The following is a 56,293-nucleotide window of genomic DNA, read 5'->3' on the forward strand; positions in this document are numbered from 1 at the left end:
AGGGGCCGCGGCCCTTGCCCGAGGGCCGCGCCCCGCGAGGCTTTGCGCGTAAAGCCGCGCCCCGCGCGGCGGCGCTTCAGCGCAGCCGTGTGCCTCGTGTTCTCCCCGTACGGCCTGGGCGCAGCCCAATCATGTTTTCCGGGGGGCGTCAAGCACGCTCTTCGCTTGACGCCCCCCGGAAAACATGATTGCCTCCGGCAGGCCGTGCGGGGAGAACACGACGCACTTCCCTCCTCCTTGGGGGCCTCCCGGCCGCTCTTCTTACCAAGATCGCGCACCGATCCAGGAAATATTAGGTGCGGTGCGGATCCAAGCTGAAGAGCTTTAAAGAGTCCTCGCCGGACGGGCAGGCCGCCAAGGAGAATGAAAAGAAACAGCGGTCGTGTTCTCCCCGCATGACCTGTCAAAGACAACCATGCTTTCTTGGGGGGTGCAAGCGAAAAGCGTGCTTGCACCCCCCAAGAAAGCATGGTAGCCCTCCGGGCAGGCCATACGGGGAGAACACGAAGCGATCGGACTGCACGGGGCGTGCAGCCCAAAGGCGAAGCCGTAAGCCGCAAGCGTAAGAATAGGTGTTCTGCGTATGGAAGGGGTCAGGAGCGCAGCATCGTCTCGTGCAGCTCCCGCAGTGCGGGGCCGGTGGTGATGCCGTACTCGGTGACCAGCCTGTGGTTGAGCCGGCGGTAGGTCTCCAGTGCCTCGGCGGTGCACCCGCTGCGGTAGTGGGCGAGCATCAGCAGGCCGTGCAGCGACTCCCGGACCGGGTGCTCCTCGGCCAGGCGGAGCAGTTCCGACACCAGGTCGCGGTGCCGGCCCAGGCGCAGCTCGACCTCGGCGCGCAGCTCCACGGCGGCCAGCCGCTCCTGCTCCAGGGCGTTGCCGAGGCGGACCCGCACCGACTCGAACGGGATGTCGGCGAGCGGTTCGCCGCGCCACAGCGCGAGGGCGTCCCGCAGCACGCCCGCCGCCTCCCGGTCGGGCAGGGTCCGGGCGCGGGCGACCGCCTCGCGGAACCGGAAGACGTCCACCCGCTCCGGGTCGGTCTGCAGCGCGTAGCCGCAACCGCGCGTCACCAGTCGCGCGTCCGGGTGTCCACCCAGCGACCGGCGCAGTGCGGCGACGAAGCCCTGCACGGCGTTGCGCGCCGTGGCCGGCACCTCGTCCTCCCACAGCAACCGGATGATTCGATCAACCGGCACCACCCGATCGAGTTCGAGCAGTAGCACGGCCAGTAGCGTCCGTCTCCGCGGACCACCCAATGGAATCAATTGACAATCTTTCCACATGCCCACTTCGCCGAGCAGGGTGAAGTTCACGATCGCCTCCCGACGTCTGGCCGCACCGGTCCCTCAGCGCGGCATCAGCCGTTCATAAGCACCTTCTCGGAGACTGTGCCGGTCGTTACCGCAACTATTGGAGGTAGACCCGATGAGGCGAATTGCGGCAAGCCTGTTGACGAGTGCCCTGGTGGTGCTCACCCTGCTCGTCGCGCCCCTCGGCGCGTCCGCCGACCGGACCTCTGCGACCGACGGGGCGCGCGTCCTGGCCACGAACGGCACCTACCCGCTCAAGAACGACCACAGCGGGAAGTGCCTGGAGGTCTACGGCTGGTCGCAGGCCAACGGCGGCAACGTCGTGCAGTGGGACTGCCACTACGGCGCGAACCAGCTCTGGACCTTCGTCCGGCACGGCGACGGCTCGTACTCGCTCAAGAACCTGAACAGCGGCAAGTGCCTGGACGTCTACGCCTGGTCGCAGGCCAACGGCGGCGACGTCGTGCAGTGGGAGTGCCACTGGGGCGCCAACCAGCGCTGGGTGCAGACCTGGTCCGACGACACCGCGAGCTTCCGGTACCTGAGCCGGCACAGCGGCAAGGCGCTGGAGGTCTACGGCTGGTCGCTGGCCGACGGCGGCGACGTCGTGCAGTGGGAGTGGCACGGCGGCGCGAACCAGCGCTGGCGCTGACCGCCGGCCCCGGTCCGCCGGCCCCGACCCGCTCCCGCGGCGCGCGGCCACCCGGCTCGGGTGGCCGCGCACCGCTGCCGGCAATACCGTGGGGGTGTGCTGCGCAGCCTGCTGGTATTCGTGGTATCGGCCGCTATGGTGATACCCGTGGCGGCGGACGCGCAGACGGACCCGGTCGAATCGGTGAACACGTTCATCGGGACCAAGGACGACGGGAACACGTTTCCCGGCGCCGCGATGCCGTTCGGGAAAGCCCATTCCAGCCCGATCGGCGCGCATTACGCCGGCTGGCGCTACGACGACCCGGTGATCCGGGGTTTCGGCCACTTCTTCCTGTCCGGCGCGGGGTGCCACGAGCAGGGCGGGCTGGTGTCGGTCCTGCCGACCACCGGCCTGCCGTCCTCCTTCGACCACCGCCGCTACGGCGTGGGCTACTCGCACGACGGCGAGGTGGGCAAGCCCGGCTACTACCGCGTGCGGCTCGCCTCCGGCATCACGGTGGAGAGCACCGCGACGACGCGGACCGGTGTCGAGCGGTTCGCGTTCCCCGCGGGCGCCACCCCGCACGTGCTGGTGAACGTGGGGCAGGCCAACGACAAGGAGCCGGTGACCGGCAGCAGCGTCCGCGTGGTGGACGACCGGACGCTGGCCGGAACCGTGACGGCGCAGGCGTTCTGCGGCGGCAAGCCGTACACGACGCACTTCACCACGATGTTCGACCGGCCGTTCGAGCGGACCGGGAACTGGGGCGGCGCGGAGGGCGGCGCGGGCCTGCGCGGCCAGTGGGTGCGGTTCGCCGACGGCCCGGTCACCGCCGCGACGGCCATCTCGCACGTGGACGCCGAGGGCGCGGCGAAGAACCTGACCGAGGCCCGGGGCAGGCCGTTCGACGCGCTGCGGGCCGCCGCGCAATCGGCGTGGCGGCGGGAACTGCGGTCGGTCGACATCGACGCGGCCGACCCGGACGACCGCGCGGTCTTCTACACCGCGCTGTACCACGTGCTGCTGCAACCGTTGACGGGCAACGACGTCGACGGTCGCTACCGGGGTTTCGACGGCCGCGTGCACACCGCCGCCGGCTGGACCTACTACGAGTACTACTCGCTCTGGGACACCTACCGCGCGCACAACCAACTGCTGGCCCTGCTGCGCCCGCAGCGCGCGAAGGACATCGCCCGCTCCGTCCTGGCCATCCACGACCAGGGCGGCTGGCTGCCCCGCTGGGCGTACGCCAACCAGGAGACCAACACGATGACCGGCGACCCGGTCACGCCGTTCCTGGTGGACCTGTGGCGGTTCGGCGCGCTGGAGGGCTCGGCGGAGCGGGCTTACGCGGCACTGGCCCGGAACGCCGGCGGCGTGCCGCCCGCGGGGTCGCCGTTCGAGGGGCGGGCCGGCAACCCGTCGTACCTGGCGAACGGGTTCGTCCAGTTCGACCGGGAATTCCCGAAGAAGGGCCAGGACGTCGACCCGCACCACGGCGCGTCCGCGACCCTGGAGTACGCGCTGGCCGACTGCTCCCTGTCGATCATGGCGGAAGCGCTGGGGCGCACCGGGGAGGCGGCCGTGCTGCGCCGGCGCGGCCTGAACCACCGCACCCTGTGGGACGACTCGGTGACCGACCGGGGCTTCACCGGGTTCCCGCGCCCGCGGACCGCCGACGGCCGGTGGCTCGACCCGTTCACGCCGCAGGGCCGGGACGGCTTCCACGAGGGCACCGCCTGGCAGTACCAGTGGCTGGTGCAGCAGGACGTGCCGGGCCTGGTGCGGCGGCTGGGCGGCGCCGGGGCCGCCGCCGCCCGCCTGGACGACTTCTTCGCCTACCCGGACCTGGTCGCGGACCCGGCCGGGACCGTGCGGGAGAAGTGGGTGGTCGGCCCGTACGACTACTACAACCAGTTCCGCTACAACCCCAACAACGAACCCGACCTGCACGCGCCGTGGATGTACGCGCTGATCGGGCAGCCGTGGAAGACCTCGGCGGTCAACCGCGCGGCGCAGACGCTGTTCGTCAACGCCCCCAACGGTGTCACGGGCAACGACGACCTCGGCACCATGTCGGCCTGGTACGTGTTCAGCGCGCTCGGCCTCTACCCCGTGACGCCGGGCACCGGGCAGTTCCTCCTCCACGCGCCCCGGTTCGGCCGGGCCGTGCTGCACCTGGAGTCGGGCCGCGACGTCGTCATCACCGCGCCCGGCGCCGACCCGGCCTCGCTCCAGTACGCCAAGGCCGTGAGCCTGGACGGGGTCGGGCACGACCGGACCTGGGTCGACCACGAGGCGCTGACCTCCGGGGCGCGGCTGGCGTTCGAGCTGACCGGCGACCCGACCGAGGCCACCTGGGGCACCGGCCCGGACGCCGCCCCGCCGTCGCCCTGCTCCGACGGCTGACCGTCGTTCCGCCCTGCTGCCCGGTCGTCGCCTCGTCCTGCTGTCCGGTCGTCGTTCCGCCCTGCTGCCCGATCGTCGTTCCGCTCCGGCGAACCGACCTCACCGTCCGGATGCGGCCAGGCGCGCTGGGCGACCGCCGCGCCGGTCAAAAGTATCGAGCCCTGTTCACTTTCGTCGCGCGAAACCCGGAGTCCGTCCGACGCGCGAGCGCTCGGGGACTACCGTCCAGCCATGACAGGGGCGCGCATACCAGCCGTCGTGGTCGCGGACATCCGCAAGCACTACGGTGACCTGAAAGCGGTGGACGGCGTCTCGTTCACCGTCGCCGAGGGGGAGTTCTTCGGCATCCTGGGCCCGAACGGGGCCGGCAAGACCACCACCCTGGAGATCGTCGAGGGCCTGCGCAAGGCCGACTCCGGCTCCGTGACGCTGCTCGGCGAGGACCCGTGGCCGCGCAACCCGGAGCTGCTGCCGAGGATCGGCGTGCAGCTCCAGGCGTCGAGCTTCTTCGAGAAGCTGACGGCCAAGGAGCAGTTGCAGACCTTCGGGTCGCTCTACGGCGTCACCGCGGCGAAGGCCGTCGACATGCTGGAGCTGGTGGGGCTGACCGACAAGGCGGACGTGCAGGAGAACAAGCTGTCCGGCGGCCAGCGGCAGCGGCTGTCCATCGCCTGCGCCCTGGTCCACGACCCGGACGTGGTGTTCCTGGACGAGCCGACCGCCGCGCTGGACCCGCAGGCCAGGCGGAACCTGTGGGACGTGCTGCGGGCCATCCAGGCGCGCGGCAAGACGATCGTCTACACCACGCACTACCTCGACGAGGCGGAGATCCTCTGCGACCGCGTGGCGATCATGGACAAGGGCCGGGTCCTCGCCATGGACGCGCCCGCGACGCTCGTGCGGGGCCTCGACGCGCCGACGCACGTCGTGCTCCGGAAGGGCAGCCTCCCGCTCGCGGACGCCCGGGCGATCGCCGGGGTGGAGCAGGCCCAGGAGGACGAGGTCTCGCTGACGATCTCCACCCGCCGGCCCGCGCCGGTGCTGTCGGCGCTGGCCGAGCGCGGCACGCTGGACGGGCTCCAGGTGCGCACGGCCACGCTGGAGGACGTCTTCCTCGACCTGACCGGGCGGGAGTACCGGGCGTGACCGCGTTCAAGAGCCTGTCGGCCGCGATGGCCAAGGGCTTCCTCCGCGACCGCACGACGCTGTTCTTCGCGTTCGTGTTCCCGTTGATGTTCCTGGTCGTGTTCGGCCTGCTGTTCCGCGACGCGGGCGACGAGCGGACGAAGATCGCGGTGTCCGGCGACGGCCCCGTGATCGCGGCGCTGGACGGGACCGGCGCCCTGGAGCTGGAGCGGCACGACGACGTCGAGGCGGCCAGGCGCAAGGTGCACGACGGCGACCTGCCCGCCCTGGTGGCGGTGCGGGGCAACGAGGTCGAGCTGACCTTCGCGGCCAGCGACCAGGTCGAGGCCCAGACCGTCATCGGCATCGTCTCCGGCGTGGTCGACAAGACCAACCTGGCCGCCACCGGGGCCGCGCCCGCGTTCACGCTGTCGGCCCGACCGGTCGAGGACGCGTCGCTCAAACCGATCCAGTACCTCACCCCCGGCATCCTGTCGTGGTCGGTCTCGATCTCCGGTGTCTTCGGCGCGGCCCTGACGCTCGTCTCGTGGCGCAAGAAGCAGGTGCTGCGCCGGATCCGCCTGGCGCCGGTCAGCACCACGGCGGTGCTCAGCTCGCGCGTCCTGGTCAGCGTCGGCACGGCGCTGGCGCAGGGCGTGGTGTTCGTCGCGGTGGCGCTGACGCCGGTGTTCGGCCTGAAGCTGACCGGCCAGTGGTGGCTCGCCCTGCCGCTGCTCGTGCTGGGCACGACGGCGTTCTTCGCCGTCGGGATGCTCGTCGGCGCGTTCTGCCGGACCGAGGAGGCGGCCAGCGGGGCGGCGAACGCCATCGTCCTGCCGATGGCCTTCCTGTCCGGCACGTTCTTCCCGCTGGAGAACGCGCCGGGCTGGCTGCAGACCGTGTCGAACGTCTTCCCGCTGCGCCACATGAACGACGGGATGCTCGACGTCCTGGTGCGGGGCAAGGGGATCGAGGCCCTGCTCGTGCCCGCCGCAGTCCTGATCGGGTTCACCCTGGTGGTCGGCTTCATCGCGGCCAGGGTCTTCCGCTGGGAGGACTGACCCGGTGCGCACCCGACAAAACGGACCCGGGGGCCGGGTGAGCCCGGTCACCGCCCACAATGGGGGAATGCTTAGCAGCCCCGTGGGTCGTTTCCGCCTCCTCGCGCTGGCCGAGGCCGTGTCGTGGGCAGGTCTGCTGATCGGCATGTTCTTCAAGTACGTGCTGGTGAACAACGAGCTGGGGGTGAAGGTCTTCGGGCCGGTCCACGGCGTCGTCTTCGTCGGCTACGTGCTGGTGACCCTCATGCTGGCGCACCGCTGGGACCGGCGGACGACGATCTGGGCGCTGGTGGCGAGCATCCCGCCGTTCGGCACCGTCGTGTTCGAGCGGTGGGCGCAGCGCACCGGGAAGCTGACCGAGGCCCGGCCCGCGAACGACTGAGCCGGGCACGGCCGGGCGGATGTGCTCCAGCGCACCCGCCCGGCCGCCCCGGAGCGCCGCCGGACCGCCTGGGCGGCCCCGCGGCGCCCGCAGCGGCGCGTCGGGGAGGTCGTGGTCGTCCGCAGTGGACAGACCGGCGGGCACGCCGTCCGCCACGACCTGGTGGGTGACCGTCCCGCGGGCCGGCGCCGGCGGGGTCGGGCGCACGTGCCGGGCGGGGTCAGCTGTCGAAGTCGCCGACCGCCCGGCGGACCTTCGCCAGCAGCTCCGTCAGCTGCTCGGTCTGCCGCTCGGTCAACCCGCGCAGGCCGAACCCGACCCCGACGACGGCCTCGGTCGCGGCCTCGCGCCGGGCGTGGCCTGCCTCGGTGATCTCCACCAGGGTGGTGCGCCGGTCGGTCGGGTGGGGGTTGCGGCGGACCAGGCCGTCGGCCTCCAGCCGGTCGACGATGTTGGTCACGCTCGTGGGGTGCAGCTGGAGGCGCTCGCCCATGACGCGCATGGGCAGGCTGCCGGTGCGGGCGAACGTCAGCAGCACCAGGGCCTCGAACCGGGCGAAGGTCAGGCCGTGCGGTTTGAGGGCGGCGTCCACGGCGGACTGGATGATCTGCTGTACTCGCATGACGCTCGTGACGGCGGCCATCGACGTCGATGGGCCGATCCGCTTCTCCCACAGCTCGGCGGCGCGCGCGATGGGGTCGAACGGGAGCGGCTGGGACGTCATGCCGCCGAAGCTACCAGTGGGTACCCGGCTACAGGAGGCAGCAGTGCTCGTCGCGTTCAGCATCAGCCCGCTCGGCGGGGAGTCTGACAGCGTGGCCGCGGCCGTCGCCGAGGCGGTGCGGGTGGTCCGGGAGTCCGGGCTGCCCAACGAGACCAACGCCATGTTCACCCTGGTCGAGGGGGAGTGGGACGAGGTGATGGCGGTGGTGCGGCGGGCGACCGAGGCCGTGCAGGCCACCGCGCCGCGGGTGGGCCTGGTGCTCAAGGCCGACATCCGGCCGGGCCACACCGGGCAGCTGCGGGCGAAGGTGGAGCGGGTCGAACAGCACCTCGCCTCTGGTGAACAGTAGGACGTCCGACTAATTTGACGACCATGTCGCCCCGAGAGCTGTGGTTGCGCTTCGAGACCTACCACGACGTCACCTACTTCACGCCCGAGTCCCGCGCCGTCACCGACGAGCTGGGCTGCCGGGGCGGGTGGATGGGCTACTTCGGGATGCGCGCCGCGCCGCTGGGCGCGGCGGCCCCGGAGACCGTGACCGCCGCGTTCTTCAGCTTCCACCCGCGCAAGGTGGCGCGGGCGCTGCCCGCGGCGTGGGAGGTCGCGTCGCCGGAGGTGTTCCTCCGGGCCCGGCTGCGCGGCGTCGACCGGGCGCTGCGCCGGATGCTGCCGGCCGCGGGCGACGGCGCCGACGGGGCGCTCGCGGTGGACGGCGAGGTCGTCGCGGAGGCCGCCGGGCTGGCCGTCCGGGCCGCCGCGGCGGCCCCGCTGGAGGGCCGGGTGCTGGGCGCGGCCAACGCGGCCCTGCCCGTGCCCGAGGAGCCGCACCTGGCGCTGTGGCAGGCGTGCACGACCCTGCGCGAGCTGCGCGGCGACGGGCACCTGGCGGCGCTCGTCGCGGCCGGGCTGACGGCGTGCGAGACCCTGGTGCTGTTCGGCGCGGACAAGGGCCTGGACCCGCAGTACCTGCGGACCGCCCGCGGGTGGGACGAGGACGAGTGGCGCGCGGCCGAGGCGTCGCTGGCCGCGCGCGGCCTGCACGGCGACGGGGGCATCACGCCGGCCGGCCGGGCGCTGCGCGAGGATGTCGAGCGCCGGACCGACGAGGCCGCCGCCCGGCCGTGGCAGTCCCTGGGCGAGGCGGGCGCCGCCCGGTTCCTGGAGCTGATGACCCCGATCGCGCTGGCCCTGGGCCGGCGCAACGACGCGATGCGCCCCAACCCGATGGCCCTCGACCCGGTGGGCGAGCTGACCGCCTGACCGGTCGCCGCCCGCTCCGGGCGTCGTGCCAGGATGGGACCGTGACAAGGCCAGACCCTCGCAAGACCGCAGCACTGTCCGCCGCGCTGTCCGGGGCGGTCGACCTGGGCGCGCTGAAGGCACGGGCCGACGCCGCCCGCCAGCGCGCCGCCGCACCGCCGCCGGGCGCGCCCGCGCCCGCCGACGGGGGCGGCCCGAGCCCGTGGGTGCTCGACGTCACCGAGGCGACGTTCCAATCGGTGGTCGAGCGCTCGCTGGACATCCCGGTCGTGGTCGAGCTGACCGCGTCTTGGAGCCCGGAGGCCGGGCAGCTGTCCCCGGTCCTGGAGCGGGCCGCGCGGGCCGGCGGCGGCGCCTGGATCCTGGCCCGCGTCGACCTCGACGCGAGCCCCCGGGTGGGCCAGGCGTTCGGCGTGCAGTCCGTGCCGACGGTCGTGGCGGTGGCCGCCGGGCAGCCGGTGGACGCGTTCGCCGGGCCGCTGCCGGAGGCCGAGTTCGCCCAGTGGATCACCCGGCTGCTCGACGCCCTGCGCGACCGGCTGCCGGGGATCAAGGCCGCGGAGGCGGGCCTGGAGCCGGCCGAGGCGCCCGAGGACCCGCGGTTCGTCGCGGCCGAGGAGGCGTTCGAGCGGGGCGACTTCGCCGCCGCCGAGGCCGCCTACGAGGCCGTCCTGGCCGCCGAGCCGGGCAACGCCGACGCCAAGGCCGCCCTCGCGCAGGTCCGGTTCACCGCGCGCGCCGAGAACCTGACGCCGGACGTGGTGGCCGCGGCCGACGCCGCGCCCGACGACGTGGACGCCCAGCTGGCCGCCGCCGACGCGCAGCTGGCCGGGCAGGACGTCGAGGCCGCGTTCAAGCGGCTGGTGGACACCGTGCGCCGGGTGTTCGGGGAGGACCGGGACCGGGTGCGCGAGCACCTGGTCGGGCTGTTCGAGCTGTTCCCGGCCGACGACGAGCGGGTCGCCAAGGCCCGGCGGAGCCTCGCCAGCGCGCTGTACTGAGCACCGGCGTCGTGCGCCCCGCCCGGCCGTGTTCCGGGCAGGGCGCACGACGTCGGCGTCAGCCGGAGTACTTGCGGGTGCAGAGCCCGGAGCCGTCGAAGAAGCCGTCCCGGAACGCCTCCACCCGGGCGAAGCCCGAGGGCACCACGGTGCCGTTGACGTCGGCCGCGATGAGGCTCTTGTCGTTGAGCAGCTCGGCCACCGCCTCGTCCAGGTCGCCCGACGAGAGCTGCAGGTCGGCGGAGGGCTCGGCCGTCGTCCCGGCCCACGCGCCGGTCAGGCAGGCGGTGCGCAGGCCGGCCGCCGGGCCCTCCAGCGGGTAGCCGGTGGCCTTCTGGATGGACAGCGCGAAGCGCGACGCGATCTCCGCGAAGGCCGCGAAGTCCCCGATGCCGCCCTTCTGGCCGCGCTTGGGCGGGGTGCCGATCCTGACCAGGTCGGGCAGGTCGATGGAGATGGTGTTGGTGGCCGGGCAGTACGCCGCCGGCGACGTCTCCCGCGCGTCCGGGCAGGACGGGCCGCCCTGCCCGAAGGTCGGCGGGGTGGCGCCGCTCTGCTTGAACGCGGTGCGCAGGCTCTCCTCCAGCAGCTCCAGGTAGCGGGGCTCGTCCACCTTGAGGTTGCCCTTGCCCAGGCCGGTGTCCTGGTCCTTGGAGTCGAACTTCTGCTGCGTGATCCGGCCCTGGACCTCCTGCTCGTCGATCGCGGCGCACCGCTTCGGGTCGCCCGCGAAGCCGAACTGGAAGGCCGCCACCCGGTCGAACGCGCTGCCGTGCGCGCCCTGCTTCTCGGCGGAGGTGCCCGCCGCGTCCCGGATGAAGAACATCGTCGCCAGGACCTGGTTGAGCCCGGGGCCGGTCGAGATGCGGAAGTGCTTGGACCTGCCCTCGGCCACCCAGCGGAAGAAGTTGCCCGCGTAGCAGTCCGCCTGCTGCTCCTTGATGATCGACGGGGTGGCCTGCGTGATGCCGCCCTGCGCGCCGAGCTTGTACTGCACGGCGTGGCCCATCTCGTGGGCCAGCACGGTCACCACCGCCATCGGGCCGAAGGCGTCGTCCAGCATGGGCAGCAGCTCGCCCCGGTCCCAGGCGATGCTGTCGTCCAGCGAGCAGTAGAAGGCGTTGGCCACGCCCTTGGTGTTGGTGCGGCAGATCTCGACGCCCGCGCCGTTGGAGTCGTAGGACACCAGGCGCTCGACGGGCTGGAACTCCTTGCCGAAGTTGGCGGGCAGCTGCTCGCTCCAGTACTCCTCCACGTCGGCGAGCGCGTTGATGGCGAGCCGGTCCATCTCGCCGCCGTCGCCGTTCTCCACGCGCAGGTCCGCGTCCGGCACACCGGGCTTGGCGCCGCTCTCCCCGGTGGTGATGTCCAGCCCGGACACCTTCGTCACGTCCGGCCGGGTGGCGCGCCCCAGCCCGTCCACCACCTGCGTGCACCCGCCGGCCAGCGCCGCCACCGCGACGACCGCCGCGACCGTGAACACCCGTCGAGCCATGCCCCAGCCCCATCCCGATCCGTGCGGTCCGGCCCGAACCCTACTTGGCGAATGGCGGCGGTGGGACCGGAACCACCAGGCTGCGGCGCTCTCGGACAAGTCGACCGGCCCGTTCGTGCGCCCACCGCCACCCCGGCGGGACGAATGGCGCCCGCACCCGCCCCCTGCCGCGACCCGCGCTCCACATGGCTTTGGCCTCAAGCCGCGCCTCGCGCGGCGGCGCTTCGCTCTCGCCTCAAGCCGCGCCTCGCGCGGCGGCGCTGTTCAGCGCAGCCGTGTGCCTCGTGTTCTCCCCGTACGGCCTGGGCGCAGCCCAATCATCTTTGTCGGGGGGTGTCAAGCACGCCCTTCGCTTGACACCCCCCGACAAAGATGATTGCCTCCGGCAGGCCGTACGGGGAGAACACGACGCACTTCCCTCCTCCTTGGGGGCCTCTCGGCCGCTCTTCTTACCAAGATCGCGCACCGATCCAGGAAATATTAGGCGCGGTACGGATCCAAGCTGAAAAGCTTTAAAGAGTCCTCGCCGGACAGGCAGGCCGCCAAGGAGAAGGAAAAGAAAGAGCGGTCGTGTTCCCCCCGCATGACCTGTCAAAGACGACCATGCTTTCTTGGGGGGTGCAAGCGAAAAGCGTGCTTGCACCCCCCAAGAAAGCATGGTAGCCCTCCGGGCAGGCCATACGGGGAGAACACGAAGCCACCGGTCTGCACGGGGCGTGCTGAAACCCAAAAGCGGAAAGCCGCGAGCCGCGAGCCTGGAGGTCGGGGGGTCGGGGGTGTTAATTCAGGCCGCAGGCTTTTGCGCCCTCGAAGACCCCGGCCCGGAACACGTCCACCCGCTGGAAACCGGGATCGACGACGTCCTTGCCGCTCGCATCGCGGGCTGCGTAGTCGTGGGCGAGGAGCACCTGCACGGCCTCGTCCAGGTCGCCCGGTGACAACCCGAAATCATTGGGCTGGGTGAAGACGCGATTCGTGTAAGCGCCGGCCAGGCACAGGGCGCCGGACGCGGCCTCCGAACCCTCGACCGGCCGGCCGACGGCGGCCAGCGCGGCGAGGCCGTAGCGGGACGCGAGCAGCACACCGGTCGCGTAGTCGCCGATCTCGGCGTGCAGCTCGGGCAGGTCCTCGGAGACCTCGATCTGCACCGAACCGTCCTTCGGGCAGAACGCGATCGGGCCCTGGTCGCCGGAGCAGGTCGGCTCCTCCTGGACCGGGGTGGCCTTCGGCGGGGTCCAGGTCCTGCCCTTGGCGGTGACCAGCGCGGCGTAGTAGGCGTCCAGGTCCGGGGTGATGGCGCGCAGCATCTCGTCGAACGGCAGGTTGCCGCCCCGGTCCCGGTCGTCGAGGCTGGTGAACGCCTGCTGGGTGAACGGCCGGTTCTCCACGGTCATCGCGCCGCAGAACTTCGTGCCCCGCTGGTACCCGTCCTGGAAGGCCGACACCCGGTCGAACGCGTTGCCGTGCGCGGACCGGTCGCCGGCCGACGTGCCGACCGGGTCGCGGAAGGTGACCAGCGCGCCCAGCGCCGAGTCGAGCGTGTCGGTGCCGATGTCGAGGTGCTGGGACCTGCCGTCGTTGACCCACTTGATGAAGCTGCCCGCGAAGCAGTCGGCCATCGCCTCGGTGAGAATCGTCGGGTACTTCCGCGGGTCCCGCCGCTCGGCCTCGGGGGTGATCCCCATGCGGCGCTGCACGGCGTGCCCCATCTCGTGCGCGAGCACGATCACCACGGCCGCGTCGCCGAACCGGTCCTGCAGGACGGGCAGCAGGGCGGCCCGGTCCCACGCGATGGCGTCGGCGGTGGGGCAGTAGTACGCGTTGCCCTCGACGTCGCTCGCCTTCTCCGTGCACGGCGGCGGCTTGGCCGACGGGTCGGAGGTGTCGACGGAGTAGATGCCGCCCTCCAGCGGGCTCCACTTCTCGCCGAAGGTGTCCGGGAAGGCCGTCGCCCAGAAGGCGTCGACGTCGGTGATCGCCGTGGCCGCGAGGCGGTCGATCTCCCCGCCGTCGGTGCCCTTGATGAAACCCGGGTCCACCCCGCCCTCGGACACGACCTTGCCCGCCGTGGGGTGTCCGTCGACCAGTCGGGTGCACCCGGAGGCCACGAGTGCCACCGCCACCAGCAGGACCAGTCGAGCCGAAGCGTGCCGCATTCGACCATTGTGCAGGTTGCGGGCCCGGAACGGGGTGTCGTCCGGGCCGCTCCGCGGGCCGACCGGCAGGCGCGCCCGGCACGGGCGGGTCCGTGGTCGGCCGGCCCGCCGGCCCGGCGTTCACCTCCCGTTGCGGTGGCGTTGCCGGGGAAGTCGGCCAGGGTTGTCGGCGCCGGGGTTGTGCCGGTGACCTGCGCGAGCGGGTCGGGAGCGGTGCCGGGCGGGGCGTTGACTTCCCCGTCGGGGCGGGGCTAGCCTGCCGATTGTAAACATTCTTTACGATTCTGCTCCGAGCCGCCGCCACGGACCGTGAGGAGAACTCCGTGCGCCGAGTAGCCCCGTTGGCCTCGGTGGCTGTGTGCGTCCTGCTCGCCCAGCCGTTGACAGCCGCCAGCGCACCCGCCGATTCCCTTCTCTCCCAAGGCAGACCGGTCACCACGTCCTCCGTGGAGGACTCCGACCTGGCCGGCCAGTTCGCGGTCGACGGCCGCGACGACACCCGCTGGGCCAGCGCGCCCGGCATCGACCCGCAGTGGCTCACCGTCGACCTCGGCAGCGCCGCCGAGGTGCACCAGGTGATCGTCCGCTGGGAGGACGCGTACGCCACCAAGTACAAGGTCCAGCTCTCCGCCAACGGCTCGTCGTGGACCGACATCAGCAGCCGCAGCACCGGCGACGGCGAGACCGACACCCACAGCGGCCTGCGCGCCACCGGCCGCTACCTGCGCGTCCTGGGCACCGAACGGGCCACCGAGTACGGCTACTCGATCTGGGAGCTGGAGGTCCACGGCGTGCGCGGCGGCGGTGACGCGGTCCCGCCCTCGGCGCCCGCGGGCCTGCGCGTCACCGGCACGACGTCGAGCAGCGCCTCGCTGGCCTGGACGGCGTCCACCGACAACGTCGGCGTCGCCGGCTACGACGTCCTCCGCGACGGCGTCGTGGTCGGCGAGACCACCGGCACCACCTACACCGACGGCGGGCTGGCCCCGTCCACCGGGTACGGCTACGCGGTCCGGGCGCGGGACGCCGCGGGCAACACCTCCGGGTCGAGCAACGAGGTCCGGGCCACGACCGCGGCCGGCTCCGGGTCGTTCGTCGTCGCCGCGGCCGGCGACATCGCCGAGCAGTGCACCGCGAGCAGCTCCTCCTGCGTGCACCCGAAGACCGCCCGGCTGGTCGAGCAGATGAACCCCGTGGCGGTGATCACCATGGGGGACAACCAGTACGACGACGCCCACCTGTCCGACTTCCGCAACTACTACGACAAGACGTGGGGCCGGTTCAAGGCCAAGACCAAGCCCACGCCCGGCAACCACGAGACCTACTCCGACCCGCCGCTGTCCGGCTACAAGGGCTACTTCGGCTCCATCGCCACGCCCAACGGCAAGACCTACTACTCCTGGGACCAGGGCAACTGGCACTTCATCGCCCTGGACTCCACCGAGTCCAGCAAGCCGGGCTCGGAGCAGCTGGAGTGGCTCAAGCGCGACCTGGCGGCCAACCGCAAGGGCTGCGTGGCCGCGTACTACCACCACCCGCGCTGGAGCTCCGGCTCGCACGGCCACAACACCAGCAGCGCCGGGCTGTGGGAGACGCTGGTGGCCAACAAGGCCGACCTCGTGCTCGGCGGCCACGACCACCACTACGAGCGGTTCAAGCCGTTGAACGCCGCCGGGAAGGCCGACCCCGCCGGCACCCGCTCGGTGATCGGCGGCGGTGGCGGCGCGTCGCTGTACAAGGTCTCCGCGGACCCGGCCACCACCGAGTTCGCGAAGTCCACCCACGGCGTGCTCAAGCTGACCCTGACCGACTCCACCTACTCCTGGCAGTACCTGGGCCTGGACGGGAAGCCGGTCGACAGCACGCCGACCTACAGCTGCCACTGATGTACATCGCGACCGCGCGGCGGACGCCGGAGACGGGTCGCGGCCGGGGCCGGGTCGCGGGCAACGTGCTCGCGCTCGGCCTGGTCAGCCTGGTCACCGACGTGTCGTCGGAGATGGTGACGGCGGTGCTGCCGCTGTACTTCGTGGTCGCGCTCGGGTTGAGCCCGTTCCAGTTCGGCCTGCTGGACGGGCTCTACTCCGGCGTGACGGCGGTGGTGCGGCTGCTCGGCGGCCACGTCGCCGACCGGTGGCAGCGGCGCAAGGCGGTGGCGCTGGTCGGGTACGGGCTGTCCGCGCTGGCCAAGCCGGCCCTGCTCGCCGTCGGCTCCTCGGTGGCGGCGCTGGGCGCGGTGCTGGCCGTGGACCGCACCGGCAAGGGGTTGCGCACCGCGCCGCGGGACGCGCTGATCTCGTTGAGCAGCACGCCGGACGCGCTCGGGCGGGCGTTCGGGGTGCACCGGGCGATGGACACCGTGGGCGCGTTCCTCGGGCCGCTGGTGGCGATGTTCGTGCTGTGGGCGAGCCTCGGCGACTACGACGCGGTGTTCGTCACCAGCTTCTGCGTCGCCGTGCTCGGCGTCGTGCTGCTGGCGCTGCTGGTGCGCGACCACCGCACGCCGCTGCCGGTCCGGCCGCCGCTGCGGACCCTGTGGCGCAAGCCGTTCCGGCGGGTGGTGGGCTGGGCCGCGGTGCTCGGCCTGGTGACCGTCGGCGACGCCTTCCTGTACCTGGTGCTGCAGCAGCGGCTCCAGCTGGACGCGGTGCACTTCCCGCTGCTGGCCCTGGGCACGGCGGCGGTGTACCTGCTGCTGGCGGTGCCGCTGGGCCGGCTGGCCGACCGGGTCGGGCGGTGGCCGGTGTTCCTCGGCGGGCACCTGGCGCTGGCGCTGGCGTTCGGCCTGCTGCTCACGCCGCTGACCGACGTCGTCGTGGTCCTGGTGCTGCACGGCGTGTTCTACGCGGCCACCGACGGCGTGCTGCCGGCCGCCGCGAGCCCGCTGCTGCCCGCCGAGCTGCGGACCAGCGGGATGGCGGTGCTGCAGACCGCCCAGGCCCTGGCGAAACTGGTTTCCTCCGTCCTGTTTGGAGCGATGTGGACCCTCTGGGGAGTCTCGACGGCGATCCTGGTGTCGCTGGTGCTGCTGGCGGTCGTGCTGGTCGGCGCGGCCGTCGGGCGGCCGCTGTCCTCGCGGCCGTCCTCCTGATCGCGGGCGCGGCGGTGTACGTCGTGCACGCCCGCGGGCGCACGGCGGAGGCGGGCGCGGAGTGCGCGCGCCGGTCGGCGGCGGCGGGCACCCGGGCCTGCCTCACCGCGCTGCCCGGCCTGCCGCCCATGGCGGAGCTGGTGGTCACCCGGGCCGGGCGGGAGCAGCGGCACGCGGTGCCCGGCATCCCGAGCCGGCTGCAGGTCTCGCCCAGCGGGCGGATGGTGTCGTGGACGGTGTTCGTCTCCGGCGACTCCTACAACACGGCCGGTTTCTCCACCCGGACCGGCATCCTCGACACCGGGACCGACGACCTGCGCAAGTCCATCGAGGACATCCCGCTGACTGTGGACGGCAAGCGGTACTTCGCCCCCGACGTCAACTTCTGGGGCGTCACCTTCGCCGCCGACGACACCCGCTTCTACGCCACGGTCGCCAGCCGCGGCCGCACCCACCTGATCCGGGCCGACTACCGCGCCTGGGAGGCGGAGGCGCTGCGCGACAACGTGGAGTGCCCGTCGCTGTCCCCGGATGGCACCCGGCTGGCGTTCAAGAAGCGGGTCGAGCCGGGACCGTGGCGGCTGCACGTGCTGGACCTCGCCACGATGGCGGAGACCCCGCTGGCCGAGACCCGCAGCGTCGACGACCAGGCCGTGTGGCCGGACGCCGGCACCGTGGGCTACGGCCTGGCGGGGCAGCGCTGGGCGGTGCCCGCCGACGGGACGGGCGCGCCGGGCGTCACTCCGGGATGAGCCAGAGCACGCCGGCCGGCGGGAGCTGCAGGACCGCCGACGCCGGCCGGCCGTGCCACGGCTGCTCCTCCGCCACCACCCCGCCGAGGTTGCCCACGCCGGACCCGCCGTAGCCCGTCGAGTCGGTGTTGACCACCTCGCGCCACCGGCCCGCCACCGGCAGGCCCACGCGGTAGTCGTGGTGCGGCATCCCCGCGAAGTTGGCCACGCACGCCAGCACCGAGCCGTCCTCGCCGACGCGCAGGAAGCTCAGCACGTTGCCCGCCGAGTCGTTCGCGTCAATCCAGGAGAACCCCTCGGGCCTGCCGTCGGCGCTGTAGAGCGCGGGCGACTCCCGGTACACCGCGTTCAGGTCGCCCACCAGCGAGCGGATCCCCGCGTGGAGCGGGTCCTCCAGCAGGTGCCAGTCCAGCGAGCGGGACTCCGACCACTCGGCCCGCTGGCCGAACTCGCCGCCCATGAACAGCAGCTGCTTGCCCGGGTGCGCCCACATGAACGCCAGCAGCGACCGCAGGCCGGCGGCCTTGTTCCAGTCGTCGCCGGGCATCCGCTGCCACAGCGAGCCCTTGCCGTGCACCACCTCGTCGTGCGACAGCGGCAGCACGAAGTTCTCGCTCCACGCGTACACCAGGGAGAAGGTGATCTCGTTGTGGTGGAACGACCGGTGCACCGGCTCGCGCGACAGGTAGTGCAGCGAGTCGTGCATCCAGCCCATGTTCCACTTGAACCCGAAGCCCAGGCCGCCCAGGTGCGTCGGCCGCGTCACGCCCGGCCACGCGGTGGACTCCTCGGCCACCATCACCACGCCGGGGTGCCGCTTGTAGACCGTCGCGTTCAGCTCCTGCAGGAACCGCACGGCGTCCAGGTTCTCCCGGCCGCCGTACTGGTTGGGCAGCCACTGCCCCTCCTCGCGGGAGTAGTCCAGGTACAGCATGGAGGCCACCGCGTCGACCCGCAGGCCGTCGATGTGGAACTCCTCGATCCAGTACAGGGCGTTGGCGACCAGGAAGTTGCGCACCTCGTTGCGCCCGAAGTCGAACACCAGCGTGCCCCAGTCGGGGTGCTCGCCGCGCCTGGGGTCCTCGTGCTCGTACAGCGCCGTGCCGTCGAAGCGGGCCAGCGCCCAGGAGTCCTTCGGGAAGTGCGCGGGCACCCAGTCCATGATCACGCCGATGCCGTGGCCGTGCAGCACGTCCACGAAGTGCCGGAAGTCGTCCGGCGAGCCGAACCGGGACGTGGGCGCGTAGTACGACGTCACCTGGTAGCCCCACGAGCCGCCGAACGGGTGCTCGGCCACCGGCATCAGCTCGACGTGCGTGAACCCGGCCTCCACGACGTAGCGGGCCAGCTCGTCGGCCAGCTCGCGGTAGCCGAGGCGGCGCCCGTCCTTCTCCGGCAGCCACGACCCGAGGTGCACCTCGTAGACGCTCATCGGGGCGTTGATCCACTGCGTCGCGTCGCGCCGGGCGCGCCACTCGGCGTCGCCCCACTCGTAGGCCGAGGCCGTCACGACCGACGCCGTGGCGGGCGGCTCCTCGGTGGCGAACGCCATCGGGTCGGCCTTCTCGTGCCAGCCGCCGTCGCGCCCCAGGATGCGGAACTTGTACCGGCTGCCCACCGGCACGCCGGGGATGAACACCTCCCACACGCCCGAGGAGCCCAGCGACCGCATCGGGTTCGCCCGGCCGTCCCAGCCGTCGAAGTCGCCGAGCACCCGCACGCCGCGCGCGGTCGGCGCCCACACCGCGAACGACACGCCGGTCACCGTGCCGGAGACCGTGTCGTAGGAGCGGACGTGCGCGCCGAGCACGTCCCACAGCCGCTCGTGCCGGCCCTCGCCGATCAGGTGCTGGTCCAGCTCGCCGACGGTGGGCAGCCAGCGGTACGGGTCGTCCACCTCCACCGTGCACTCGGGGTAGGCGACCTCCAGCCGGTAGTCGCCGGGGTGCTCGGGCAGCTCGCCGCCGAACAGCCCGTCGGCGAGCCGGTCCAGCTCGAACCGCTTGTCGCCGGCCAGCACCGCCACCGCGGTCGCGCCCGGCCGCAGGGCCCGCGCCACCACCTCGCCCGAGGGCAGGTGGTGCACGCCGAGCACGGAGTGCGGGTCGTGGTGCGACCCCGAGAGCAACCGGTCGAGGTCCTGGGTCATCGCGTTCCCTCTCCAGTGATCCGGGCGATCGACGACAGCGGGACCGTCAACCACTCCGGCCGGTTGGCGTGCTCGTAGGCGACCTCGTAGACCGCCTTGTCCAGCTCGAACGCCCGCAGCAGGTGCCCGCGCCCGCGCGGGTCGCCCACCGAGGGCGCCGCCGCCTCCGCGTAGCCCTCGGTGAACGCCGCGCGGTTGCGCCGCGACCACTCCAGCGCCCGGACCGCCAGCTGGTGGTCCTCCGGCTGCCCGACGAGCAGCTGGTGGGCCGCGTAGTCGAAGGATCGCAGCATTCCGGCCACGTCGCGCAGCGGGGAGCGCAGCGCGGTCCGCTCGGCGATCGGCGCGCCCGGCTCGCCCTCGAAGTCGATCAGCAGCCACCCGTGGACGGTGCGCAGCACCTGGCCCAGGTGCAGGTCGCCGTGGATGTGCTGGATGGAGATGGCGCCGGGCGTGTCCCGGGCCTGCTCGAACGCCTCGCGCAGCGCGGGCACGTACGGCCGCAGCTGCGGCACCGCCTCGACCACCGCGTCCAGCCGGTCCACCATCGCCCGCACGGTCCGGTCGATGTCGTCCGCGGCGGCGTGCTCGGAGCCCAGCGCCCGCTCCAGGTCGGCGTGCACGGCGGCCACCGCCTGCCCCAGCCGCTGCGCCTCGCCCGCGAAGTCGCCGCCCACCTCGTCGGCGTGCAGGTCGCCCTCGGCCATCAGGTCGCGCACGCTGGTGGTGGCCATCGCCCAGCCGTCCACCGCGTCGGGCAGGAACTGCTGGAGCATCCCGACGGTGGTGGTGCGCCCGTCCAGCTCGCCGGTGATCGAGCCCAGCGGCTGCGCGATGTGCTCGCAGCCCACCCGGTGCAGGGCGCGGTGCAGCACCAGGTCCGGGTTCTCGCCGACGGTCAGCTTGCGGAACAGCTTGAGGATGTACTGGCTGCCGAACACCAGCGAGGTGTTGCTCTGCTCGGAGGTGATCGGCCGCCCGCGCAGGCCGGCCTGCACCTCGGCGTCCGGCTCGTGCCGGAACACCAGGCCGTCCGCGGTGGCGTCCTCGGCGATGAGGTCCAGCAGCCGGCCGGCCAGCTCGGGGTCGCCGGTCGCGTCGTAGTTCTCCACCCGGTCGCTCACCAGCAGCTGGTAGGGCGCGCGCCGGTCCGGCTGCTCGACCTCCACCACCAGGTGCACCAGCAGCGGGTCCGCGTCGAGCACGGAGACCCGCAGCGGCCGGGCGGCGGTGACCGGCCGGTCCTTGCCGCCGAACCACCGCTGCGCGGGCAGCCACTCGGGCAGTTCGGCCACCACCTTGTCGACCAGGTCGTGGGGTTCGGTCACTGCGCTCACCTCGTCTCGCCCTCGTCGCCCGCGTCCACCAGCTGGAACCAGTAGAAGCCGTGGCCGGGCAGCGTCAGCAGGTAGGACAGGTCGCCGATGGCCGGGAAGCGCACCCCGCCGGTCAGCTCCACCGGGCGGCTGCCGCGGTGCTCGGACAGGTCCAGCTCGACCGGTTGCGGGAACCGGGACAGGTTGTTCACGCACACCACGACGTCCTCGTGCCCGTCCGGGCGGCACCACCGGCGCCGGTAGGCCAGCACGCTCGGGTTCGAGCCGCCCAGGTCGGTGAAGTCGCCCTCGGCGAACGCGTGGTGCTGCTTGCGGACCTCGATCATCCGCCGGGTCCAGTTCAGCAGGGAGGACTGGTTGTTCAGCTGCGCCTCCACGTTGAGGGCCTGGTAGCCGTAGACGGGGTCCATGATCACGGGCAGGTAGATGCGGCCGGGGTCGCAGGAGGAGAACCCCGCGTTGCGGTCGGGGGTCCACTGCATCGGCGTGCGGACGGCGTCCCGGTCGCCCAACCAGATGTTGTCGCCCATGCCGATCTCGTCACCGTAGTAGAGAACCGGCGATCCCGGCAGGCTCAGCAGCATGGCGGTGAACAGCTCCTGCTGGTTGCGGTCGTTCTCCAGCAGCGGCGCCAGGCGGCGTCTGATCCCGATGTTCGCCTTCATGCGCGGGTCCTTGGCGTACTCCGCGTACATGTAGTCGCGCTCTTCGTCGGTGACCATCTCCAGCGTCAGCTCGTCGTGGTTGCGCAGGAAGATGCCCCACTGGCAGCCGTCGGGGATCTGCGGCGTCTGGGCCAGGATCTCCGAGATCGGGAACCGCGACTCCCGCCGCACGGCCATGAAGATGCGCGGCATCAGGGGGAAGTGGAACGCCATGTGGCACTCGTCGCCGCCCACCTCGGCGTCGCCGAAGTACTCCACGACGTCGCTGGGCCACTGGTTGGCCTCGGCCAGCAGCACCCGACCGGGGTACTCGTCGTCGACCACCTTGCGGCAGCGCTTGAGGAAGTCGTGCGTGCGCGGCAGGTTCTCGCAGTTGGTGCCCTCCTGCTCGAACAGGTAGGGCACGGCGTCCAGCCGGAACCCGTCGATGCCCAGGTCAAGCCAGAACCGCAGGGTGTCGAGCATCGCCTCCTGCACGTCCGGGTTCTCGAAGTTCAGGTCGGGCTGGTGGGAGAAGAAGCGGTGCCAGTAGAACTGGCCGCGCACCGGGTCGTAGGTCCAGTTGGACGACTCGGTGTCGACGAAGATGATGCGCGCGTCCGCGTAGCGCTGGTCGTCGTCGCTCCACACGTAGTAGTTGCCGTACGGCCCGTCGGGCTCGGCGCGGGACTGCTGGAACCACGGGTGGGCGTCGCTGGTGTGGTTGAGCACCAGGTCGGTGATCACCCGGATGCCGCGCCGGTGCGCCTCGTCGAGCAGGTAGACGAAGTCCTCCACCGAGCCGAACTCCGGCAGCACGGCCCGGAAGTCGGAGATGTCGTAGCCGCCGTCGCGCAGCGGGGAGGCGTAGAACGGCGGGAGCCACAGGCAGTCGACCCCCAGCCACTCCAGGTAGTCCAACCGGGACGCGAGACCGCGCAGGTCGCCGGTGCCGTCGCCGTTGGAGTCGGTGAACGCGCGCACCAGGACCTCGTAGAACACCGCGCCCTTGAACCAGTCCGGCTCGCGCGGCGCGAGTTTCGCCGAGCGGAAGTCCTCGGCCTGCGGTTCGACCAGGAGGCCGTCGGCCCCGATGGCCTCCCCGGTGTGCGGGACTCCCTCCAGTCCGGTCAGCGCGGCGTCGGGTCGGGCGTCTTCTGCCATGTGCTCCACCTCGTCCCACCTCATCGGGGGTACGGTCGACGGTCCCTCGCGCCGGGCGCGGGGACCGTGTAGCCGGGTCGGTCGCTGGTTAGCTGCTGAACCTGCGCTGCACGCCGACGATGTGCGCCGAGGCTCGCCAGGGTTCGAGGCGGACGTAGTTGGCCTGGCCCCAGTCCCAGGTCTCCCCGCTCACCTCGTCGTGCGCGATCAGGCGTTCGTGCCAGTCGAAGCCGAGCTGGGGCAGGTCGAGCCAGACGGTGCCGTCCTGGGCGTTGTCCGGGTCCAGGTTGACGACCACGACCACCGTGTCGCCGGTGCCCGGGTCCTGTTTGGAGTAGGCGATCAGCGCGGGGTTGTCGACGTGGTGGAAGCGCAGGGTGCGCATCTGCTGCAACGCCGGGTGCGCGCGCCGGACGGCGTTCAGCTTGCGCAGCCACGGCTCCAGCGACCGGCCCTCCGCGACCGCCTGCCGGAAGTCGCGGGGGCGCAGCTGGTACTTCTCGGAGTCGAGGTACTCCTCGCTGCCCTCGCGCACGGCCTGGTGCTCGTAGAGCTCGTAGCCGGAGTACACGCCCCAGGTCGGGCTCATCGTCGCGGCCAGGGCGGCGCGCAGCGCGAACATGCCCGGACCGCCGTGCTGCAGCGACGCGTGCAGGATGTCCGGCGTGTTCACGAACAGGTTGGGCCGGGCCTCGTCCCAGTGCTCGACCAGCTCGACGCCGAACTCGGTCAGCTCCTCCTTGGTCGTCCGCCAGGTGAAGTACGTGTAGCTCTGGGTGAAGCCGAGCTTCGCCAGCCCGTAGAGCCGGGCCGGCCGGGTGAACGCCTCGGACAGGAACAGCACGTCCGGGTGAGCGTCCTTCACCGTCCAGATCAGCCACGCCCAGAAGTCCGGCGGCTTGGTGTGCGGGTTGTCCACCCGGAAGATGCGCACCCCGTGGTCGACCCAGTGCAGGACGACGCGCAGCACCTCGTTGTAGATGCCCTGCGGGTCGTTGTCGAAGTTGACCGGGTAGATGTCCTGGTACTTCTTCGGCGGGTTCTCGGCGTAGGCGATCGAGCCGTCCGGGCGCGTGGTGAACCACTCGGGGTGCTTGAGCACCCACGGGTGGTCCGGGGCGCACTGCAGGGCCAGGTCGAGCGCCACCTCCAGGCCCAGCTCGTTCGCCCGCCGCACGAACGCGTCGAAGTCCTCGATCGTGCCCAGCTCGGGGTGCACGGCGTCGTGGCCGCCCTCGTCCGCGCCGATGGCCCAGGTCGAGCCGGGGTCGTCCTCGGTGGCGACGAGCGTGTTGTTGGGGCCCTTGCGGTTGACCCGGCCGATGGGGTGGATCGGCGGCAGGTAGGCGACGTCGAAGCCCATCGCCGCGATCCGGTCCAGCTCCTTGGCGGCGGTGGTGAACGTGCCGTGCACCGGGACGCCGGCCTCGTCCAGCCCGCCCGTGGAGCGCGGGAAGAACTCGTACCAGGAGCCGAACGCGGCCCGCTGCCGGTCCACCCAGACCTTCTGCGGCTTGCCCTTGGTGACCAGCTCGCGCACCGGGTGGTCGTGCATGACCTGCCGGACGTCCTGCGCGAGGGCGGGCGCGACCCGCTCGGCCAGCGGGCGCGCCTCGTCGCGCAGCGCGGCGGCGGCGTTGACCAGCAGCGGCTTGTCCCTGCGCCGGTCGGGCCGCCGCGACACGCGGTCCAGCAGCCGGGCGCCGCTCTCCAGGTCGTTGCGCAGCTCGTCGGGGCCCTGCCCGGCCGCGATCTTGACCTCGACGGCGTGCAGCCAGGTGGCCCACGGGTCCGACCACGCGTCGACGCGGAAGGTCCACGCGCCCTCGGCGTCGGGGACGATCGTGGCGGCCCAGCGGTCCAGCCCGACGCCCTGCGGCGCCATCCGGGTCTGTCTCGCGACCCGGTCCGCCGGCCCCCGCCACGTCACCGTGGCGGCGACGGCGTCGTGGCCCTCGCGCCACACCGTCGCCTCGACCGGGACGTGCTCGCCGACCACGGCCTTGGCCGGGTACCGGCCACAGCTCACGGTCGGGGAGACGTCGTCGACACCGAGTCGCCCGCTCATCGGCAGCGCCCTTCTCGCCTGGGGTGACGCTTGCACGGTCAAGTTTGCCCGTCTGGATCACGCGCGGAGCCACCGGGACTCCCCACCCGCTGTTCCTACCCCTTCTGGTTGGATTGCACACTTGGCGGTGATTCCGGTCTCGGCACGGGGGACGTCGATCTCAACCCCCGAGGCGGGCGACACCCCTGCGGGTGATCAAGTTCACCCGGTGTGAGCACCCCTCGAACGGGTGAACCGCCGGCCCCCGATCCGCCGCCCGGTCCGCGCGCCGCCCGCCGCCCGGACCACCCGCCGCCGTTCGGCCCAACGCGTGAACCCGCGCCGGCGCGTTGCGGTAACGATCGCCGGCTGTGTACGAAAGAACACGCACGGGGCCATCCACGCTGGTGAGGCTGGATCGGTCCCTGCATCGGTCCGGACGACCGTTGCCCGGCACCGCTGGATGGGGGATAGGGTCCGACGCCATGCGAGCACTCCGCCGGTTCACCGTCCGAGCCAGCCTGCCCGAGCCGCTGTCCGCGCTGGGCACCCTCGCCACCAACCTGCGCTGGACCTGGCACCAGCCGACACAGGACCTGTTCGCCTCGGTCGACCCCGGCCTGTGGGCCGCCGGCGGCGACCCGCTGCGGCTGCTGTCCACGGTTGCCCCGGAGCGGTTGGACGCCCTCGCGCGCGACGAGGGGTTCCTCGCCCACACCCGCGCCCTCGCGGACGACCTGGACCACTACACCACCGGCCCCCGGTGGTTCCAGCGGCGGCAGGACGAGGTGCGGCAGCGCCGCGAGCGCGGCGAGCAGGGCGCGAGCCCGCTGCCCGGCGCGGTCGCCTACTTCTCGATGGAGTTCGGCGTCACCGAGGCCCTGCCCAACTACTCCGGCGGGCTCGGCGTGCTCGCCGGCGACCACCTCAAGGCGGCCTCGGACCTGGGCGTCCCGCTGATCGCGGTCGGCCTGCTCTACCGCTCGGGCTACTTCCGCCAGGCCCTGTCGCTGGACGGCTGGCAGATCGAGCACTACCCGGTGCTCGACCCGCGCGGCCTGCCGCTGGAGCTGCTCACCGAGCCCTCCGGCGCGCCGATCCTGGTGCACGTGGCCATGCCCGGCGACCGGGTGCTGCGCGCCAAGGTCTGGAAGGCCCAGGTCGGCCGCATCCCGCTGCTGCTGCTCGACTCCGACGTCGAGGAGAACGACGAGGACCTGCGCGGCGTCACCGACCGGCTCTACGGCGGCGACCAGGACCACCGCATCCGGCAGGAGATCCTGGCGGGGATCGGTGGTGTCCGGGCGGTGCGCACGTTCTGTGACCTCACCGGGCATCCCAGGCCCGAGGTCTTTCACACCAACGAGGGACACGCGGGCTTCCTCGGCCTCGAACGGATCCGCGAGCTGGTGACCGGCGAGGGCCTCGACTTCGACCAGGCCCTCGCGGCGGTCCGCGCGGGCACGGTGTTCACCACCCACACCCCGGTCCCGGCGGGCATCGACCGGTTCCCCGTCGACCTCGTGCAGCACTACTTCGGCTCCGAGGCGCTGCTGCCGGGCGTGAGCACGCAGCGCGTCCTGGCGCTCGGCGCGGAGGAGAACCCCGGCCTGTTCAACATGGCCCACATGGGCCTGCGGCTCGCCCAGCGCGCCAACGGCGTGTCCCGGCTGCACGGCGAGGTCAGCCGGGACATGTTCCGCGGCCTGTGGCCGGGCTTCGACGTCACCGAGGTGCCGATCGGCTCGGTCACCAACGGCGTGCACGGCCCGACCTGGGCGGCCACCGAGATGAGCGGGCTGCTCGGCGAGCCGGACGACCCGGGCGCGGGCGGCGTCGAGCCGGTCACCGACCAGCGGCTCTGGCAGCTGCGCAACGACCTGCGGCGCAAGCTCGTCGACGAGGTCCGCCGCCGCACCCGCCTGTCCTGGCTCCAGCGCGGCGCGTCGGCCCTCGAACTGGGCTGGACCGACTCGGTGTTCGACCCCGACGTGCTGACCGTCGGCTTCGCCCGCCGCGTGCCGACCTACAAGCGGCTCACCCTGATGCTGCGCGACCCGGAGCGCCTGCGCGCCCTGCTGCTGCACCCGGAGCGCCCGGTGCAGCTGGTGGTGGCGGGCAAGTCGCACCCGGCCGACGACGGCGGCAAGGCGCTGATCCAGCAGATCGTGCGGTTCGCCGACGACGCGGGCGTGCGGCACCGGATCGTGTTCCTGCCCGACTACGACATGTCGATGGCCCGCTACCTGTACTGGGGCTGCGACGTGTGGCTGAACAACCCGATGCGCCCGCTGGAGGCGTGCGGCACGTCCGGCATGAAGTCGGCGCTCAACGGCGGCCTGAACCTGTCCATCCGGGACGGCTGGTGGGACGAGCTGCACGACGGCAGCAACGGCTGGGCGATCCCGACCGCCGACGGCGTCACCGACCCGACCCGGCGCGACGACCTGGAGGCCGCGGCGCTCTACGAGCTGCTGGGCGGCCAGGTGGCGCCGCTGTTCTACGACCGCTCCGACGACGGCGTGCCGACCCGCTGGCTGGCGATGGTCCGCCACACGCTGGCCACGCTCGGCCCCGCGGTGCAAGCCTCGCGGATGGTGCGGGAGTACGTGGAGAACCTCTACGCGCCCGCCGCGTCCTCGGCCGCGTCGGTGGTCGGCGAGGGCTACCGGGGCGCGAAGGAGCTGGCGGCCTACCGGCAGCGCCTGCGCGCGTCGTGGACCCGGATCCGCGTCCTGGACTCCGAGCTGACCGTGAACGGCTCGACCGCGCCGCTGCTGGGCGCGCCGGTGGGGGTGCGGGCGCGCGTCGAGCCGGCCGGGCTGGAGCCCTCCGAGGTCGAGGTGCAGGTGGTGCTGGGCAAGGTCGGCGACTCCGACGAGCTGTACGACGTGGTCACGCACACCATGCGGTACGTCGGCAACGGCAACTACGAGGTCGAGGTGCCGCTCCCGCACGCCGGCGCGGTGGGCTACACGGTCCGCGTGCTGCCGCGGCACGACCTGCTCGCGTCGCCGGCCGAACTCGGCCGCGTCGTGCTCGCCGGCTGACCCGCCCCGGGCCGCGCCCCCGCCCGGGGTGCGGCCCGGGGGAGCCGTCCCGGGACGGGATCGGCCCGGGAAGGGGGCGCGGGCCGCCCGGTCCGCGTCGCCCGGTCCGCGTCGCCTCAGGCGATGTCGAGGCGGGCCCTGGTCTCGGCCACCCGGGGCAGCCAGCCGGCCAGGGCGTCGGCCTCGGCGAGGGACCGGCGGGCCGCCGCGTTGTCCCCGGCCGCCATCTGCGCCCGCGCGAGGGTAGCCAGGGCGTCGGCGCGGCCCAGCGCGCTCTCGCTGCTGCCCGTCGCCCGGGTCGCCAGGTCGATGGCCAGGTCGGTGTCGCGCTCCAGCAGGGCGAGCTGGGCCAGCGTGCCGGTGCTGCGGTGCCGCGGGTAGCCGAGCTGCGCCGCGCCCTCCGAGGCGCGCCTGGCCGCGCCCAGCCCCACGTCGAGGGGCAGCTGCCCGGCCTCCATGGCGTTGGCCGTGGAGCTGGCCATCTCCGCCAGCACGAAGGCCATGTCGCGCTGGTCGAGGTCGCCGCGCCCGACCAGGCCGCTGACCAGGCGCAGCGCCTCGGCGTAGCGGGTGCGCACGGTCAGCACGGCGATCCGCGAGCCGATCGCCACCAGCAGGGTCGGGTGCTCCGCCACCAGGCGGTCCGCGATCCGCTCGGCCCGGTCCACGTCGCCGGCGGACAGCGCGTCGGAGACCTCGTTGACCATCGGGGTGGCCGCCAGCTCGGCCGCCGCGCGCCCGGTCAGGCGGGGCAGCCGGAACAGGAACCAACCCGGTGACGTCCCGCCCGCGCCGCGCCGGGGCAGCAGCCCGTGCAGCAGCACGGCCGACCCGGCGACGGCGAAGCCCCCGCCGAACGGCGTCGCGCCGGCCAGCGCCCAGCACAGGCCCACCACCGCCGCGGTCGCCAGGACCGCGACGAGCGAGGTCAGCCACAGCCGCCGCCGGACCGGCGCGCGGACCGAAGTCAGGCCGACCGACAGCAGCAGCGGCAGGGCCCGCAGCACCACGCGGCGGTGCGGCCGGTCCCAGGCGCGCACCTCGCCGCCGACGCCGATCACCACCAGCGAGACCCGGACCCGGCACACCAGCGCGCCGAGGACCAGCCCGACCTGCACCGACGCCAGGCAGACCAGGGCGCCGCACGCCGCGCCGGCCAGGCCGACCGCCCACGAACCCGGTTCCCGCACCACGACGACGACCACGACCAGCGCCGTCAGCACCTTCCAGAGCACAAGGCAGGAGACGTCGCCGGCGGGCCGCCGGTTCCCGATGGGCCGCGGGAACCGGGGCCGTCCCGGACGGGTGATCTCTGTCGCCCGTCGGCGGGTTATCGCGGGAGCCGGGTAGTGGGCCCGGTTCCGGCGCGAGTAACTGGGCGACGTGTGTCCGACTACCCCGAGGAGGAAAACCGTGGTTGTTCGCACCGCCCGCGCCTTCGCCCTGGCCGGGGCGACCTTCGCCGCTGCCGCGCTCCCGTTGCTCGCCGCCGCTCCCGCGCACGCCGACGTGCTGGACTGCCACGACTTCCTGAAAGCCTCCGGCTACGAGGTGGCGCACACCCACGCCCTGGGCTGCGGCCTGGGGCAGATGGGCAACAGCCTCCTGTGCCGGATCACCCTGGAGGGCTCCTCGGTGCGGCCGGCCGACGCGGAGCGCGCCTGCACGCTGGCCGTCGAGCAGGGGACGACCCAGCCGGGCTGAGCCCGGGGCCGCCGGGTCGGGCGGGGACGCCCGACCCGGCGGGGCGGGCTCGTCGGGGGTCGCCGCCCGCCCGGAGCGCCCCGCCGGGATTCCCAGGGCGCCCCGCCCGCCGACCGGCCCGTCGGGGACCGCCGGCGTGCGGCCGGCCCGTCAGGTGATCGCCGGGGTGGCGCCCGCCCGCACCGGCAGGCCCGCCGCCGCGTAGGCCCGGAACCCGCCGACGAGGTCCGTCGCGCGCGGCAGCCCGACCCGCTGGAGGTCGCGGGCGGCGAGGCTGGACGCGTACCCCTCGTTGCACAGCACGACGACGGTGGTGCCCGCGTCGAAGCCCGGCATCCGGTGCGCGCCGCGCGGGTCGAGCCGCCACTCCAGCACGATCCGCTCGACCGGCACGGAGCCGGGGACCTCGCCCTCGGCGAGCCGGTCGTGGTGCGGCCGGATGTCGACGACCAGCGCGCCGGGCAGCGCGGCCAGCTCCTGCGGCGTGACCCGGCGCAGCCCCCGCCGCGCCCGCGCCAGCAGCTCCTCGGCGCTCACGGGCCCTCCTGGTCGGCCAGCTCCCGCAACCGCTCCAGCGGCAGCCGCAGCGCGGGCAGCGGGGGGATCCCGGCCGGGATGTCGGCCAGGTCGGCGTACTCGCGGGTGGGCACCAGCGGCGGCGAGTAGGCGTGCACGCTCGACGCGGGCGCGGCGCCCCGGTTGACCACCCGGTGCGCGCGGCCGGCGCCGAAGCCGACCGCCGACCCGACGTCGCGCACCGCGGTGCGCACGGGCCCGCCGGGGTAGCGGTAGTGCTCGGTCAGCTCCCCGGTCAGCACCGCGAAGGACCCGGCGGCCCCGCCGTGGTCGTGCGGCTCGGTGCCCTGGCCGGGCAGCCACGACAGCAGCCACAGCTCGACGCCCTCGGTGAGCCCGAGCCGGGCCCACCACCGGCGCCCCGGGTCGAATTCCAGGACCGACAGCAGGGCGGTGGTCAGCTCACCGGCCACGAACGAGGTCAGCTCGCGCAATTCCCGCGGGGTCCACAACTCGCGGGACGGGTGGATGAGGTCGTGCAACAACGGCACGTCGAGCGCCGGGTGCAGGTCGGCACGGACAAGGGCGGAAGTCATGGTCGCTCCAGACGGCTACGGCGGAGAAGTGCGGGGTAGCTGCCGAGACGCGACGGTGCGGGAATTCCAGCGGCGATTCCACGCCGCTGTCGCGATCAACCACTCCGTCGCGTCGGGCTACACCCGCACGACGCCACCAGGAGCAGGTCGACCGTGCGGTCGCACCACGTGAACAGGGGTTGGGCCACAACCGCATGGTGGCACGGCCGCAACCCCTCCGCCCGTGCTCCCACCAGCTAGGATCGCCTCGGTCACCGAGCCGGTCGGAGCCCGCGGTGCTCAGCCCGAGGCCGCCGACTCGGGGCTGCGCAGCAGCAGCAGGGAGCGCGCCGGCAGGGTCACCACCCGGCCGGGGAACAGGGCTCCCGCTTTCGCCGGCGCGCCGTCCGCGGTGGTCGAGTCGATCACCGGTTCGAATCGCGACCCGTAATCCGGACCCGGCAGGGTGACCGGGAGCGCGGTCGCGCCCGAGTGCAGCAGCAACAACCACGAGTCGTCCGAGACCAGTTCGCCCTCGCGGGTCCGCGACAACGACGTGGAACCGTCGATCCACATTCCCAGGAATCGCCGACCCTCGTCGAACCAGTCGGTTTCCGCCATTTCCTCGCCGTCCGCGCGGAACCACACGAGGTCCGGCGCGCCGGACGGCGTGGTGCGCCCGTCGAAGAACTCCGGCTGCCGCAGCGCGGGGCTGCCCGCCCGCACGGCGATGACGCGCCGGGCGAACGCGAGCATCGACTCGCCGTCGCCGGAGAGCTGCCACCCCACCCACGAGGTCTCGTCGTCCAGGCAGTAGGCGTTGTTGTTGCCCCGCTGGGTGCGCCACAGCTCGTCGCCCGCGGTCAGCATCGGCGTCCCGGTGGACAGCAGCAGCGTGGCCAGCAGGTTGCGCGCCTGCCGCCGGCGCAGCGCCAGCACCTCCGGGTCGGTGGTCTCGCCCTCGGCGCCGCAGTTCCACGACCGGTTGTCGTTGGTGCCGTCCCGGTTGTCCTCGCCGTTGGCCTCGTTGTGCTTGTCGTTGTAGGACACCAGGTCCCGCAGGGTGAACCCGTCGTGGGCGGTCACGAAGTTGATCGACTGCCACGGCCGGCGCAGGTCGTCGGCGTACAGGTCGGAGGAGCCCGAGAGCCGGTAGGCCAGGTCGCGCACGCCGGTGTGCCCGCGCCAGAAGTCCCGGACGGTGTCGCGGTAGCGGCCGTTCCACTCCGCCCACTGCACCCCGAAGTCGCCGACCCGGTACCCGTCGCCGGTGGCGTCCCACGGCTCGGCGATCAGCTTGCACCGGGACAGCACCGGGTCCGACGTGATCGCCGTCAGCATCGCCGAGGCCCGGTCGAACCGCCCGCCGCCGGGCCGCCCGAGCGTGGACGCCAGGTCGAACCGGAACCCGTCCACGCCCAGCTCCGTCGCCCAGTACCGCAGCGAGTCCGCCACCAGCCGCACGACCAGCGGCGACCCGGCCTCCAGGGTGTTGCCGCAGCCGGTGATGTCCAGCGTGCCGCCGCCCTCGATGTGCAGGTAGTACCCCGGCGCGTCGAGGCCCCGGTAGGACAGCGTGGGCCCCTCCGGGCCGCCCTCGCAGGTGTGGTTGAACACCACGTCGAGCAGCACCTCGATGCCCGCGGCGTGCAGCGCGGCGACCATCGTCCGGAACTCCTCCACCTCCCGCCCCGGCTCGGCGGCGTAGCCGGGGTGCGGCGCGAAGTAGTTCAGCGGCGAGTAGCCCCAGTAGTTGTGCCGCCCGCCCCGGATCAGCGCGGGCTCGTCGACGAACGCGTGCACCGGCAGCAGCTCGACCGACGTCACGCCCAGCCGCGTCAGGTGCTCGATCACCGCCGGGTGCGCCAGCCCCAGGTAGGTGCCGCGCAGGTGCGGCGGCACGTCGGGGTGCTGCCGGGTGAAGCCCCGGACGTGCAGCTCGTAGACCACCGCCTCCTGGAACGGCACGTCGGGCTTGACGCCGGTGTCCGGGCCGCCCGGCGAGGTCACCACCGACAGCGGCACGCTGCCCAGCGAGTCGACCGGCGACGGCGGGCCCAGCATCGGGTCGTCGACGTAGCCCAGTGCCGCGCCCAGGTCCGACAGCCCGCCCGTGATCTGCCTCGCATAGGGGTCCACCAGCAGCTTGGCCGGGTTGCACCGCAGCCCGCGCGCCGGGTCGTAGGGCCCGTGCACGCGGTACCCGTACCGCTGGCCCGGTGTGATCCCGGCCACCGTGCCGTGCCAGACGCCGAAGGTGCGCTCGGTCAGCTCGACCCGCTCCTCCGAGCCGTCTTCGCTGATCAGGCACACCTCGACCGCGTCGGCGGGCGCGGCGGAGACCGCGAAGCGCACACCACCGGCCTCGGGGTGCGCCCCGAGGGGGAAGGGCCTGCCGGCGAGCGGGGAGGAGTCCACAGCCATACCGGGGATCTTCCCAGGATCCGCCGCCGGGTTGGGGATGGGAGACCTGCCGCCCCCGCGCGTCGGGCGTTGCACGAGAATGGGGGCGGCGAGGCGTCGACGGGGCGAGGGCAGGCGTGGAAAACGAAGATCTGGTCATCCACATGCAGGGTGTTTCGGTTCGACGGGGCGGGACCACGCTGGTCGGGGACGTCGACTGGGACGTCGAGCTGGACGAGCGGTGGGTCGTGCTCGGGCCCAACGGCGCGGGCAAGACGACGCTGCTGCGGCTCGCCGCGGCGGAACTGCACCCCACCAGGGGCCTGCTGCGGCTGCTGGGCGAGCGCGTCGGCAGGACCGACGTCTTCGAGCTGCGCCCCCGCATCGGCCTGTGCTCGGCGGCGCTGGCCGGCCGCGTCCCGGCCGACGAGAAGGTGGTCGACGTGGTGGTCAGCGCCGGGTACGCGGTGCTGGGCCGGTGGCGCGAGGAGTACGACCGGCTGGACACCGGCCGCGCCCGGGAGCTGCTGCTGCAGCTGGGCGCCGAGCACCTGGCCGACCGGGCCTTCGGCACCCTGTCCGAGGGCGAGCGCAAGCGCGTGCTGATCGCGCGGGCGCTGATGACCGACCCGGAGCTGCTGCTGCTCGACGAGCCCGCGGCGGGCCTGGACCTGGGCGGCCGGGAGGACCTGGTGGCGCGGCTGTCCGACCTGGCGATGGACCCGGACGCGCCGGCCTCCGTGCTGGTCACCCACCACGTCGAGGAGATCCCGCCGGGGTTCACGCACGTGCTGCTGCTGCGCGAGGGCGCGGTCGTGGCGCAGGGCCTGCTCGACGACGTGCTGACCGAGGAGAACCTGTCCAAGACGTTCGGCCAGCACCTGGAGCTGCAACGCTCCGGCGACCGCTACTTCGCCCGCCGCAAGCCCTCCCACGACTGACTCCGATCCCCTTCCGTCCGCGCGTACCACCCTCACCCGACAGGATCGGCACCCCGACCCACCAGGCGCCCAGGGGAGCTACCCAGAGGTAACGTGCTCCCGGGACCACCACGCGAGGCCGCGTCGGCAGGTCGAGCCTCATCCCGCTCCGACCGAGCCGAAGGCCCGATCGGAGCGGGATCAGGCTCGACCTGCCGACTACAGGCGGCCGAGCCCGCCGCGACGGAGTCGCGGCCATTGGACACGGAGGACTTGTGGCTGAGTTCGTGAGGCTCGACGTCGAGGGCGGCATCGGGACCATCCGGCTGGACCGCCCGCCGATGAACGCGCTGAACAGGCAGGTCCAGGAGGAGATCCGGGCGGCGGCGCAGGAGGCGGCGCGGCGCGACGACGTCTACTCGGTGATCGTCCACGGCGGCCCGAAGGTGTTCGCGGCCGGCGCGGACATCAAGGAGATGGCCGAGCTGTCCTACGCCGAGATGGCGGCCCGCGCCGGGTCGTTCCAGTCGGCGCTGCGCGCGGTCGAGGAGATCCCGAAGCCGACGGTGGCCGCGATCACCGGCTACGCCCTGGGCGGCGGGTTCGAGCTGGCGCTGTGCGCGGACCGGCGGATCGCGGGCGACAACGCCAAGGTCGGCCAGCCGGAGGTCCTGCTCGGCGTCATCCCCGGCATGGGCGGCACCCAGCGGCTGCCGCGCCTGATCGGCCCGTCGCGGGCCAAGGACATCATCTACACCGGCCGGTTCGTCGGCGCCGAGGAGGCGCTGCGGATCGGGATGGTGGACGAGGTCGTCGCGCCGGACGACGTCCTCGACGCGGCCCGCCGCTGGGCCGGGCAGTTCGTCAACGGCCCGGTGCGCGCCTACGCCGCCGCGAAGGCCGCGATCGACGGCGGCCTGGACACCGACCTGGGCAGCGGCCTGAAGCTGGAGAGCCAGCTGTTCGCGGCGATGTTCGCCACCGAGGACCAGAAGGCGGGCATGGCCTCCTTCCTGGCCAACGGCCCGGGGAAGGCGGAGTTCAGTGGTCGCTGACCCGAAGCCCAACCCGCACGCCACGGCCGAGGAGGTGCGGGCGGCCTACGCGGACCCGAAGCTCGCCAACGTGCTCTACCACGACTGGGAAGCCGGCACGTACGACGAGAAGTGGTCGATCTCCTACGACGAGCGCTGCATCACCTACGCCACCGACCGGTTCCGGGCGGTGGCGGGCGGCACGGGCCCCTACGAGCACGCGCTCGAACTGGGCTGCGGCACGGGGTTCTTCCTGCTCAACCTGATGCAGGGCGGCGTGGTCCGCAAGGGCTCGGTCACCGACCTGTCGCCCGGCATGGTCGAGGTGGCGCTGCGCAACGCCGACGGGCTGGGGCTGCCGGTGGACGGCCGCGTCGCCGACGCCGAGCGCATCCCCTACGACGACGACACGTTCGACCTGGTCGTCGGCCACGCGGTGCTGCACCACATCCCGGACGTCGAGGCGGCGCTGCGCGAGGTGCTGCGGGTGCTCAAGCCCGGCGGCCGGTTCGTGTTCGCGGGCGACCCCACCGACATCGGCAACTTCTACGCCCGCAAGCTCGGGCAGCTGACCTGGTGGCTGACCACCACCGTCACGAAGCTCGAACCGCTCACCGGGTGGCGCCGACCGCAGGCGGAGCTGGACGAGTCCTCCCGGGCGGCGGCCCTGGAGGCCGTGGTGGACCTGCACACGTTCGACCCGTCGGGCCTGGAGCGCACCGCGCGGGCGGCCGGGGCGACCGGGGTGCGGGCGGTGACCGAGGAGCTGTCCGCGGCGCTGTTCGGGTGGCCGGTGCGCACGTTCGAGGCGGCCGTGCCCAGGGAGAAGCTGGGCTTCGGGTGGGCGATGTTCGCCTACCGGACCTGGCAGCGGCTGTCCTGGGTGGACGAGAAGGTGCTCGCGAAGCTGCTGCCGCGCGAGGTCTTCTACAACGTCTCCGTGACGGGCGCCAAGCCGGTCGCCTGAATGGGGTACGAGTTCAGCCTCGACGACGTGGCGTACCTGCGTTCCGCCGCGGGGTGCGCCGCGCTGTCGGCGCTGGCGGACCTGCCGCTGACCCCGGCCTCCCGGCTGGCCGACGTGGCGCGGGCGCGCGCCGTCGCGCCGGACCGCTTCGCGGCGGTGCTGGAGACCCTGCTGCTGCGCCGCCGGGCGGCGGCCAAGGTGGACTTCGCCGACGGCCTGTTCACCGACGACGCGGTGCAGCAGGCCACGCCGCGGCCGGTGGCGCGGCACCGCGCCGAGCGGTTCGCGGGCCGCGTCGCCCACGACGTGACCTGCTCGATCGGCGCGGACCTCGCCGCGCTGCCGGAGGGCTCGTTCGGCTCCGACCTGGACCCGGTGCGGCTGGCGATGGCCCGGCACAACCTGCGCGGTTCCCGCGCCGTGCTGCGGGCCGACGCGCTGCGCCCGGTCTCGCGGGACGTCCCGGTGGTCGCCGACCCGGCGCGGCGCGACGCGACCGGCCGGCGCACCTGGCGGCCCGCGGACTTCGCGCCGCCGCTGGACGCGCTGGCCGCCGCCTACGCCGGCCGCGACCTGGCCGTGAAGTGCGCGCCGGGCGTCGACTTCGCGGTCGCGCCCTGGGCGGACGAGGTCGAACTGGTCTCCCTCGACGGCCAGGTGCGCGAGGCTTGCCTGTGGACCGGCGGCCTGGCGACCCCGGGCGTGTCCCGGCGGGCGTCGGTGCTGCGCGGCGACGGGTCGCGGTGGACGATCACCGACGCCGAGCCCGACGACTGCCCGGTCACCCCGCCCGCCGAGTGGCTGGTCGACCCGGACGGCGCGGTGGTGCGGGCCGGCCTGGTGCGCCACTACGCGGCCCGGCACGGCCTGGCGCAGCTCGACGAGCGGATCGCCTACCTGACCGGGCCCACCCCGCCGCCGGGCGTCCGGGCGTTCCGGGTGGTCGAGCACGGCCACTACACCGAGAAGGCGCTGCGGTCGGTGCTGCGGGCCCACGACGTCGGCAGCCTGGAGATCCTGGTGCGCGGCCTGGACGTGGACCCGAACGCCCTGCGCCGCCGGCTCAGGCTCGCCGGCGGCGCCGCGGCGACGGCCGTGCTGACCAGGATCGGCCGCACGCCGACCTACCTACTGGCGCACGCCGAGCGCACCTAGCCGCTCCAGCAGGAACGCGCGCAGGCCGTCGAAGTCGGTGTCCACCGCGATGTCGACGCCGCCGCCGGGCGCCTCCAGCCGCTCGTCCACCAGCAGCGCGCCCCGGCCGGGCCCGAACGCGCACTCCACGTCGACCGGGAACCGCCGGGTCGCCAGGACGCCGGGCCGGATCGCCTCGGCCACGGCGACGGCGTCGTGCACGACCAGCCCGTCCCAGCCGAGGACCCGGCGGTAGGTGGCGAGGTAGTCCGGCGTCAGGCCGACCAGCTTCGCGCCGATCCCGGAGGAGGCCGCCAGCCGCGCCAGCCACGCCGTGTCCACCGCGCACCGCCGGGTCAGGTCCAGCGGCACCAGGGTGACCGGCACCCCGGCGTCGACCAGCACCCGCCGCGCCGCCTCCGGGTCGCACCACAGGTTGAACTCGGCGGTGGCCGTGGTGTTGCCGCCCCGCACGCCGCCGCCCATGACGACCAGCCGCTCGATCTTCGCGGTCAGGCCGGGGTGCGCGGCCAGCAGCAGCGCGATGTTGGTCAGCGGCCCGATCGGCGCGATCGTCACCGGCCGCGGTGAGGCTTCCAGCAGGTCCTTGAGCAGGGTCACGGCGTCGCGCGCGTCCGGGCCGCGCGAGGGCTCCGGCAGGGTGTCGGCGAACCCGGACAGCCCGTCCGAGCCGTGCGCGGACGACACGTGCGGCTGGGGGTGCACCAGCGGTCGGGCGGCGCCCGCCGCGACCGGGACGTCCTCCCTGCCCACCAGGGCCAGCACCCGCAGCGCGTTGCGCGTGGTGAGCTGCGGCGACACGTTGCCGAACACGGTCGTGACGCCGATCAGGTCCACCTCGGGGCTGGCCGCGGCGAGGGCGAGGGCGAAGGCGTCGTCCACGCCGGGGTCGGTGTCGATGATGAGGGGGGTGGTCACGTCCGTCGATCCTGCCGCACCGCGCCGGCGGCGGTGCTCGCGGCGGGGCACGGCCTGGTCGCCTCGTCGGCCGGCCCGGGCGCGGGCGTGGTCGCCGGGGGACGAGGTCGAGCCGATCCCGCTGCGGGTGGAGCCGGGCAACGCCCCCGCCACGGCCCTCCACCTGCGCCACGGGTTCGTCGCGGCGCCGGGCGGGGTGCTGGTTAGAGTGCCCGCGTGACGAGCATGTGGGGCGCCCCCGTGTGGACCCGGTGGCGCCGGGCGCGACGCGATCCGGCGCAGGCGCGGTTCCTCACCGCGGCGTCCCTGAAGTGGGTCCTGCGCCACCGCGCGTACACGCCGTGGTACCTGGTGCGGTACTGGCGGCTGCTGCGGTTCCGCCTGGCCAACCCGCACGTCGTGCTGCGCGGCATGGTGTTCCTGGGCCGGAAGGTCGAGCTGCACTGCCGGCCGGGGTACGGGCGGCTGGAGATCGGGCGGTGGGTGCACATCGGCGACGGCAACGCCATCCGCTGCCACGAGGGCTCGCTGCGCATCGGCGACAAGGCGGTGTTCGGCAAGGACAACACGGTGAACTGCTACCTCGACGTCGAGATCGGCGCGGCGACCCTGATCGCGGACTGGGTCTACATCTGCGACTTCGACCACGTGACGGCCGACGTGAACCTGCCGATCAAGGACCAGGGCATCGTGAAGTCCCCGGTGCGGATCGGGCCGGACTGCTGGCTGGGCACGAAGGTCACCGTCACGCGCGGCACGCGGGTGGGCCGGGGCTGCGTGCTGGGCGCGCACGCCGTGGTGCGCGGCGACGTGCCGGACTTCAAGGTCGCGGTGGGCATCCCGGCGCGGGTCGTCAAGGACCGGCGGGAGGACTACGAGGCGGACGCGGTGCGCCGCGCGGCGGTCGCCGACATGGCGCGCAAGGCGCGCGAGGCGTTGGAGCGGTCGCGGCAGGGCGGCCCGGACGGGCAGGGCTGATCCGCCGGGACCGGCGCGGCGCCGGCGGTGCCCCCACCCGATCGGAGGGTGCCCGGCCGGGTGATACCGGCGCCCTCCCGCGGCCCCTGCGACGCCGACCGCCGCGGGTGGGACCCGCCGCGCCCGTCCGGCGCTCCGCGCCGCGCCAGTCGGGTCGGGCCGGTGCGGGTCGAGCCGCGGGTCGGGCCGGTGCGGGCGGCGGGCCGCGCGGGTCAGAGGAAGGCGTTGCCGGTGGCGATCTTGGGGCGGCCCAGCGGGGCGTGGTCGCGGCGGGTGGCGCGGCGGTAGAGGTCGGCGGTGCCCGCGGCGATCCCGGACCAGTCGAAGTCGGTGGCCAGGCGGGCCTTGGCGGCCCGGGCGCGGCGGGCCGCCGAGGGGCGGTCGTCCAGCACCGAGCGCACCGCCGACGACAGGGCCTCGACGTCGCCCGGCGCGAAGGACAGGCCGGTCACGCCGTCCACCACGACCTCGCCGAGCCCCCCGGCGGTGGAGGCCACCAGCGGCGCCCCGGCGGCGGCGGCCTCCAGCGCCACGATCCCGAACGGCTCGTAGCGGCTGGGCAGCACCACCGCGTCCGCCGCCGCCAGCAGCGCCGCCAGGTCGCGGTCGGGCAGGTGGCCGGCGAACCGCACCGCCCGCCGCACCCGGTGCTTGCGGGCCTGCTCCTCCAGCCACCCCGCGTGCGTGCCGCCACCGGCCACCACCAGGCGGGCGCCCCGGTGCGCGCGGCGGATGCGGGGCAGGGCCGCGATCAGGTCCTGCACGCCCTTCTCCCACTCCAGCCGCCCGAAGAACAGCAGCAGCGGCGCGCCGTCGGGCGAGTGCGCCGCGCGGGCGGCGGCGACGTCGGCCGGGCGCACCCGCCACCGCCGCGGCTCGATGCCGTTGTGCAGCACGGTGATCCCGGCCGGGTCGACCTCGAACAGGTGGGCCGCCTCGGCGCGCATCGCCGCCGAGCAGGTGATCAGCGCGTCCGCCCGGTTGGCCAGCCACCACTCCACCGAGTGCACCTGCCGGTTGAGCGGCTGCGACAGCCACCCGCCGTGCCGCCCGGCCTCGGTCGCGTGCACCGTCGCCACCAGCGGCGCGCCCGCGGCCTCGGCCAGCGCGATCGACGGGTGCGCCACGAGCCAGTCGTGCGCGTGCACCACGTCCGGCCGCCACCCGCGCAGCAGGGCCAGCCCGGCGCGGGTCATCGCGTGGCCCATCGCCAGCGTCCACGCCACGAGGTCGCGCTCGAACACCAGGTGCGGCGGGTCCTCGGCCACCCGCACCAGCCGCACGCCCTCCACCACCGCGTCGGACGCGGGGTGGGTGACGGCGTCGGTCCCGGCCGGCTGCCGGCACAGCACGACGACCTCGTGCCCCAGCGCGGCCAACCGGGTGGCCAGCGCGTGCACGTGCCGGCCCAGCCCGCCCACGACGACCGGCGGGTACTCCCACGACAGCATCAGCACGCGCACGCCGCATCCTCGCATTTCCTCGGTGCCCTGCGATCAACCGGAGGGGGAGCCACCACGCCGACCCCGGTGCACGGGGTGCTGCTCCGCGCCGCGCTGCTCGCGATCGGGTTCGCCGTAGGCCGCCGGGCGCGCGGGAGGCGGGCCGGGCCGGTCTGACCGGCCGACGCCGCCGGCCGGTCGGGGTCCCACCCGGTCGTGCGGGCGCGGGTCGACCGGCCCGGTCCGGCCGCCGAACGCGTCGAGGGGCGCGTCGGCTCCCGGGCCATCAGGCGAGCCCCCGCGCGTCGAGGTGGCCGAACGGCCCGTCGACCCGGCGCAGCTCGGCGGCCCGCGCGCGGCCCCGCCCGCGCCGCAGCAGGGCGGCCAGCTCGGCGAAGCGGTCGGCGTGCGCCTTGGCGCGGTAGCGGGCGTAGTCGGCGGCGGAGTCCTTGGTGACCATGAACGCCCAGTCGCTGGACAGCGCCAGCAGCGCCTCGCGCACGGCCTGGTCGGCGACCGGGTCGCGGGTCGCGCCGGACAGGTCCAGGCCGAGCAGCTCGCGCTGCACGCCCGCGTTGAGGTCCACCAGGTCGGCGACCTGCGGGCCGTTCCACACGTGCCAGTCCTTGCCCGCGCCCCACGACGACGGGTGGATCTCCACCGGGTCGCCCACGTGCCCGGCCTCCACCGCGCCGCGCAGGGTCGTCACGCCGACCCCGGCGGCCGGCAGCGCCCGCAGCACCGCCTCCAGCCACGCGGGCCCCTCGTGCCACCAGTGCCCGTACAGCTCGGTGTCGTACGCGGCGACGACCAGCGACGGCCGGCCGTGCCGCTCGCGCAGCGCCCGCAGCCGGCCCACCACCGTGTCCACGAAGTCGGCGGCGTGGCGCCGCACGGCCGCCGCCGCCGCGAGCGGGTCGTAGGGCTTCTTGTCCTGCGGCGCGACGTGGACCCCGGTGACCCGGGACGGCTTGAGCCCGCTCGGGTGGTCGTAGGTGTGGAAGTCGCGGTAGGCCGGGTCGCCGGGGTAGCCGACCCTCGGCGACCAGACCCGGTAGGTCACCTCCAGGTCGCGCCCGAAGCACAGCACGTCCGACCCGCCCACCGGGCGGGCCGCCGCCGTGTCGCCGCGCAGCGACGGCCCGTCGACCAGGAACCGCCGCACGCCGGCCGCCGCGTACCCCTGCTCCAGGCCCGGCGCGTAGGCGCACTCGGGCGCCCAGATGCCCTCCGGCGCGCGGCCGACCCGGAGCCGGGTGTCGGCCAGGCCGGTGCGCAGCGAGAACGCCCGCACCGCCGGGTCCAGCAGCGGCTGGAACGGGTGCGCCGCCGGTCCGCCCAGCAGCTCGACGACCCGGCCGTCCACCAGGGGCCGCAGCAGCGGGGAGAAGCCGTGCCGCCAGCGGGCCTCGAACCGCTCCAGCGCCCACCGCGACGCGCGGTGCTCGCGGGCGGCCAGGTCGGGCAGCCGGGGGCTCGCGCCGTGCGCCCGCAGCTGCCAGTCGCCCAGCCAGTCGTGCAGGCCGCGCAGGCAGTACGGGTCGTCCAGCTGCGCGGCCAGGACCGGCGTCACGCCCAGCGTCAGCACGTCCTCGCGGCCCTCGGCGGCGAACCGCTCCAGCAGGTCCACCACCGGCAGGTAGGAGTGCGCCCACGCCTGGTACAGCCATTCCTCGCCGACCGGCCAGGCGCCGTGGTGCGCCAGCCACGGCAGGTGGCTGTGCAGCACCAGGCAGAACGTGCCCTCGGTCATGCGCGGACCGCCACGGCCACCAGGTCCAGCGACGCGTCCAGGTCGTCGGGGGACAGCTCGAAGTCCGCGCTGCGCACGCCGCCGACCGCCGCCAGCAGGTCGGGCGGCCACGGCCCGCCGCCGACCGCGACCGCCACCTGGGCGTCGATGACCGAACCGCCGAAGCGCGCGTCCAGCTCGCGCAGCCGGGGGCCGTGCCGCAGCCCGGCGAGCCGCTCCACCGCCAGCCCGGCGCCCGTGAGCAGCCCGACCAGCTCGGCGGCGGACAGCTCCCGGGTGTGGAACGGGTTGAGCGGGGTGTCCCGGCCGGGGGAGAAGGTGATCCGGTTGGGCGTGGTCACCAGCAGCCGCCCGCCGGGCCGCAGGACCCGCGCGCACTCGGCGAGGAAGCCCTCCTGGTCCCACAGGTGCTCGATGACCTGCAGGTTGGCCACCACGTCGACGCTCGCCGCGCGCAGCGGCAGCGCCGCCAGGTTGCCGCGCAGCACGGCCAGCCCCGGGTAGGCCCGCGCCGCGTGGGCGGCGGTCGCCTCGTCGTAGTCCAGGGCGACCACCCGCGCGGCGCTGCGGGCGATCAGGGCCGCGCCGTAGCCCTCGCCGCAGCCGGCCTCCAGCACCACCGCGCCCGCGCAGTGGTGCACGAGGTCGAGGTAGGCCGCCTCGTGGCGGCGGAACCAGTAGTTCTCGACGGCGATCCCGGGCACGGTGCGCTCACCGGTCAGGGGCAGCGGCTCGACGGTCACGCGATCAGGGTAGTTGTCCGTTACTCGCGGGTAGCCATCGCCTGCCGCATCGGGTGTCACTGTTTCGTGTGAACTTTGTCGGCGGTGATTACCGGAAGCCCGGTGCGGCACGCATTCCCGCGTACTAACCCCTTTCCTGGAGAATGACACTATCGAGTGACGTGGGCACTTGTCCCGTTGATCTACTATTCTGTTGTTTGCGCAGACAGGCGGCTTGGGCCGGCCGGTGGCACGGCGGGCCGCCGGGCCTCTCCGACGCTGGTTCAGCCCTCTCACGCTGGGTATCCTCGGTCAATCTTCGAACGAGTGGGGCGGCCATGAGTGCGAAAGAGCCGGAGATTGTTCCGCTGCACGCGGATTTCGACGTCGTGTACCGCGGTTTCCACCGCCGACAGGTGATCGAGCACATCGAGAGCCTGGAGGAGCAGCTGCGCTTCACCAGCGTGGACCGTGCCGAGGCGTTGGCGCAGGCGGCCGACCTGCGCAAGCTGCTGGAGATGACCAGACTCGACCTGGAGGAGGCGCGGGCCAGGGTGGAGCGGCTGGAGATGTCGCCCAACACCACGGCCGGCGCGACCGAGCGCCTGCACCGGATGCTGCTGCTCGCCGAGGACGAGTCCGCCGAGGTGCGGCTGCGCGCCGAGCGCGACGCGGAGGCGCTGCGGCAGCGCACCGGGGTGGAGCTGGCCGAGCAGCGCAAGCGGGCCGAGGAGGAGATCGCCGCGCTGCGCGCCGCCGCCGAGGAGGAGGCGGCGCGGCAGCGGGAGGCCGCCGCCCAGCGGGCCGCCGAGCTGGGCCGGTTCGAGGTCGACCTGGACCGCCGGCGCGTCGAGGGCGAGGCCCACCTCCAGGCCCGGACCGAGGAGGTCGAGCAGCAGTGCGCGGCGGCCCTGGCGCAGGCCCGGGAGGACGCCGACCGCCTGCTGCGCGAGGCGGGCGAGCGGTGCGCGCAGCTGGAGTCCGAGTCCGAGGCCAAGCGGGTCAAGGCGAACAACTTCTTCGAGCTGACGATGACCAGGCGGCGCAAGGAGGCCGACCAGCAGTTCGCCGAGCAGGAGCAGCTCGCCAAGGCGCGCGGCGGCTTCCTGCTGGAGCTGGCCTGCCGGGAGGCGCGGCGGCGGATAGCGGAGATCCAGCAGGAGGCCGCGCAGCTGGACGAGCTGCGCCGGACCGTCGCCGACCAGCTCGCCGCCGCGCGCTCGGTGCTGGCGGCGGCGCAGGACCGGATGCCGGGCCCGATCCCGCAGCAGCAGTCGACGGACGCGGCGGTCGTGGCGCCCGCGCCCACCGCGGCGCGGGCGGCGGAGGGGCCGGGCGTGGCGGACGGGGAAAGGGTCGGCGCTTGATCCGCGCGGGGCTGCCGATCGCGCCGCTGGTCGTGGGCACGGTCGTGGTGCCCGCGGCGATGACCGCGTTCGGCTTCTCGGTCTACGGCGACGAGCTGAGCGGTGTGCTGTCGATCCGGTCGGCGTCCACGTCGGCCGGCCTGCGCGTCGCGCACCCGACCCGGCGGCCGGTGCCGGTGCGGCCCACCGAGGAGCCGCTGGCCGGCACCGCGTCCCCGGCGTCGGCCGCGCGGTCGCCGGAGTCGGTCCGGCGGCAGGTCGCGGAGCTGTTCGCCCGCCACGGGACCGCCGGCGTCGAGTTCGCGCCGGGCGGCGCGGACTGCGCCGGGCGCTGCGCGGAGGTCCTCCGGGAGCTGGCGGTCCTGCTGCGCGGCGCGCCCGGCGCCCCGGTCGCGCTCGTCGCGCACGCGTGGGACGGGGAGGCGGCGGACCGCCGCGGCGTCCCGCCGGCCGCGCGGCGCGCCGAGCTGGTGAAGCGGTCCCTGGTCGCGCGGGGCGTGCCGGAAGAGGCCATCAGCACGCGGGTCGCGGTCGACCCGGTGTGGGGTCCGCCGTCCGCGGGCGGGCCGCACGTCGACGTGCTCGTCGGGTAGGAGCGTCATGTCAGGTGCGGTCGCGTTCGTGTTCGGGCTGTGCGCCCTGTCCTTCGCGGCGGGTTGCGTGCTGACGGCGTGCATGCTCCGGCGCGAGCCGGAGCCGCCGGAGCCGGAACCGGTCGCCGAGCGGCCCGAGCCGCCGAGGCTGGACCTGCGCTGGCCGCCGGAGGACTACGCGACCAAGCCGATCCACCGCAACCCGGTGGTGGGCCTGCCGCTGTCGGCCCCGCCCGCCGAGCAGGTGCGGCCGGCGCTGACGCTGGTGCCGTCCCCGGACGCCGGGGACGGCGAGGAGACTGCGGCCGGCGAGGACGACCGCGCCGGGCAGGAGCGGGAGGACGAAGTCCGGTTGACCGCCGACGCGCACGCCGGGGTCGAGGGGTGCGGGGCGCCCGCGGCGGAGCCGCCGGCGCGACGGGAGTCCGAAGCGCCTGTCGAACCCGCGCCCGTGCCGCCGGCGCCGGTCGACGGGGCGCCCGCGCCGCCGGGAGCGGACGCCGAGCCGCCGCTGCGGGTGCTGCCGGCGGTGCCGGAGTCGGCGGTGGCCGGGTCGGGGGCGCCGGACGGGTCGTCACCGGCGCTGTCGGTGCTGCCCGCGCACCCGGAGACCGGGTCGCCGCCGGTGCTCTCGGTGCTGCCGGAGCCCGGGGAGCGGGCGGACCCGCCGGTCGAGGAGGAGTCCGACCCGGCGCCGCCGGTCCCGTGGTCGGGAGCAGGTGGTCCGGGCCACCGCCTGCCGCGCTCCTCCGGGACGACCGGGTTCCGGGACGGCTAGGCGGCGGCGCCGACCGCGCTCAGCGCTTGCGGAACTTCCGCAGGAGCTGCTGGGCCTTGACCTTGTTGCGGGGGTCCCGGGCGGCGTGCTTGAGCTGCTCGGTGACCCGCCGGCCCTGGGGGCTGCGGGCGAAGGCGGTGATCCTGCTCAACAGCGATGCCATGCTCTCTCCTTTCCCCACCAGGGCAACGAGCAAACCCCACCCGGAGTTCCTAAACCGGCGAAACGGTCACCCCGACCGCCCCCGGACCGAGGTGCGCGCCGACGGCCGAGCTGACCTGGGTGACCAGGAACCGCCGGACGTCGGGCAGCCTGGACCGCAGCTGGTCGAGCACCGACCGGGCCCGCTCCGGCGCGCCGAAGTGCTCGACGGCGATGTCCACCTGGCCGCCGCCGGCCCGCCGCACCGCGATGTCGATCATCTTGCGCAGGGCGCGCTCCCCGCCGAGCACCTTCTCCAGCGGCGCGATCCGCCCGTCCGCCACGGTCAGCAGCGGCTTCATCGACAGCGCGGACCCCAGCAGCGCCGCCGCCGCGCCGATCCGCCCGCCGCGCCGCAGGTACTCCAGGGTGTCCACGTAGATCAGCTCCGAGCTGCGGTCGGCGCTGCGCCGCGCGGCGGCGAGCACGCGGTCCACGTCGGCGCCGACCGCCGCGGCCGTCGCCGCCGCCACGACCGCGTACCCGAGGCTCATGCCGCACGTCCGCGTGTCCACGACGTGCACCGGCACCCGCGCCTGCGCCGCGGCCTCGCGGGCCGCCTCCGCGGTCCGCGACAGCGCGGTGGACACGTGCAGCGACACGATCGCCCGCACGCCCGAGGTCGCCAGGTCGGCGTAGGACCAGAAGAACGCGCCGGGGTCGGGCGGCGCGGTGGCGACGTCGAGCTGGTCGCGCATGGCCTCGCCCAGCTCCGCCAGCGGCACGCGGGCCTCGTCGTCGACCCGGTCCCCGATGCGGACCTGGAGCTGCACGACGGTGACCCCGAGCTTCTCGGCCAGCTGCGCCGGCAGGCACGCGGTGGAGTCGGTGACGACCGCTACGCGCCCGGCCGGTCTGCGTGTGTCGGATCTGGGCATGTGTCCGGACCCTAGCCGAGCGGCGACCCGGTTCGTAACGCTGCCAAGGGCACGCACGATGTCATTCCAATGGCCTTATAACGCTTGTGGGGATCGTCACGCGCTATGGGTGCTAGCTGCTGCTTGCACCCCTGCTACTCGCGGGTAACATTCGGGTGGCAGACACCACCATGCCATTGCCGTGCTGACATGGCAGGGTCACGATTCACACTGGAACACCCGGCGACCGGTCGCAGGCCACCACGCCGCCCGATGACTCGCCGCCCGTCCGCAGGAGGTCGAAGAGGACCCATGAACATTGTCGTCCTGGTCAAGCAGGTGCCCGACACCTGGTCCGAGCGCAGGCTCTCCGACGCCGACCACACCCTCGACCGAGAGTCCGCGGACGCCGTGCTCGACGAGATCAACGAGCGGGCGGTCGAGGAGGCGCTGCTGCTCCAGGAGGCGCACGGCGGCGAGGTGACCGTCATCGCGATGGGTCCCGACCGCGCCACCGACGCCATCCGCAAGGCGCTGTCCATGGGCGCGGACAAGGCGATCCACGTCAGCGACGGGGCCCTGCACGGGTCCGACGCGCTGACCACCGCCAAGGTGCTGGCCAAGGCCGTCGCCACGGTCGAGGGCTTCGACCTGGTGATCGCGGGCAACGAGGCGACCGACGGCCGCGCGGGCGCGGTGCCCGCCATCCTGGCCGAGCTGCTGGGCCTGCCGCAGGTCACCCAGGTCCGCAAGCTGTCCGTCGAGGGCGGCGTCATCACCGCGGAGCGGGAGACCGACGAGGGCCTGGCCTTCCTGGAGGCGAACCTGCCCGCCGTGGTCAGCGTGAACGAGAAGATCAACGAGCCGCGCTACCCCTCCTTCAAGGGCATCATGGCGGCGAAGAAGAAGCCCGTGACGACGCTGACGGTGGCGGACCTCGGGCTGGACGCGGGCGAGGTCGGCCTCGGCGCCGCGTGGTCGCAGGTGCTGGAGGCGGCTCCCAAGCCGCCGCGCAGCGCCGGTCAGCGCGTCGAGGACTCGGGTGACGGCGGTTCCAGGATCGCCGAGTACCTGGTCGGCCAGAAGCTCATCTGAAGGCGAGGAGCGAACGAATGTCTGAGGTCCTGGTCCTCGTCGACCACGTCGACGGCGAGGTCAAGAAGGTCACCCATGAGCTTCTATCCGCCGCGCGCCGTCTCGGCGAGCCGTCCGCGGTGGTGGTCGGACCGCCCGGCGCCGCGGGCAAGGTGAAGGAGTCCCTGGCCCGCTACGGCGCGGCCAAGGTGTACGCGGCGGAGTCCGAGGACGCCCTGAACCACCTCGTGACGCCGAAGGTGGACGCGCTGGCGGCCGTCGCCGCCACCGCCTCCCCGGCGGCCGTGCTGGTGTCGGCGACGCTGGAGGGCAAGGAGGTCGCGGGCCGGCTGGCCGCGCGCCTGGGCTCCGGCCTGCTCTACGACGTGGTCGACCTGGACGGCGAGGGCGTGGCCACGCAGTCGATCTTCGGTGGCGCGTACGCCGTCAAGTCCAGGGTCTCCGCCGGCGTCCCGGTCATCGCGGTGCGCCCCGGCGGCGTGGAGGCCGAGGAGGCGCCCGGCGACGCGGTCGAGCAGGCCGTGGAGCTGCCCGCCGCGGACGCGGCCAAGGTGACCCGGGTGACCGGCCGCGAGCCGGTCGTCGGCGGCGACCGCCCCGAGCTGACCGAGGCGTCGGTCGTGGTCTCCGGTGGCCGCGGCGTCGGCTCGGCGGAGAGCTTCGCCGTCGTGGAGCAGCTGGCCGACAGCCTGCACGCGGCCGTGGGCGCCTCGCGCGCCGCGGTGGACTCCGGCTACTACCCGCACCAGTTCCAGGTCGGCCAGACCGGCAAGACGGTCTCGCCGCAGCTGTACATCGCGCTGGGCATCTCCGGCGCGATCCAGCACCGCGCGGGCATGCAGACGTCCAAGACGATCATCGCGGTGAACAAGGACGCGGAAGCGCCGATCTTCGAGATCGCCGACTTCGGCGTGGTGGGCGACCTGTTCGCGGTGGCCCCGCAGCTCACCGAGGAAGTCGCCAAGCGCAAGGGCTGATCGTTTTCCCGGAAAGGGCCGCGACCGCTTTCGGCGGTCGCGGCCCTTTCCGCATTCCCGCGCACCAGGGTTTCACCGACCTGCCACCGATGCGTCATGGGAACGACCTGCTGTCGGTCGCCGTCGGGTCGGTACACCAGACCCATGACGCAGCCTCAACTGCTTGTCAGCACCGGGGAGACCGCCGCGGCCGACGCGCCGCGCTACTCCCTGCTCGTCGCCCGCGACAGCGCCGAGGTGGTGGCCGCGCAGAAACTGCGGCACCAGGTCTTCGCCGGTGAGATGGGCGCGACCCTGCACTCCCCGATCGCCGGCCACGACGTCGACGCCTTCGACGAGCACTGCGACCACCTCGTGGTGCGCGACGACCGCACCGGCGAGATCGTCGGCACCTACCGGATGCTCCCGCCGGACCGCGCCGCCGCGGCGGGCCGGCTGTACTCCGACACCGAGTTCGACCTCGCCAACCTCGCCGACCTGCGGCCCTCCGTGGTGGAGACGGGCCGCTCCTGCGTGCACCCCGACCACCGCAACGGCGCCGTGGTGTCGCTGGTGTGGGCCGGCATCGCCCGGTACATGCTGCTGTCGGGCCACTCCTGGCTGGTGGGCTGCGCCTCGGTGCCGCTGCACGAGGGCGGCTCGTACGCCGCGGGCGTGTGGGACCAGGTGCGCGCCAAGCACTACGCGCCCGAGCGGTACCGCGTCACGCCGCTGCGCCCGTGGGACGTGGACGCGGCGCCGCGGCCCGCGAAGGCCGTCCTGCCGCCGCTGCTGAAGGGCTACCTGCGGCTGGGCGCGTGGGTGTGCGGGCGGCCGGCGCTGGACCCGGACTTCGGCGTGGCGGACCTGCTGGTGCTGCTGGGCATGGAGCACGTCGACCAGCGCTACCTGAAGTTCTTCCTGGGCGAGACGTCGTGAGCGCCGCCCACGCGTGGATGCCCGTCTCGCCCTGCGGCGACGGGTGCGTGGACCGCACGTCCGCGGGGGTGGGCGCGTGGCGCGTGTTGTGGCGGGTGTGCGCGGCGGTGACCGTGCTGCTGTGCGGCGCGCCGGTGGCCGCGGTGGCGCTGGCGACCCGCGGCCGGATCCGGGAGGCGGTGCTGCGGCGCTGGTTCCGCGCCCTGGTGCGGGCGTTCGGCGCGCGGCTGTCGGTGGTGGGCGGCCCGCTGTTCCAGGCGACGCCGGGCCGCGGGGTGCTGGTGGTGAGCAACCACGTGTCGTGGCTGGACGAGCTGGCGATCGACGCGGTGCAGCCGATCCGGATGGTGGCCAAGCGGGACATCCGGGACTGGCCCGTGCTGGGCCGGCTGATCACCGCGGCGCGGACGGTCTACCTGGACCGGGAGCGGCTGTCGCTGCTGCCCGGCACGGTGGCCGAGCTGGCCGCGGCGCTGCGCGAGGGCGCGGCGGTCGGCATCCACGCGGAGGGCACCACGTGGTGCGGCCTGGCGTCCGGGCGCTACCGGCCCGCGCTGTTCCAGGCGGCGCTGGACGCCGGCGTCCCCGTGCGGCCCGTCGTGCTGCGCTACCTGGTGGCCGGCGCGCCGACGACCAGGGCGGCGTTCGTCGGGTCGGACACGCTGGTGGACTCCCTGCGGCGGGTGCTGCGGACGCGCGGGCTGGTCGTCGAGGTGCACGTGCTGGACGAGGTCGCGCCCGGTCGCGCCGGCACCCGGCGGGAGCTGGCCGCGCTGGTGCAGGGCGAGGCCGAGCGGGTCCTCGGCGGCGCCCTGCCGGTGCCCGCGCAGCGCGTGCACGGGACGAGCGCGCAGCGCCAGGCGGCGTGACGCCGCACGAGCCACGGCGGGGGCGCGGTCGCCTACGCGCCCCCGCCCTGCCCGTGCCGGGAGGCGCGCGGGGGTGCGGGTCGCCCGTCCCGCCTCGCGCGCCCGGCGGTGTGAGCGCGGTCGTACCGGGCCATATCGCCTTGACCTGGACCCAGGTCGAGGTTGAAGACTCTGCGTCGTGACGACGACCGGTGCGGGGAACGAGTCGGGGACCTCGGGCAGGGGCAGGCTGTGGGCGCCCGAGCGGCGGGGGCCCACGGCCGGGATAGTCCTGCTCGTCACCCTGCTGGCGTTCGAGAACATGGGCGTCAGCACGGCGATGCCGCGCATGGTCGCCGAGCTGGGCGGCGACGAGCTGTACGCGTGGCCGTTCCTGGCCTTCCTCGCCGCCAGCGTGGTCGCCACCGTCCTGTCCGGCCGGCTCAGCGACCTGCGCGGGCCCCGGCCCAGCCTGCTGGTCGGCCCCGCGACGTTCCTGGTGGGCCTGCTGGTCGCGGGCACGGCGCAGGACATGGCGCAGCTGCTGCTCGGGCGGGTGCTCCAGGGCCTGGGCGGCGGCGCGCAGGTGGTCGCGGTCTACGTGCTGATCGGGCTGGTCTACCCGGAGCGGGACCGGCCGGCCGTGTTCGGCCTGCTGTCCAGCGCCTGGGTGGTGCCCTCGCTGGTCGGCCCCGCGCTGTCGGGGTGGCTGACCGAGACGCTGTCCTGGCGCTGGGTGTTCCTCGGCCTCGCGCCGCTGGTGCTGCTCGGCGTGCTGCTGCTGGTCCCGGTCCTGCGCAGGCTGCCCGAGCACCGGTCGGACCCGGACCGGCGCCGGGGGCTGCCGACGGCCGCGCTGGCCGCCGGCGCGGGCGTGGTCGGCCTGAGCTGGGCCGCCCAGCACCCGTCCGGGGTGAACCTGCTGGTGGGCGCGGCGGGGTTGGCGGTGCTGGCGCCCGCGCTGCGCGTGCTGCTGCCCCGGGGCACGCTCCGGGCCCGTCCCGGGCTGCCGGCGACGATCCTGGCGCGCGGGCTGCTGGCCGGGTCGTTCTTCGCCACCGAGGCGTTCATCCCGCTCACCCTCACCGCCGTGCACGGCTACTCGGCCATCGCCGCCGGCATCCCGCTGACGCTGACCGCGATCGGCTGGTCCAGCGCCGCGTGGTGGCAGTCCCGCAAGCCCGACGTCCCGCGCGCCAAGCTCGTCCGCTGGGGGTTCGCGCTCAACGCGGTGGGCATCGCCGGGGTGACCCTCATCGCACCGCCCTGGGGCCCGGCGTGGATCACACCCCTGCTGTGGGCCACGGCGGGCGCGGGCATGGGGCTGGCGATGTCGAGCCTGAGCGTGCTCACGCTGGGCGCGTCCAGTGACGTCGACCGGGGCTTCAACTCCGCGGCGCTGCAGATCAGCGACATGCTGGGGTCCGCGCTGCTGGTCGGCCTGGGCGGTGTGCTGGTCGCCACGTTCGCCTCCACGCAGGCCCCGACGGCGGCCGTCGTGCCGTTCGACCTGCTGATGGCGGGTGTCGCCGTCCTCGGTGCCGTGCTCACCCGGCGACTGGGCCGGGCTACCCTGGACGACTGATGGCCTACTTCGACCATGCCGCCACGACCCCGGTGCTGCCCGCGGCGATCGAGGCGATGACCAGGGCGTTGTCCACCACGGGCAACGCCTCGTCGCTGCACACCTCGGGCCGGCGGGCGCGGCGGGCGGTCGAGGAGGCCCGCGAGGACATCGCGGACGCCCTGGGCGCGCGGCCCTCCGAGGTGATCTTCACCAGCGGCGGGACGGAGAGCGACAACCTCGCGGTCAAGGGCCTGTACTGGGCGCGCCGCCGCGCGGGCCGCCGCCGCGTCGTGGCCTCCAGCGTCGAGCACCACGCCGTGCTGGACACCGTGCAGTGGCTGGCCGAGCACGAGGGCGCCGAGGTCACCTGGGTCGAGCCGGACGCGCTGGGCCGGATCACGCCCGGCGCGCTGCGCGACGTGCTGGACGACGACGTGGCGCTGGTGACGGCCATGTGGGCCAACAACGAGGTCGGCACGATCAACCCGGTGCGCGAGCTGGCCGCGGAGGCCGCCGCGCGCGGCATCCCGTTCCACACCGACGCCGTGCAGGCGATCGGCGCGGTGCCGGTGGCGTTCGCCGAGTCCGGCGCGAGCGCGCTGACGCTGACCGGGCACAAGATCGGCGGCCCCTACGGCGTCGGCGTGCTGCTGCTGGGGCGGGACGTGCCCGTGACGCCGCTGCTGCACGGCGGCGGGCAGGAGCGGGACGTGCGGTCGGGCACGCTGGACGTGCCGGCCATCGCCGGCCTCGCCGCGGCGGTGCGCGACGCGGTCACCGCGCAGCTGGCGCGGGTGGGCGAGCTGGCCGCGCTGCGCGACGAGCTGGTCGCCGCGGTGCGGCGCGCGGTGCCGGAGGCGGTGCTCAACGGCGACCCGGTGCACCGGCTGGCGGGCAACGCGCACCTGACCTTCCCCGGCTGCGAGGGCGACAGCCTGCTGATGCTGCTGGACGCCAAGGGCGTCGAGTGCTCGACCGGGTCGGCGTGCACGGCGGGCGTCGCGCAGCCGAGCCACGTGCTGCTGGCGATGGGCGTGGACCCGGTGTCGGCGCGCGGCTCGCTGCGGTTCTCGCTCGGCCACACCTCGACCGCCCAGGAGGTGCGGGAGCTGGCCGAGGTGATCGGACCGGTGGTGGAGCGGGCCCGCACGGCGGGCATCGCGGGGTTGAGGCGGCTCGCCGGCGCGGGCCGCCGGCCCCGGACGGAGGTGTGAGCGGGATGCGGGTGCTGGCGGCGATGAGCGGCGGGGTGGACTCCGCCGTGGCCGCGGCGCGGGCGGTGGCGGCCGGGCACGACGTGACCGGCGTGCACCTGGCGCTGTCGGCGAAGCCGGGCACGTTGCGCACCGGCGCGCGGGGCTGCTGCACGATCGAGGACGCGCGGGACGCCCGCCGGGCCGCCGACGTGCTGGGCATCCCGTTCTACGTGTGGGACTTCGCCGAGCGGTTCACCGAGGACGTGGTGGAGGACTTCGTCGCGGAGTACGCGGCGGGCCGCACGCCCAACCCGTGCCTGCGGTGCAACGAGCGGATCAAGTTCGAAGCGCTGCTGGACAAGGCGATCGGGCTGGGCTTCGACGCGGTGTGCACCGGGCACTACGCCCGGCTGTCCGCCGAGGGCGGCCGGCCGGAGCTGCGGCGCAGCGCCGACGACGGCAAGGACCAGTCCTACGTGCTGGCCTCGCTGACCGACGAGCAGCTGGCGCACGCGCTGTTCCCGCTGGGCGGCTCGACCAAGGCCGAGGTCCGGGCGGAGGCGGCGCGGCGCGGCCTCCAGGTGGCGGAGAAGCCCGACAGCCACGACATCTGCTTCATCCCCGACGGCGACACGCGGGGCTTCCTGGCCGGGCGGCTGGGCGAGCAGCCCGGCCTGCTGGTGGACGACGCGACCGGCGCGGTGCTGGGCAGGCACGCCGGCGTGCACGAGTTCACCGTGGGCCAGCGCAAGGGGCTGGGCATCGACGCGCCCGCGCCGGACGGCCGCCCGCGCTACGTGCTGTCGCTGGAGCCGGTGTCGGGCACCGTCCGGGTCGGCTCGGCGGAGCGGCTGGCCGTGACCGAGATCGTGGCGCACCGGCCGGTGACCCGGGTCGATTTCGACGGGCCGGTGGAGTGCGTGGCGCAGGTCCGCGCGCACGGCGGGTGCGCGCCGGCCGTGGCCGAGCTGGTGGGCGGCGAGCTGCTGGTGCGCCTGCGGGAGCCGCTGAGCGGGGTGGCCCCGGGCCAGGCGGTCGCGGTGTACCGGCCGGACGCGGCGGGCGACCTGGTGCTGGCCAGCGCGACCATCGGCGCCACGCGCTGATCCCGGGCCGCCCGTTCGACAGGGCGGCCGGGTCACCCTTCCGACGCAGCGGGCCGCCCAGCCGGCGTGGCGGCCGGACCGCGCCTACCCGGCGAACCACCGGACGACCCACAGGACGAGGGTCACCGCGCCGACCACGAAGCACAGCAGCACCAGCACCACGCCGAGCAGCACCAGGGCGTTGACGACCCACGAGGAGTCCCGGTCGTCGGCCGCGGCGAGGTCGGCGCGCACCCGCTCGGCCACCGCGCCCCGCAGCGCCAGCAGCCTCGTCCGCGCGGTCTCCGCGGTCGCCTCGCCGCCGACCCAGTTGAGCGCCGCGAGGCGGGCCTCGGGCGTGCGGTAGGCGCGCTCGAAGGCCGCCACCTCCCGCTCGTCGCGCTCGTCGGACAGGTACGCCCACCGGCCGGCCTGCGCGGTGTCGCCGAGCGCGCGGTAGACCTCGGCGAGCCGCTCCCGCAGGTCGAGCCGGTCCGGGAAGCTGGTGACGAGGCCGACCAGCCGTTGCCGGGCCCTCAGCACGCTGGCCAGGTCACCGCGCTCGACCTCCTCGGCGGCCTTGCGCAGCGTCAGCTCGACAGGCATGACCCCCATCGTCCCAGCGGGCGCAACCGTAGGATCGGCGGGTGATCGGGGTGTCGGTGGTCGCGTTCGGCCTGGCCTGGTGGCTGGGCCTGTACCTGCTGGCGCGCGACCCGCGCAAGCCCGTGCTGCGGCGCGCTTCCGCCGGTCTCGTCGCGTACGCGGCGGCGCTCGCGCTGCCCGTCCCGCCGGTCGTGCTGGCGGTGCCGGCGGTGGCCTGGACGGGCGCGATCGCGTGCGGCCTGGCCCCGCGCCACGACCGCTGGTGGCGGTGGGGCGCGGCGCCGCTGCTGGTCGTCGCGTGGTTCCTGCCCGCGGTGGTGCTGGCGCCGCTGGCCGCGGCGCTGGCCCTGCACCTGCGCGCGCGGCGGACGCTGCTGGGCGTGGCGACGCTGATGTTCCTGCTCGGCTCGGCCCTGGTGCTGACCGGGCCGGCGCCGCCGGTGTGGCTGGTCGCGGCGATCGGGGTGGACCTGCTGCTGTTCGGCGTGCTGGTGGCGGTGCGCGACGCGTTCGAGGAGGGCGAGGCGATCCGGGCGGACCTGGCGCGCTCGCTGGCCGCGTCGGCGGGCATGGCGCTGGTGTTCGGCGGCCAGGTGGCGCTGTTCCTCGACGACCGGCTCGCGCCGCTGCTGTACGGGACGGTGGCGGCGGCGATCGCGTTCCAGGTCCTGGCCAACCCGCTGGCGGCGCTGGTGGACCGGGTCGCGGTGCCTGCGGTCGCCGCCGAGCGGGCCGAGCTGCGCGAGGCCGCCGACGCCCTGCCGCGCCGCGCGCCGCTGGCCGACGAGGCGGATTTCGCGAAGCTGACCAGGCGCGCCCTGAGCAGTTACGGCGATCTCGGGAAACTGGTCGCCAGCCCCCTGGTGGACCTGCCGGTGATCACTCGGCGGCTCGCCGCGCGGGGCGCCCCGGACCAACCGCTGGAACGCGCCGCGGAATTGAAGGCGCTGCTCCTGGAGAGCATCCAGCGGCTCAAGCCCCGGGACGGCGACTTCGGCACCAGCGACGAATGGCGGCACTACAACGCGCTGTACTTCTACTACGTGGTCGGAATTCGACCCTACTCGCGCCGGACCAAGCGGGAGGACCTGGACGCGGTCGGTCGCCGGGCGCTGGCGTGGTTCGTCGACCAGGTGCCGGAGCGGACCCTGCACAACTGGCAGAACGCGGGGGCGAAGCTGGTGGCCGCGGACCTGTCCGCCCAGGTCGTGCCCTGAGAACCGGCAGTCGCCGGCAGTGTTCGCCGTCGTGCCGGCAGTGGATCGGGCCCTAGCTTCGGGGCCATGACGACAACTGCTGCGAACACCGACGGCTTCCTCCGCTT

51 protein-coding genes (2 of these 51 only partly in view) are annotated in these 56,293 nt (G+C 74.1%); 32 read left to right on the plus strand and 19 right to left on the minus strand.

Going from position 1 to position 56,293, the window contains the following annotated elements; all coding sequences use genetic code 11:
* Window positions 1-2: a 2-nt sliver of a GH92 family glycosyl hydrolase gene (locus tag JOE68_RS20280; protein WP_307819777.1), read on the plus strand. 3,205 nt of this gene lie to the left of the window's left edge; just 2 of its 3,207 coding nucleotides fall inside the window; the start codon falls outside the window, past its left edge; only part of the stop codon is in view: it crosses the left edge, with 2 bases visible at window positions 1-2.
* A 591-nt stretch (window positions 3-593) separates the two neighbouring features.
* Here JOE68_RS20280 and JOE68_RS20285 read toward each other — a convergent pair.
* Complete coding sequence (locus tag JOE68_RS20285; RefSeq protein ID WP_275584907.1) at window positions 594-1,286, minus strand: AfsR/SARP family transcriptional regulator; 693 nt, start codon at window positions 1,284-1,286, stop codon at window positions 594-596.
* A 166-nt stretch (window positions 1,287-1,452) separates the two neighbouring features.
* Between JOE68_RS20285 and JOE68_RS20290 the strand changes: the two genes are divergently transcribed.
* The 5 genes from JOE68_RS20290 to JOE68_RS20310 all read left to right on the plus strand — a co-directional run bounded on the left by JOE68_RS20290 (window position 1,453) and on the right by JOE68_RS20310 (window position 6,924).
* Window positions 1,453-1,965, plus strand: a complete 513-nt coding sequence (locus JOE68_RS20290) for an RICIN domain-containing protein (protein ID WP_204843874.1) — start codon at window positions 1,453-1,455, stop codon at window positions 1,963-1,965.
* Window positions 1,966-2,064: 99 nt separating this feature from the next.
* Window positions 2,065-4,356, plus strand: coding sequence for a GH92 family glycosyl hydrolase (locus JOE68_RS20295; protein WP_372443363.1), 2,292 nt, complete (start codon window positions 2,065-2,067; stop codon window positions 4,354-4,356).
* Between the two features lie 231 nt (window positions 4,357-4,587).
* Window positions 4,588-5,502: an ABC transporter ATP-binding protein gene (locus JOE68_RS20300; protein WP_204843876.1), complete on the plus strand. Its 915-nt coding sequence runs from the start codon at window positions 4,588-4,590 to the stop codon at window positions 5,500-5,502.
* A complete protein-coding gene (locus JOE68_RS20305) occupies window positions 5,499-6,542 on the plus strand; it encodes an ABC transporter permease (protein ID WP_307819778.1) in 1,044 nt (347 codons plus the stop codon). The genes JOE68_RS20300 and JOE68_RS20305 overlap by 4 nt, the downstream gene beginning before the upstream one ends.
* Before the next feature lie 67 nt (window positions 6,543-6,609).
* Complete coding sequence (locus tag JOE68_RS20310; RefSeq protein ID WP_204843877.1) at window positions 6,610-6,924, plus strand: DUF3817 domain-containing protein; 315 nt, start codon at window positions 6,610-6,612, stop codon at window positions 6,922-6,924.
* A gap of 220 nt (window positions 6,925-7,144) precedes the next feature.
* Here the strand turns inward: JOE68_RS20310 and JOE68_RS20315 are convergent, their stop codons facing one another.
* Entirely contained in the window at window positions 7,145-7,648 is a 504-nt protein-coding gene (locus JOE68_RS20315) for a MarR family winged helix-turn-helix transcriptional regulator (RefSeq protein ID WP_204843878.1), read from the minus strand.
* Window positions 7,649-7,691: 43 nt separating this feature from the next.
* Here JOE68_RS20315 and JOE68_RS20320 point away from each other — a divergent pair, with 43 nt between their 5' ends.
* The 3 genes from JOE68_RS20320 to JOE68_RS20330 are packed head-to-tail and all read left to right on the plus strand — an operon-like array spanning window position 7,692 to window position 9,909.
* On the plus strand, window positions 7,692-7,997 hold the full coding sequence (locus JOE68_RS20320) for an MTH1187 family thiamine-binding protein (RefSeq protein ID WP_204843879.1): 306 nt from the start codon (window positions 7,692-7,694) through the stop codon (window positions 7,995-7,997).
* Window positions 7,998-8,020: 23 nt separating this feature from the next.
* Complete coding sequence (locus JOE68_RS20325) at window positions 8,021-8,908, plus strand: SCO6745 family protein (RefSeq protein WP_239562299.1); 888 nt, start codon at window positions 8,021-8,023, stop codon at window positions 8,906-8,908.
* 41 nt (window positions 8,909-8,949) lie between these two features.
* Entirely contained in the window at window positions 8,950-9,909 is a 960-nt protein-coding gene (locus tag JOE68_RS20330) for a tetratricopeptide repeat protein (protein WP_204843881.1), read from the plus strand.
* Window positions 9,910-9,967: 58 nt separating this feature from the next.
* Here the strand turns inward: JOE68_RS20330 and JOE68_RS20335 are convergent, their stop codons facing one another.
* Window positions 9,968-11,404 carry a neutral zinc metallopeptidase gene (locus JOE68_RS20335; protein ID WP_204843882.1) on the minus strand — a complete coding sequence of 479 codons (1,437 nt, stop codon included), beginning with the start codon at window positions 11,402-11,404 and terminating at the stop codon, window positions 9,968-9,970.
* Window positions 11,405-12,183: 779 nt separating this feature from the next.
* Window positions 12,184-13,560 carry a neutral zinc metallopeptidase gene (locus tag JOE68_RS20340; protein ID WP_204843883.1) on the minus strand — a complete coding sequence of 459 codons (1,377 nt, stop codon included), beginning with the start codon at window positions 13,558-13,560 and terminating at the stop codon, window positions 12,184-12,186.
* A 323-nt stretch (window positions 13,561-13,883) separates the two neighbouring features.
* Between JOE68_RS20340 and JOE68_RS20345 the strand changes: the two genes are divergently transcribed.
* The 3 genes from JOE68_RS20345 to JOE68_RS20355 are packed head-to-tail and all read left to right on the plus strand — an operon-like array spanning window position 13,884 to window position 17,403.
* Entirely contained in the window at window positions 13,884-15,446 is a 1,563-nt protein-coding gene (locus JOE68_RS20345; RefSeq protein WP_204843884.1) for a discoidin domain-containing protein, read from the plus strand.
* Complete coding sequence (locus JOE68_RS20350; protein WP_204843885.1) at window positions 15,446-16,651, plus strand: MFS transporter; 1,206 nt, start codon at window positions 15,446-15,448, stop codon at window positions 16,649-16,651. Before JOE68_RS20345 ends, JOE68_RS20350 begins: the two co-directional genes overlap by 1 nt.
* 23 nt (window positions 16,652-16,674) lie before the next feature.
* Window positions 16,675-17,403 carry a TolB-like translocation protein gene (locus tag JOE68_RS20355; RefSeq protein WP_307819779.1) on the plus strand — a complete coding sequence of 243 codons (729 nt, stop codon included), beginning with the start codon at window positions 16,675-16,677 and terminating at the stop codon, window positions 17,401-17,403.
* On the opposite strand, the gene glgB is transcribed toward JOE68_RS20355, so the two are convergent.
* From glgB to JOE68_RS20375, 4 genes are all read right to left on the minus strand, one after another.
* Window positions 17,390-19,552: a 1,4-alpha-glucan branching protein GlgB gene (gene glgB / locus JOE68_RS20360; protein WP_204843886.1), complete on the minus strand. Its 2,163-nt coding sequence runs from the start codon at window positions 19,550-19,552 to the stop codon at window positions 17,390-17,392. The genes JOE68_RS20355 and glgB overlap by 14 nt on opposite strands.
* On the minus strand, window positions 19,549-20,880 hold the full coding sequence (locus JOE68_RS20365; protein ID WP_204843887.1) for a maltokinase N-terminal cap-like domain-containing protein: 1,332 nt from the start codon (window positions 20,878-20,880) through the stop codon (window positions 19,549-19,551). The genes glgB and JOE68_RS20365 overlap by 4 nt, the downstream gene beginning before the upstream one ends.
* Window positions 20,881-20,885: 5 nt before the next feature.
* Complete coding sequence (gene treS, locus JOE68_RS20370) at window positions 20,886-22,697, minus strand: maltose alpha-D-glucosyltransferase (protein WP_204843888.1); 1,812 nt, start codon at window positions 22,695-22,697, stop codon at window positions 20,886-20,888.
* An 88-nt stretch (window positions 22,698-22,785) separates the two neighbouring features.
* Window positions 22,786-24,765, minus strand: coding sequence for an alpha-1,4-glucan--maltose-1-phosphate maltosyltransferase (locus JOE68_RS20375; protein ID WP_204843889.1), 1,980 nt, complete (start codon window positions 24,763-24,765; stop codon window positions 22,786-22,788).
* A 464-nt stretch (window positions 24,766-25,229) separates the two neighbouring features.
* On the opposite strand from JOE68_RS20375, the gene glgP reads away from it, so the two are divergent.
* The gene (gene glgP / locus JOE68_RS20380) at window positions 25,230-27,794 is read left to right on the plus strand and encodes an alpha-glucan family phosphorylase (protein WP_204843890.1); all 2,565 of its coding nucleotides are present in this window, start codon (window positions 25,230-25,232) and stop codon (window positions 27,792-27,794) included.
* A gap of 116 nt (window positions 27,795-27,910) precedes the next feature.
* Here the strand turns inward: glgP and JOE68_RS20385 are convergent, their stop codons facing one another.
* Window positions 27,911-29,017, minus strand: coding sequence for a tetratricopeptide repeat protein (locus JOE68_RS20385; protein WP_307819780.1), 1,107 nt, complete (start codon window positions 29,015-29,017; stop codon window positions 27,911-27,913).
* A 190-nt stretch (window positions 29,018-29,207) separates the two neighbouring features.
* Here JOE68_RS20385 and JOE68_RS20390 point away from each other — a divergent pair, with 190 nt between their 5' ends.
* Window positions 29,208-29,498, plus strand: a complete 291-nt coding sequence (locus JOE68_RS20390; RefSeq protein WP_204843892.1) for a hypothetical protein — start codon at window positions 29,208-29,210, stop codon at window positions 29,496-29,498.
* Window positions 29,499-29,648: 150 nt separating this feature from the next.
* Here the strand turns inward: JOE68_RS20390 and JOE68_RS20395 are convergent, their stop codons facing one another.
* The 3 genes from JOE68_RS20395 to glgX all read right to left on the minus strand — a co-directional run bounded on the left by JOE68_RS20395 (window position 29,649) and on the right by glgX (window position 33,013).
* A complete protein-coding gene (locus JOE68_RS20395; protein ID WP_204843893.1) occupies window positions 29,649-30,035 on the minus strand; it encodes a rhodanese-like domain-containing protein in 387 nt (128 codons plus the stop codon).
* The gene (locus JOE68_RS20400) at window positions 30,032-30,610 is read right to left on the minus strand and encodes a cysteine dioxygenase (RefSeq protein WP_204843894.1); all 579 of its coding nucleotides are present in this window, start codon (window positions 30,608-30,610) and stop codon (window positions 30,032-30,034) included. Before JOE68_RS20400 ends, JOE68_RS20395 begins: the two co-directional genes overlap by 4 nt.
* Before the next feature lie 279 nt (window positions 30,611-30,889).
* Window positions 30,890-33,013, minus strand: coding sequence for a glycogen debranching protein GlgX (glgX, locus tag JOE68_RS20405; protein ID WP_204843895.1), 2,124 nt, complete (start codon window positions 33,011-33,013; stop codon window positions 30,890-30,892).
* 143 nt (window positions 33,014-33,156) lie between these two features.
* On the opposite strand from glgX, the gene JOE68_RS20410 reads away from it, so the two are divergent.
* The 4 genes from JOE68_RS20410 (at window position 33,157) to JOE68_RS20425 (ending at window position 37,068) form a co-directional block, all read left to right on the plus strand.
* On the plus strand, window positions 33,157-33,933 hold the full coding sequence (locus JOE68_RS20410; protein ID WP_204846201.1) for an ABC transporter ATP-binding protein: 777 nt from the start codon (window positions 33,157-33,159) through the stop codon (window positions 33,931-33,933).
* Between the two features lie 254 nt (window positions 33,934-34,187).
* Window positions 34,188-34,967: an enoyl-CoA hydratase/isomerase family protein gene (locus JOE68_RS20415; RefSeq protein WP_204843896.1), complete on the plus strand. Its 780-nt coding sequence runs from the start codon at window positions 34,188-34,190 to the stop codon at window positions 34,965-34,967.
* Window positions 34,957-35,913, plus strand: a complete 957-nt coding sequence (locus tag JOE68_RS20420) for a class I SAM-dependent methyltransferase (protein WP_204843897.1) — start codon at window positions 34,957-34,959, stop codon at window positions 35,911-35,913. Before JOE68_RS20415 ends, JOE68_RS20420 begins: the two co-directional genes overlap by 11 nt.
* Entirely contained in the window at window positions 35,914-37,068 is a 1,155-nt protein-coding gene (locus JOE68_RS20425; RefSeq protein WP_204843898.1) for a THUMP-like domain-containing protein, read from the plus strand.
* On the opposite strand, the gene JOE68_RS20430 is transcribed toward JOE68_RS20425, so the two are convergent.
* Entirely contained in the window at window positions 37,042-37,986 is a 945-nt protein-coding gene (locus JOE68_RS20430; RefSeq protein WP_204843899.1) for a nucleoside hydrolase, read from the minus strand. The genes JOE68_RS20425 and JOE68_RS20430 overlap by 27 nt on opposite strands.
* On the opposite strand from JOE68_RS20430, the gene JOE68_RS20435 reads away from it, so the two are divergent.
* Window positions 37,979-38,206, plus strand: a complete 228-nt coding sequence (locus JOE68_RS20435; protein WP_204843900.1) for a hypothetical protein — start codon at window positions 37,979-37,981, stop codon at window positions 38,204-38,206. The genes JOE68_RS20430 and JOE68_RS20435 overlap by 8 nt on opposite strands.
* Window positions 38,203-38,964, plus strand: a complete 762-nt coding sequence (locus JOE68_RS20440; RefSeq protein ID WP_204843901.1) for an acyltransferase — start codon at window positions 38,203-38,205, stop codon at window positions 38,962-38,964. Before JOE68_RS20435 ends, JOE68_RS20440 begins: the two co-directional genes overlap by 4 nt.
* A 212-nt stretch (window positions 38,965-39,176) precedes the next feature.
* On the opposite strand, the gene JOE68_RS20445 is transcribed toward JOE68_RS20440, so the two are convergent.
* The 3 genes from JOE68_RS20445 to JOE68_RS20455 all read right to left on the minus strand — a co-directional run bounded on the left by JOE68_RS20445 (window position 39,177) and on the right by JOE68_RS20455 (window position 42,902).
* Window positions 39,177-40,427, minus strand: coding sequence for a glycosyltransferase family 4 protein (locus JOE68_RS20445; protein ID WP_204843902.1), 1,251 nt, complete (start codon window positions 40,425-40,427; stop codon window positions 39,177-39,179).
* 265 nt (window positions 40,428-40,692) lie between these two features.
* The gene (locus JOE68_RS20450; protein WP_204843903.1) at window positions 40,693-42,159 is read right to left on the minus strand and encodes a 1,4-alpha-glucan branching protein domain-containing protein; all 1,467 of its coding nucleotides are present in this window, start codon (window positions 42,157-42,159) and stop codon (window positions 40,693-40,695) included.
* Entirely contained in the window at window positions 42,156-42,902 is a 747-nt protein-coding gene (locus JOE68_RS20455; protein WP_204843904.1) for a class I SAM-dependent methyltransferase, read from the minus strand. The genes JOE68_RS20450 and JOE68_RS20455 overlap by 4 nt, the downstream gene beginning before the upstream one ends.
* Before the next feature lie 317 nt (window positions 42,903-43,219).
* On the opposite strand from JOE68_RS20455, the gene JOE68_RS20460 reads away from it, so the two are divergent.
* The 3 genes from JOE68_RS20460 to JOE68_RS20470 are packed head-to-tail and all read left to right on the plus strand — an operon-like array spanning window position 43,220 to window position 45,619.
* Window positions 43,220-44,248 (plus strand): coiled-coil domain-containing protein, encoded by a 1,029-nt coding sequence (locus JOE68_RS20460; RefSeq protein WP_204843905.1) that lies wholly within the window; start codon window positions 43,220-43,222, stop codon window positions 44,246-44,248.
* A complete protein-coding gene (locus JOE68_RS20465; protein WP_204843906.1) occupies window positions 44,245-44,841 on the plus strand; it encodes an OmpA family protein in 597 nt (198 codons plus the stop codon). Before JOE68_RS20460 ends, JOE68_RS20465 begins: the two co-directional genes overlap by 4 nt.
* 7 nt (window positions 44,842-44,848) lie before the next feature.
* Window positions 44,849-45,619 carry a hypothetical protein gene (locus JOE68_RS20470; protein WP_204843907.1) on the plus strand — a complete coding sequence of 257 codons (771 nt, stop codon included), beginning with the start codon at window positions 44,849-44,851 and terminating at the stop codon, window positions 45,617-45,619.
* A gap of 19 nt (window positions 45,620-45,638) precedes the next feature.
* On the opposite strand, the gene JOE68_RS20475 is transcribed toward JOE68_RS20470, so the two are convergent.
* Both JOE68_RS20475 and JOE68_RS20480 read right to left on the minus strand, forming a co-directional pair.
* Complete coding sequence (locus JOE68_RS20475) at window positions 45,639-45,782, minus strand: hypothetical protein (protein WP_204843908.1); 144 nt, start codon at window positions 45,780-45,782, stop codon at window positions 45,639-45,641.
* A 49-nt stretch (window positions 45,783-45,831) separates the two neighbouring features.
* Window positions 45,832-46,698, minus strand: coding sequence for a DegV family protein (locus tag JOE68_RS20480; protein ID WP_204843909.1), 867 nt, complete (start codon window positions 46,696-46,698; stop codon window positions 45,832-45,834).
* A gap of 291 nt (window positions 46,699-46,989) precedes the next feature.
* Here JOE68_RS20480 and JOE68_RS20485 point away from each other — a divergent pair, with 291 nt between their 5' ends.
* The 7 genes from JOE68_RS20485 (at window position 46,990) to mnmA (ending at window position 54,384) form a co-directional block, all read left to right on the plus strand.
* Window positions 46,990-47,772: an electron transfer flavoprotein subunit beta/FixA family protein gene (locus JOE68_RS20485; protein WP_204843910.1), complete on the plus strand. Its 783-nt coding sequence runs from the start codon at window positions 46,990-46,992 to the stop codon at window positions 47,770-47,772.
* A gap of 17 nt (window positions 47,773-47,789) precedes the next feature.
* A complete protein-coding gene (locus tag JOE68_RS20490; RefSeq protein WP_204843911.1) occupies window positions 47,790-48,749 on the plus strand; it encodes an electron transfer flavoprotein subunit alpha/FixB family protein in 960 nt (319 codons plus the stop codon).
* A gap of 144 nt (window positions 48,750-48,893) precedes the next feature.
* A complete protein-coding gene (locus JOE68_RS20495) occupies window positions 48,894-49,667 on the plus strand; it encodes a GNAT family N-acetyltransferase (RefSeq protein WP_204843912.1) in 774 nt (257 codons plus the stop codon).
* Window positions 49,664-50,536, plus strand: a complete 873-nt coding sequence (locus tag JOE68_RS20500; RefSeq protein WP_204843913.1) for a lysophospholipid acyltransferase family protein — start codon at window positions 49,664-49,666, stop codon at window positions 50,534-50,536. Before JOE68_RS20495 ends, JOE68_RS20500 begins: the two co-directional genes overlap by 4 nt.
* 178 nt (window positions 50,537-50,714) lie before the next feature.
* The gene (locus tag JOE68_RS20505) at window positions 50,715-52,100 is read left to right on the plus strand and encodes an MFS transporter (protein WP_204843914.1); all 1,386 of its coding nucleotides are present in this window, start codon (window positions 50,715-50,717) and stop codon (window positions 52,098-52,100) included.
* Window positions 52,100-53,296, plus strand: coding sequence for a cysteine desulfurase family protein (locus JOE68_RS20510; RefSeq protein ID WP_204843915.1), 1,197 nt, complete (start codon window positions 52,100-52,102; stop codon window positions 53,294-53,296). Before JOE68_RS20505 ends, JOE68_RS20510 begins: the two co-directional genes overlap by 1 nt.
* A gap of 5 nt (window positions 53,297-53,301) precedes the next feature.
* Window positions 53,302-54,384 carry a tRNA 2-thiouridine(34) synthase MnmA gene (gene mnmA / locus JOE68_RS20515; RefSeq protein ID WP_204846202.1) on the plus strand — a complete coding sequence of 361 codons (1,083 nt, stop codon included), beginning with the start codon at window positions 53,302-53,304 and terminating at the stop codon, window positions 54,382-54,384.
* Between the two features lie 84 nt (window positions 54,385-54,468).
* Here mnmA and JOE68_RS20520 read toward each other — a convergent pair whose 3' ends face one another.
* Window positions 54,469-54,969, minus strand: coding sequence for a DUF6584 family protein (locus JOE68_RS20520; protein WP_204843916.1), 501 nt, complete (start codon window positions 54,967-54,969; stop codon window positions 54,469-54,471).
* Between the two features lie 41 nt (window positions 54,970-55,010).
* Between JOE68_RS20520 and JOE68_RS20525 the strand changes: the two genes are divergently transcribed.
* Window positions 55,011-56,186 carry a hypothetical protein gene (locus JOE68_RS20525; protein ID WP_204843917.1) on the plus strand — a complete coding sequence of 392 codons (1,176 nt, stop codon included), beginning with the start codon at window positions 55,011-55,013 and terminating at the stop codon, window positions 56,184-56,186.
* Between the two features lie 66 nt (window positions 56,187-56,252).
* Window positions 56,253-56,293, plus strand: partial view of a hypothetical protein gene (locus JOE68_RS20530; RefSeq protein ID WP_204843918.1) — the 5' end (the start) only. It continues 337 nt past the right edge of the window; the window shows 41 of its 378 coding nt (coding positions 1-41); the start codon lies at window positions 56,253-56,255; its stop codon lies off the right edge, out of view.

Origin of the sequence: Saccharothrix algeriensis (genome assembly GCF_016907655.1) — a bacterium.
GTDB lineage: Bacteria > Actinomycetota > Actinomycetes > Mycobacteriales > Pseudonocardiaceae > Actinosynnema > Actinosynnema algeriense.

What these genes read in the sequence shown, in the direction of transcription:
- JOE68_RS20400 (WP_204843894.1), bottom strand. Translation starts at nt 30,610, where the DNA reads ATGACTTCCGCCCTTGTCCGTGCCGACCTGCACCCGGCGCTCGACGTG.
- JOE68_RS20475 (WP_204843908.1), bottom strand. Translation starts at nt 45,782, where the DNA reads ATGGCATCGCTGTTGAGCAGGATCACCGCCTTCGCCCGCAGCCCCCAG.
- JOE68_RS20315 (WP_204843878.1), bottom strand. Translation starts at nt 7,648, where the DNA reads ATGACGTCCCAGCCGCTCCCGTTCGACCCCATCGCGCGCGCCGCCGAG.
- JOE68_RS20490 (WP_204843911.1), top strand. Translation starts at nt 47,790, where the DNA reads ATGTCTGAGGTCCTGGTCCTCGTCGACCACGTCGACGGCGAGGTCAAG.
- JOE68_RS20410 (WP_204846201.1), top strand. Translation starts at nt 33,157, where the DNA reads ATGCAGGGTGTTTCGGTTCGACGGGGCGGGACCACGCTGGTCGGGGAC.
- JOE68_RS20340 (WP_204843883.1), bottom strand. Translation starts at nt 13,560, where the DNA reads ATGCGGCACGCTTCGGCTCGACTGGTCCTGCTGGTGGCGGTGGCACTC.
- JOE68_RS20520 (WP_204843916.1), bottom strand. Translation starts at nt 54,969, where the DNA reads ATGCCTGTCGAGCTGACGCTGCGCAAGGCCGCCGAGGAGGTCGAGCGC.
- JOE68_RS20495 (WP_204843912.1), top strand. Translation starts at nt 48,894, where the DNA reads ATGACGCAGCCTCAACTGCTTGTCAGCACCGGGGAGACCGCCGCGGCC.
- glgB (WP_204843886.1), bottom strand. Translation starts at nt 19,552, where the DNA reads ATGACCCAGGACCTCGACCGGTTGCTCTCGGGGTCGCACCACGACCCG.
- JOE68_RS20285 (WP_275584907.1), bottom strand. Translation starts at nt 1,286, where the DNA reads ATGTGGAAAGATTGTCAATTGATTCCATTGGGTGGTCCGCGGAGACGG.
- glgX (WP_204843895.1), bottom strand. Translation starts at nt 33,013, where the DNA reads ATGGCTGTGGACTCCTCCCCGCTCGCCGGCAGGCCCTTCCCCCTCGGG.
- mnmA (WP_204846202.1), top strand. Translation starts at nt 53,302, where the DNA reads ATGCGGGTGCTGGCGGCGATGAGCGGCGGGGTGGACTCCGCCGTGGCC.
- JOE68_RS20510 (WP_204843915.1), top strand. Translation starts at nt 52,100, where the DNA reads ATGGCCTACTTCGACCATGCCGCCACGACCCCGGTGCTGCCCGCGGCG.
- JOE68_RS20350 (WP_204843885.1), top strand. Translation starts at nt 15,446, where the DNA reads ATGTACATCGCGACCGCGCGGCGGACGCCGGAGACGGGTCGCGGCCGG.
- JOE68_RS20375 (WP_204843889.1), bottom strand. Translation starts at nt 24,765, where the DNA reads ATGAGCGGGCGACTCGGTGTCGACGACGTCTCCCCGACCGTGAGCTGT.
- JOE68_RS20470 (WP_204843907.1), top strand. Translation starts at nt 44,849, where the DNA reads ATGTCAGGTGCGGTCGCGTTCGTGTTCGGGCTGTGCGCCCTGTCCTTC.
- treS (WP_204843888.1), bottom strand. Translation starts at nt 22,697, where the DNA reads ATGGCAGAAGACGCCCGACCCGACGCCGCGCTGACCGGACTGGAGGGA.
- JOE68_RS20425 (WP_204843898.1), top strand. Translation starts at nt 35,914, where the DNA reads ATGGGGTACGAGTTCAGCCTCGACGACGTGGCGTACCTGCGTTCCGCC.
- JOE68_RS20325 (WP_239562299.1), top strand. Translation starts at nt 8,021, where the DNA reads ATGTCGCCCCGAGAGCTGTGGTTGCGCTTCGAGACCTACCACGACGTC.
- JOE68_RS20450 (WP_204843903.1), bottom strand. Translation starts at nt 42,159, where the DNA reads ATGACCGAGGGCACGTTCTGCCTGGTGCTGCACAGCCACCTGCCGTGG.
- JOE68_RS20480 (WP_204843909.1), bottom strand. Translation starts at nt 46,698, where the DNA reads ATGCCCAGATCCGACACACGCAGACCGGCCGGGCGCGTAGCGGTCGTC.
- JOE68_RS20335 (WP_204843882.1), bottom strand. Translation starts at nt 11,404, where the DNA reads ATGGCTCGACGGGTGTTCACGGTCGCGGCGGTCGTCGCGGTGGCGGCG.
- JOE68_RS20460 (WP_204843905.1), top strand. Translation starts at nt 43,220, where the DNA reads ATGAGTGCGAAAGAGCCGGAGATTGTTCCGCTGCACGCGGATTTCGAC.
- JOE68_RS20300 (WP_204843876.1), top strand. Translation starts at nt 4,588, where the DNA reads ATGACAGGGGCGCGCATACCAGCCGTCGTGGTCGCGGACATCCGCAAG.
- JOE68_RS20485 (WP_204843910.1), top strand. Translation starts at nt 46,990, where the DNA reads ATGAACATTGTCGTCCTGGTCAAGCAGGTGCCCGACACCTGGTCCGAG.
- JOE68_RS20310 (WP_204843877.1), top strand. Translation starts at nt 6,610, where the DNA reads ATGCTTAGCAGCCCCGTGGGTCGTTTCCGCCTCCTCGCGCTGGCCGAG.
- glgP (WP_204843890.1), top strand. Translation starts at nt 25,230, where the DNA reads ATGCGAGCACTCCGCCGGTTCACCGTCCGAGCCAGCCTGCCCGAGCCG.